This window comes from Actinospineispora eucalypti, assembly GCF_039543365.1.
Taxonomy (GTDB): domain Bacteria; phylum Actinomycetota; class Actinomycetes; order Mycobacteriales; family Pseudonocardiaceae; genus Pseudonocardia; species Pseudonocardia eucalypti.
Genome location: NZ_BAABJP010000048.1, coordinates 115343 through 170490 on the forward strand (window position 1 = coordinate 115343; position 55148 = coordinate 170490).

At 71.0% G+C, this 55148-nt stretch carries 1 protein-coding gene and 1 pseudogene (1 of these 2 cut by a window edge); one reads left to right on the plus strand and one right to left on the minus strand.

Going from position 1 to position 55148, the window contains the following annotated elements:
• Positions 1-22739, minus strand: the start of a protein-coding gene (locus tag ABEB12_RS34570; protein WP_185063277.1) for an alpha/beta hydrolase. It extends 26728 nt beyond the left edge of the window; the window shows 22739 of its 49467 coding nt (coding positions 1-22739); its start codon is at positions 22737-22739; the stop codon falls past the left edge of the window.
• 1061 nt (positions 22740-23800) lie between these two features.
• On the opposite strand from ABEB12_RS34570, the pseudogene ABEB12_RS34575 reads away from it, so the two are divergent.
• Positions 23801-55148 (plus strand): annotated as a pseudogene (locus tag ABEB12_RS34575) (hypothetical protein); the annotation flags it as partial.

The following is a 55148-nucleotide window of genomic DNA, read 5'->3' on the forward strand; positions in this document are numbered from 1 at the left end:
AGCGCCCCCTGCAGGTTGACCAGCGCCGGTACCAGCGTGGTCAGGCCGAGCACCATCAGACCCACCCAGGTCGAGGTCAGTACCACCGTGTGGCCGGCGTCGCGGCGCAGCTCGGTGGTGTGCCCCACCCAGTCGAAGAGCCGGCTGATCACCCTGTTGAAGGCGGACCCGGCCAACCCGAGCACCAACGCTCCACCCAGTGCACCGACCACCCCAAGCTGCGCGGCGAACAGCCCGTAGCCGGCCCCGGCGCCGAGCAGCGTGGCGACGAACAGCCAGCGCCGGGAGAAGTAGCTGAACCAGGTGAACACCGCGAAGAAGCCGATCAGGTAACCGCCGAACGCGACGTTGAACAGCACCCCGTCCGGCAGTGTCGGGACCCCCCGGGCCAGTGCCCGTGCCGTGTACAGGCCGCTGACCAGCGCGGCGATCGTCAATGACGAGCTGACCAGGAACGCCAGCCGGTGCGTCCAGTGAGTCCCAGCCGCCCACGTCCGGACGCGCGTGCTCGGCAGCCCACCCCACCAGGCACGCACCCGCGCGCGGGTCGGCGCCCTGGCCTGGATCGGCGACCACAGCGCGCGCACCTTCGCGGCGATCCAACCGAACGGCACCTTCGGCCACCCGCCCGGGTTGGCCGGGCCGTTCCGGTTGCCGAACCAGCTCAGCAGCGCGGCGGCGCCCCACACCTGCGCGGTTACCGCCACCGCCGACCTCGGGTCCATGCCCAGCCGCCAGGCCAGCAGCCCCGAGACCGCGCCGAGGAGCCCGCCGATCACGGCGATTACCCGGTCGCGCAACCCGGTGATCCGGATGCCGGTGATCGCCGACGGGTTGGCGGCCAGGACGAACGCGGCCATCGCCAAGGAGGTACCGGCGAACCAGTCCAGGTGGCCCAGCCACATCCGCTCGAACCCGTAGAACGCCAGCGACCAGAACACCACCCGCGCGGCCAGGGCCATGTGCGGCGGGGCCGACGCACCGCTGCGTGCCCGCCACTCCGCGCGCGCCAGGTAGGTCAGCCCGCCACCCAGCGACACCAGCGGCGCCACCGCCACCGGCAGCCAGTCACCGCCCCAGCCAATCGGCAGCGCCAGCTGCACCGACAGCACCCACACCGCCGCCGTCAAGCTGGTGAAGCCCCACCGCTTCAGCGTCGGCAACCGCGCCGTCAGCAAGTAGTTGGCACCCACCACCGGGGCCAGCGCCACCGGGAACAGCAGCGCCTCCGCGCTGGTGAACAGCCCGCTGGACCAGAAACCGAACTTGACCACGCCTGCCCAACCGGCCGCGGCCAGCAGATGCCAAACACCCGAGGCGTGCAGGTCCAGGTTGACGAGCCAGGACACCGCTATGCCGATCAACGCCACCCGTGCCCACCGGGGCGAAAGGCCGGCCGCGTTCATCCGGGAGAACGTCCCCCGCGCGGCAAACATCGCCATCCCGGCCCCCGGCGGCAGCGGCAACGCCACACCCACCGCCCACCCCAGGGTGACGAGCACGAACCCGACAACGGCCGTGACCAAGGTCGGCGCACGAGCCTGGATCGGCGACCACAACGCCCGCAGCAGCGCCAGCACGGATAGGCCCGCCGCGATCGCGCCGGCCACCGCCGGGCCCACGCCCGAGCCGAACACCAGCAGCCCGGCCGCCGCGCCGGCCCCCACGCCGGCGGTGACCAGCAGCCCGCCGAACCACCGGGACGACGGCACGGCGGCCCAGTCGGTGGACACCTTCCGCAACCCGGCGAAGAAGCCCCTGACCTGCCACCAGAATCGGGCGCCGAAGGCGCCGGCGATCACCCCGAGCAGCGTCCCGCCGACCACCAGGAACCAGCCCCCGGGCACCTGGCCGCCGGAGCCCTGCCCGGATTCGTGCCCGGCCCGGTCGCCCAACGACCCGGTCGCGGACGGGTTAGCGCTCGGCGCCGGGGTCTGCGTCTCACTCAGTTTCGGGTTCTTCGTCTGGCCCGGCTTCGGGGTCTGTGTCTGGCCTGGCTTCGGGGTCTTCGTCTCGCCAGGCTTCGGCGTCTTGGTTTCGCCCGGCTTCTGGGTCTTGGTCGGCTCGCCCGGGCCGGGCACCCGCACGGTGCCGTAGCCGCCGGCCGGGATGTTCAGCCGCTGGCCGACGTCCACGTCGTCCACGCTCTGCCGGGCGAAGAGCTTCCGGTTGACCACGACGATGGCCGCAGGGTCGGCGTGGTCGTACTTGGTGAACAAGCCGAACCGGGCGATCACCACGGTGACCGAGTCGTACCGGTAACCGGTCTTCACCGGCCCGGTGACGTACCAAACGCGGCCGGTGCCCTTGGGCAGGTGCAGCTCGGTGCCCGTTTCGAATGGCGTGTCCGGCGTCGCCGGCCACGCGACGTGCGGGTTGACCGCGCGCAGCTTCTTCTCCGTGGTGCGCAGGCCTGCGATCCACCGGCGCGGAGTGTCGCCCTTCTGGGTATGCGCGACCCGCAGCACGTCATCGTGCGCGGCCGCGAAGGCGTTCGGGTCCGGCGCGGTGACGCCGATCCCCAGCCCGGCCGCCACGGCCAGCAACACACCGCCGACCCAACGGGTCCAGCGGCCGCGCCGCTCACCCCTGGTCTTCGTGCCGGGCCTTGGAGCGGAAGGACCGGGCTTCCCTGCGGTGATCCGGTCCGCAGTACCGGACGTCGGTGCGACCCGGTCGCTCCGGGACGGGTTCACAACAACCGGGGAACTGGCAGACGTGCTCGCCCTCGTGCCGCTCGGGCTGGTTGCTGGCCGGGTCAGGTCGCGATGAACCCACTGTTTTTCCCTTCTCGAGGTGAATTGCGATTGCGAGTCCGCGCGGCGGCTGAGCCCCGCCACGACGTTGAAGGCGGCCGCGACGGCCAGTGCGCCGATCACTGCCGCCGATCCGGCGACGAGAGCCAGCGCGGGCACCGCGAGCGCGACGGCGACCAACACCGCCAACCGGGCCGAGCCCGACTCGTCCTGTTCGGGCGGCGCGCGAGGGCCGGCGACGCGAGCCACCAGTCGGGCGAGCGCCGGGGCCACCCGGTGGAGCAGCAACAGGATCCGGATCAGCGGCGAAACTCGCGCCAGGCGCGGCACCACTACCGGGTCCGCCCTCAGCGCGATCACGCCGGCCCGGTCGGCGTCCGCCGGATCCGTCCCGGTACGGCGGACGACGTGGTCGCCCACCACCTCGAAGCCGTCCATGCCGGCGACCAGCCCGCGCAGCGCGGACAGGCGCACGAACACCCCGTCGTCGACCAGCCGGTCACGGACCTCGGTGAGGGGCAGCGCGCCGAGCGGATCCCCGTCGAACATCGCGCGGACGAGTTGCTCGATGCGGTACCACCGCACGAACGCCTCGGTGAAGAACCTGGCCACGAATGGCGCACCGATCACATCGGTGAACTCGCTGCCGTCGTCCAGCGTCTTGCCGTGCGAGATGATCCCGACGGTCGCGCTGTCTTCCTTCAGCGCCCCGCCGGAAGACCCCTTCCCCAGGTCACGGTTGACTCGGTAGTGCCCGAGCGCACGCCGGATGATTTGCCCACGGGCAGTCCTGAGCTGGCCGTCGGGGAATCCGATCAAGGACAGCTCGTCGGCTTCGCTCGGCTCTTGCTGGGCGATCGGCAGTGGCTCGACGTGCGCACCGAACGCAAACAACAGGACGAGGTCGACGACCTCCAGCTCTGTTTTGGTGTTGATCTGGTGGTACGCGACGACGAGCTCCGCCAGCCACCTGTTGTCGGGTGAGGTGAACTGGTCCGGGCGCAGCATGACCATGCCCATGACCGGCCGTCCGTCCAGAGAGACCGATTCCGGTGCGGCCCCCTCGACCAGATGGGCGGCACTGACCGCGACACCCTTGGCAACCCACACGGCGGTTCCGCCTCGGGGACCATCCGGGTGCCGCACCACTACTTCCGCGAGATACCCCGGCACCGGCGGCGCCCTGGCGCGCCGGCCTAGGAAGTCGGCGAGCGCCCGCCGCTCGAGCACCGCGACCACCACGGACAGCGCTATCAGTACCGCACCGAAGAGCGCGTTGGGGATCAACCCGGCCCCGAAGCCCGTGCCATGGCTGAGCCCGAGCACCGCCGCCAGCGCGAAGCCGGTGTGCGCACCCCGCACGCTCGCTCCACCCGACTTCGATTCGGTCCCGCTCGGCGCGACCGCGGCGGCGTAGTCGGCCATCCGGGACAGGCGGCCGATGCCGCTCTTTCCGTCCGGCTGCCGGTACAGCGACAGGATGGCGAGGCCGGTCACCACACCGACCCCGGTCACGACGCCCACCGGGGCGCCGAACACGATCGCCAGCACGATGCCGGCGGCAGCCGCGGTCGGCAGGTTCCGCACCGCCGCGAGCAGCACGGTCCGCACCGGCGGGCCGCGGGCCTGGTGGGGAGTCCACCTCGCGCGCAGCGCGACGGTGACCAGTGCCGCGGCGAGCAGGCCAGCGATGAGCATGGGCGCGGTCAGCGGCAGCCCGGCCAGCGCCATGCCACCACCGGTCAGGACCAGGATTGCGGCGCCGAATACCGAGGCGGCCGGCCACAAGCGGTGTGGCCGTTCCGAGCTGCTTCGGTCGTTGCCGTCGGTGGTCTCGCTGGTGGTGGAGGCCGCCTCCTCGGCGGTGGCGGAGGCCTGGTCGTTGGGGGTGTTGGGGTTGATGGCTTCAAGCAGCTCACGGATGGTGCGGTACTGCTCGGCGACTTCGCGGGCGTGGGCTTCCTTCTCCCGGTACTCCTCGATGAGCTGCTGGGCCTGCTGGGCCTGCTTCTGGTAGCTCTGCCGGTTGCGTCGCTCGGGGTGGCCGGGGCTGCGGGGCAGGTTGGCTTGCCGCAGCACGCCGGCGTTGTCGCGGCGGGTCTGGTTGGCCGCGTGACGGTATTCGTCCGCGCGCTGGTTCCAGTGGTTCTCCTGCGCGATCGCCTCTTCGAGGGTGATCGGCCGGGGGGCGGCGACCGCGTTGGCGGGCAGCGTGTTCAGCAGTCCGTCAATGGTGGCCAATACCCCGCGCAGCTCGTGTTCTTCGAAGCTGCCGCTGGTTGTCCGGGTCCCCGGCTCGGCCTGGGCACTGGCCTGGGCCGCGGCCCGCAGTCGCGCCACCGCGGCAGCGGCGTACCGGGCGGTCGCCTCGGCGAGGGTGCCGGCGCCCCACGGCTCGCCGGTGTGGGCGCGCACGGCAGTGGCCCCGTCGGCCACTCCGCGCAGCAGTTCGAGGGCGGCCTGGTAGTGGGCGATGGCGGCCTCGTGGTTGCCGGCGGCCGCCTCGCGGTGACCCGCATCGACCAGCTGCTGGGCCTGCGCGGCAGCGGAACGAGTGACGCCGCGTTCGGCGGCGGAAACCAGCCGGGGCGCCTGGGCCGGACCGGTCCCAGGCTGTGAGCCCTGCTTGGTCGCCTGGTCTTCGGTTGCGACACGTGAGTCGGCAAGTTCCTCGGCGACGAGCGAGCGGTAGTCGGCGAGTGCCAGGTCGAGTCGCCGCTGGGCTTCGTTCGCATCGGCGGTGGCGGCGGCGAGGGCGCCGTTGGCGGCGGCGAGTTCGGTGTCGGTGGTGGCGTCGCGGACCTCGTTCTCGTTGTCGGCTATCCGCTGATGGGCGAGGGCCAGGTCGTCGCCGGCCTGATCCACCCGCTGCCCGGCCTCGGTGATCTCCCGTGACGCGGCGTCGGTAGCCGTGGTCGAGGCGTCCTCGGTGGGGGTGCCGCGTCGTGCGTCGAGGGCGTCCATGGTTTCGACGGCCACCGTCGTGGCGCGATCCGGATTGCGGGATACGCGGGCGAGCTCCCTGTGATGCGCTCTCTCGGCGTTGCGTCGGGCCTTCTGGAAGAGCTTCTCGACGGCCTTGTCCTGGATCTGCCGACCCTTTTCGTGGCCGCTGTACTGGGCCAGCAGCTTGCGGTACTGGCGGCGAGGGGCGTGCTCGACGAGAAGATCGTCTTCCAGGGAGCGGTACTCGCGGGTCACGCCGGGGTTGCCCTGGCGGCCGGCCCGGCCGTCGACCTGCACGTCGATCCGCACTGATACCGAGTGCTCCCCCCGGAGCAACAGGAGCCCACCGGCGTTGAGCACGGCGGCCTTGTCCGCGGCGATCTGCTCGGGGGAACGGCCGGCGACGCTCTCTCCACCGAGCTCGATGTGTTCGCCGCGGCCCAGCCGGATGGTGCCGAGAGTGACCGCACCCTGCCGCCCGGCGCCGGCCATCGCCAGCTTGTGCTTGATTGCGTGTTCGGGGCGGGCGGTGACCAGTACCGCGTCGATCTTGTGGTTCTCCCAGAGGATCTTCGCGAGCAGTTCGACCTCCGCGACGGTGCCGCTGATGTCGACCACCGGCTGGCCCTTGGTGAAGGCATCGGCAATCTCTTGCGCGCGGGCGGTGAGCTTCTCCTCGACGGTGCGGTAAGTACTGAGGGCGAGCACCTCCACGTTGCGCGGATTCGAGCCCTTGATCGGCACCACCCGCAGCCCATAGATCTTTGCGAACGAGCTGATGTCGCGCTTGGAGCCGGCGCTGCCCGACGGCCCGTCGATTGCGCCGATGTTGCGCTTTGCACCGGCGGTACCGGTCAACCCGCCGACCGAGTTGTAGAGCCGCGTATACTGCTTCGCGGTGATCTGGGCCTTGGTGCGCTGGGAGCTACCGATCTTCAGGCCGTGCTTGGCCTCGAGCGCCTCATGCAGGCCACCGCGCCAACGTTGGCTGGGCAGCAGGTAGCCGGTGTACCTGTCGACGATGACGATCTTCCCGTGCGCCACGATGTACGGCTTGTCCACGCTGTAGAGGTGGTGTGCCCGCAGGGCCTGCCTCACCGCCTCCGCACTCAGCCCCGGAGCCCGTTCGGTGATCATGCGTTCCCCGGCGCGGGTCAGCTTGATCTGCCCGGTCCACCGGCTGAACGTGAAGTGCTCCTTCGACTTCATGTTCACGGCGACGTCATTGGCCTGATAGGCAACCTTTGCCAACGCGTTCTGCTGGGCCTCGGAGAACGCCAGGACGTGCGGGGTACGTCCGGCGTCGATCAGGATCAGGTCGGCCTCGTCGATGAGAAGCCGGTCATAGCCACGCTGCAACCGCTGGCCTTCGGGCAGATACTTCTCGTAGAGCCGGTCGAAGTAGTAGGTGCTCTTGTCGGCGACGGTGATCGGCGCCTCGTAGGCCACCTTCTGGGTGGCGTCGGAGTATGTGTGGTGCGCACGGGGCCGCGCCCACCCGATCTCGACACCCTGGCGCCTGCCGATCCGCTGGAACTTGAGGTAATCGCGCTTGGCGAGGCCCGGGTCGCTGGTCACGACGTGCACGCCACGGCCCTTGATCGCCGCGCCATCGAGCTCGTTCGAGCGCAGGGACCACCAGAAGGCGTCCAACATCGCTACGAACGTCTTGCCCTCGCTGGTGGGCAGCTCGACCACGGTGCCCCGCACCCGTTTGGGCAACAACGCCTTGAACAGGATGTACTTGCCTCGGCCCTTGCCCAACGCATAGGCGGCAGCCACCTGGGCGTCAGTGAGGATGATCGGGTCGCCGTCCTTCCCGACGAACTCCCGCGAGATCGACAGGCCGGTCAACGCGTAGGACTTGTCCTGCACGCCATCGAGCGCCGCCTGCGAGCCCTTGCCCTCAATGACCCGCCGCTGAAGTTCGGCCCGCACCCGGGCCTCCTGCGCCTCCAGCTCCTCGAGCGTCAGCGAACGCCCCTTGGCCTTGGCCTCTTCGAGAGCCTCGGCCATCAACCGGTCGAACTCCGCCCGGTAGCCAGGGATCCGATCCCAGTACGGCTTCAGCGCCAGCTCGTAGCGGAACTGGCGTGCCCGGTCGAGCGTCCGGGAGATCCGTCCGCCTGAAGCCGCGTTCTCCGCCTGCTTGCCGGAGCCAATCACCATGGCCAGGCGGATGTTCTTGGGCGCCTTGGTCAGGACGGTGTCGCCATCGTGGAAGCGCACCTCGTCGGTGGTCTTCTCCCAGTAGATCAGGTGGGAGGAGTCGGCACCCTTGTCCCAGCCCCAGACGAACCCCCGGGTGCCGACCTCCGCGAACTTCATGCGCAGGTTGAACATCCAGGCCGACGTCTTGGTGAACAAGCCGTCGTACTTGTCCTGGAACTTGGTCCGGACCTTGGCCGAGTCCTGGTCGTCCGGCCCTGCCTTGCGCACCTTGGCCGGGTCGACGCTGCTCGGGCCGAGGTCGGCGTTCGCCTCGCTCAGGCACGCGCAGTTGTCATCGGGGGTCAGCCCGCGCGACGTGCCCGAGTCGGACCGTCCGCCGAACTTGCCCTTGATGAACTGCTTGAACTGACCGAACAGGCTCGGGGGGCCCTTGTTGTTGACCTCGTGAGGTCTGTTCACGGTGCCATCACCGTGCTGCTCGGGTGTGCCCGAGCCGTCGAGCTCCGGAGCTGTCGGGTCCTTGCCCAGCACCCCGGACGAGCCCGAGCCGGAGCCGCCGGGGTTGTTCGGGGAGTTGACCACCGATTCCTGGCCGTGGCCGTCCGGCTGGGTGGACTTGTTGGGCCCGCTGGCCAGGACCTTGGTGTTCGAGCGTCCCACCGTCGGACCGTTGCCGCCCGACCCCGCGTTGGTGTAGCCGCTGTCGCCGGAACCGTTGTTCACTGGCTGGGCCTCGGTCGAGGTCTGGCGGGGGGTTGCGGTGCCGGTGTCCGGGTGCGATGCGGCCTGGACGGTGCGGTCGCCCTGGACCTGGCCGGACTGGGGCTGGCCATTCGAGGTCGAAGCGCCGACCGGCGGTGGCGTGTTGTCCTGATCACCGCGGTTGAACACCCGGTCCCGCGTCCGCTGCCAGACGCCACCCTGCTTGGTGTCTCCGCCCGAACCACCCTGCTGGTTCTGGCCGCCCTGCTGGCTCTGGCCACCCGGCTGAGCCGGCGTGGTCGACCCGGTCGGCCCGGCCTGGGTGGATGCCCCAGTCTGGCCGGCCTGCTGGGTCGGGGTGACCGGTGCGGCCTGGCCCCCCTGCCCGGCCTGTCCGGTCGGTCGAAGCTCGTCAGGTGGCCGGGCCTCGTCGGGTGTTCGGGTTGTTTCGGGTGACGGGTCTTCGTGAACCCGTCCGTTGCGGTCGGGGATGAGCACTCGTGGTTGGCCGGGTGTCTCGAGTGTTTCGGATCGTGGGTCCTCCTGGACCCGCCCGTGGCGGTCGGTGATGACCAGCTGTGGTTGGTCGGGTGTTTGGCTTGTTTCGGATCGCGGGTGCTCCTGGACGCGTCCGTGGCGGTCGGTGATGACCAGCTGTGGTTGGTCGGACGCCGGCTTCTCCTGGACCCGCCCGTCGCGGCCGGCCACGACCAGCTTCGACACGCCGTTCGTCGCGGCGGCGTTCATGGCCGCCAGAGCGGACGGATCGCTGGTCTTTCCGTTCGAGTCGACCAGGGTCTGCAGCTTCGCGCCGAAGTTCTTCTCCGGCCGCATGCTCTTGGTCATCCTGTGCGCCGCGAGCGGCATGGCCAGCATGCCCCAGCCCATCAGGATCTGGCCGCCCTGGTTCAGGTCCCAGTGGCCCTTTGCCCGGGAGTCGGCGATGTACTGGTAGGTGGCTTGGGCGTTGAGGTAGACGAAGTCGCCGAGGGCGATCCCGTTGGCCACCCTGAGGCCGCGCGAGGAGGAGATTCCCAGTGCTCTGCCCGCGTTGCCGGCGGCGAGGGCTTCGTTCCCGGCACGTGATGCCGCCAGCGCGGATGCGCCGAGCTTGGCCGCGCGGAACGCGACACCCATGGTGCCCAGTGAGAGTACGTCCCCCCCAAGGCCCAGCCAGGTGTGGAAGGCTTCGGAAGAGCTGGACGGGCTGATGCTCAGGCCGTGCTCGGACATGTTCCGCAGATGCTTGATCTCCCGAACGGCGGAGACCGTCCCGGCGGCGCCCATGATCGCGATGCCGGCCATGGTTGCGGCGCCTCCGCCGACGGGGAGGGTCAGGATCCCGCCGACGACCATGGGTGCGCCGAGGACCCAGCCGGCGTTCCGGTCCCACCAGGTCGGCGACTTGTGCCCGCCGCCGCTGTAGACGTCGCTGTTCGCGCTTCTCCCGTTGGTGCTGGTCCAGTCCCTCGACGTGCTGATCTGGATGTCCGGGCTGTACATGCGGTTGTTGTCATGGAAGTCGTCGACACCGCTGTAGCGCTGGCCGTTGCGGTCGAAGACCTTTTCCTCGTACGGGGACTCCGGCGTCTTCCCCGGCACGGTGCCGATCTTGGCCTCGGAGAAGCTCGAGGCCGTCTTGACGGGTTTGCGGAAGGTCTCGCTGAAGGTCCAGTCCGCGACGACCCTGCCGTGCTCATCGACGACCAGGATGATGTTCCCAGAGACCTTGCCGTCGGTCTCGCGGCCCTTCCCGTACTCATCCATCTCGTCGACGGGGGCGCCCAGCCGCTTGAGCTCCTCCCTGCTGAGATCGTGGATGTTCTCGACCCCCACGGCTTGCAGGTACTGATCCTCCACTCCCTTCAGACTGGTGATTCCCTGGGCGGCGAGCTCGGCGCGGCGATCGGCCGCAGTCGCGCCGGGCGTCAGCGGCCGGCCTTCGCTGTCCAGCGGCAGGCCGCCCTGATCAAATGCCTTGGCCAGGGCAGAGCCGTTCGGGGCGGCCGCATCCTGGGCGGCCTTGAAGTAGGCCGATCGAGCCGCGATATAGAGGTCGGGGTGCCCGGAGGAGGGCAGTGGCAGGTCGCCCAGCTGGCTGTTGGGGTCGCGTGAGCCCTGGTCGCGGGCGAGGGTGTTGTAGTTGAGCCCTGCCAGGGTGGCCAGCGGCCTGTAGTAGTCCTTGGCCAGGCCCTTCTGGTAGTCGCTGCTGGATTTCTCCATCTTGCCGGCGAGACCGGCGGCGTCCTTCTGCAGCGCGTCCCAGGCCCTGAGCCGGTTGGCCAGCTTGGGGTCGCCGAGGGTCTCGGCCGCCTCGATGTCGTCCTGGCGCTGCTCATCGGTGCTCATGGTGATCTTGCCGGGCAGGGTCTTCTGCAGGTTCTCGATGTTCGTCTGAACGGCCTCGATCCCGGCCTTCTTGCCATCGAGCCGCGTCTTCCAGTCGTCCATCTCCTTGGCCTGCCACGGGTAGGCGCCGCCGGCCTTGTTCAGCTCCTGGACGCGAGCGTCCCGCTGGGCCGACTCCTGGTTGAGCGCCCGGATCCGGGTCAGCAGGTGCAGACCGGCAACCGTCGCGGCGCTGCTCTTCGCCTGCTCGTAGGGGGTGAGCTCGGTCAACGGCTTGCCGGTCTTGGGGTCGATGCCGACCTTGGGGAGCTTGGTCTGGTAGTAGCGCTTCTCCGCGTCTTGGAAGGTCTCGCCCGGGGTCTTGCCGACCGCACTGACGTTGGCGCCCGCCATCTGGTCATTGGCGCCGGTCTTGGCCTGGTAGGACACGCCGCTGATCGCGTCGACCAGGCCGCGGGCGCCGGAGTACTCCTGGTCCATGCTCAGCGCCTGCGTGATCACATTGAGGTGCGGCTGCAGCTTGTCGTAGCTGAGCTTGCCCGCGTTGTACTGCTTCTGCGCGGCCAGCGCTGCCTTCAGGCCAGGCAGTTGCTTCTCGAGCTGCTGGCTGCGGCGCTGCAACGTGTCCAGCGCGCCGGCCACCTTGATCACGGCCAGGTCCTTCCGGCCCTGGGTCAGCTCCGGCAGGCCGGCGAGGTACTCCTTGTAGTAGTTGGTGCCGTGTGCCGCGTCGTAGCGCTGGAGGATCTGCTCGCCGGCCGCGTCCAGCGGCGGGAGCGGATCACCAGGCTTGATCCCGAGGGGCGCAAGCAGCTTGTACATCTGTTTGTCGATCGAAGTGTTCTGGCCGGGCCGCAGGTAGGTCGGGTCGATGCCGGCCATCCAGGACTCGTGCGGGGTGCCCACCCAGCCGAGGTTGGTCAGCCCGGCGCCGCTGGTCTTGCACGCCGTGGCGCCGGCCTCGCAGCCGAAGCCGCTGTTGCCGGTGATCTCGCCCTTCTTGTTGACGGTGGGGAACAGCAGGTAGCCCGCGCCCTCCAGGCGCTGGCCCTTGACGTTGGTGCTGTCACACCCGTTGCCGGAGCAGACCACGCCGCCGCCGGGCCCGTAGACCATGCCGATGTGGCAGCCGGCCTTGGCCGAGTCGCACTGTGATCTATTGCCGTACGGGTCGACCCAGCCCTGCACCTTCTTGTCGGGCATGTGGTAAGGGTCGTCGGGGCCATGGAACTCGACCGTGCCGGCCTGGCTCGGCAGCTCGCCCAACTTGACCATCGGCTCGTAGAGCGTGACGTCCTCGAGTGCGGGCGCCTGCTTCATGCCCTTGGGCCGGGTCAGGGCGCAGTCGCCGGTGCACTTGATCGAGCCCCCGTTGCCCTTGCCATCGGGGGTGACGACGCCGAGGCCGTCCTCCTTGTCGATGACCTTCTCGCCGACCTTCTTCTCACCCGCCTCGTAGACCTTCTTCTCCCGCGACTGCGGGTCGAAGGCCTCCGCGGTCTTGTCGCGGGGCCTCGGTATCTCCTCGTCGTTGTAGACGTCGATCGGGTGGCTGCGGTCGGTCTGCTCGATCCCGTAGCCCTCGTTGAGCTTGACCTCGCCGGCCTGGCCGCCGCCCATGTCGTAGTAGCCCGGGGTGTCGACACCCCGAGTCGTGATCATCGTCCAGTTGTTCCCCTGGGTTACCCCGTTGCCGACGGAGGTGATGACGTCCTTGCCGTCCTTGCCCACCTGCAGGATGACCGTGCCCTTGCCGGTGTGGCTGTACTCGCCCGGGTTGGCCCAGCCGTCGCGGCCGAACATCGGACGGGCGCTGCCCGCGAGGTCGATGTGGTCGGTGAAGGTGCCGCGCTTGTGGCCCTTGCTCAGATCGATGCTCTTCACATCGCCGGTGCAGCCGCCGTTGCAGGTGAACCCGAACGCCGTACCGGCGGGGCTGCCCAGGCGGCCGGAGTTCTGGTTGGGGTCCTTGCCCTTCGGGCGGGAGTCGTGGAAGTTCATCGTCGTGTCGGTGACACCGTCGTGCACGCTGCCCTTGCCCTGCATCCAGTAGTAACCCTCACCGTCCGCGCCGGCGGCCAGGGCGCAGCCGGTGTTGGAAGTGCAGGTGCTGTTCTTGCCGCCGACGGTCTGGTTGACCGTGCCGTAACCGTTGGGGCCGAAGCTGATCGTCCCGTCGCCACCGCCATTGATCGGAAGCTTCGTCTTCTTGCACTCCGGGCAGGGTTTGGTCTCCAGCTCGCCGTCGGCGGTCTTGATGTACTTGACGAGGTTGCCGTTTTTGTCCAGCCCGAACCCGGTTGCCGTGTCGCCCTTGCCCAGCACCTTCTTCAGCGTCGAGATGTCCCACTGGTTGTAGCCGTAGCTGTTGGCCACCTGTAGCCAGGTTTGCAGTGTGAGCCCGTCCGCGTTCTTGGACACGATGGGCTTCATCGGCTTGTGGTCGCGGCCCTCGAGGGTGATCGTGCCCCGCCCGAAGTGCGCCAGGTTCCCCAGGTTGCCCAGCCCGTCCCGGCCGGACATCAGGTTCGAGGTGCCCTCGAGGTCGATCTTGTCGGTGAACTTGCCCTTACCCAGGTCGACGTTGCTCAGCTTGCCGTCGCAGCCGCCGTTGCAGGTGAACTCGAACGCCTTGCCCTTGCTGTTGCCGAAGCTGCCCTCGTTCAAATTGGTCGCGGCACCGGCCGGCCGCGAGTCCTTGTAGTGCAGGTCGGACCCGGTGATGCCGTCGTGCACCTTGCCGTTGCCGGCCATCCAGTAAGCGCCGTTGCCCTTGCCGTCACCGGAGATCGCGCAACCCGCGTTCGTGTCGCACTTGTGCTCGCCACCGCTGGGCGCCCCCGTGGGCCGGGTGACCGAGGAGTGCGCGGCGTCGGTAAAGGTGATCGTGGAGCCGCCGACGTCGACGGTCTTGCCCGGCACACATTCACCGGCGGCGCACGGGCGGGAGGTGACCTTCCCGTCCGCGCCCTTGCTCCAGATCGTCCAGTTGCCCTTGGCGTCCTTCTTCAGGCCGCCGGCGGTGCCGTTCTGGCCCGCCATCCACTTGTCGATGTCCTGCACCTTGTGCGCGGCGCGCGCCCGGGCGATGGCGATCTGCTCGTTGTACGACGGGCCGGTCTTGACGAACCCGGTGGCGTGCTCCTGCTCCTTTGTAAAGCCGGAGCAGTCACCGAAGCACCGGACCTTGGCCTGTGCGGCGCGAGCGTCGGCCTGCGCCTGCACACCACAGCTGCCGCCGCCCTTCTTGTTGCCCCGGCAGGTGCCCGACGCGTCGGCCTTGCCGTAACCCGACGGCTGGTCCGGGTGCGCCTTGCTGGCCTGCACCGAGTAGGAGTCGTGCGCCTCGGCATGTGCGGAGTAGTTGTTGACGCAGTTCTTCGCGCCCTTGCACGTCGCGCTGGCCTGCGCCTGGCCTGGGCCGGCGCTGGTCGCGGCCATCACCTGGACCAGGCCGCCGCCGTTCTCGCCCTCCTCCGAGCCATGCGCGTACGCCTTCGCCCAGTTCGCCCCGGCGCGGGAGCGGTCCGAGGTGGTGGCCTCGAAGGCGTAGTGGCACCGGGCACCCTTGTTGGCCTGGCAGGTCGCGCCGGCCAGGGCACTGCCGTCCTTCGATGCGCCCACCTGGACCCCGCCGGCACATTGGCCGCCGCGGCCCAGGGTGCAGTCGCTGGACGCCTTGCCGTGGGCCTTGCCGGCCTTCGCGGTTCCGGTGGCCTTGGCCTTGCAGCCGGTGGACGCCATGCACTGGAAACCGACCTGCGCCATCTCGGGCGACGCGCTGCCGTTGGTCCCGGCCAGGCATCCGGCGTTGCTGTGGCAGACGCTGTTCGCGCCGGCGCGCACCCGCTTGGCGCCGACCGCGTTGGTCTTGCTGACCGCGTGTACCGGGCAACCGGCCTTGCTGCCGTTGTCGCAGCTACCCACGATGCTCACCGAGGTGGTGGCGAACCGGCTGTCCTTCTTCACCGTGGGTGCAGTCACCTGTGTGCTGGCGCTGGCCCGGATGCTGGCCTGGCACACGCCCTTACAGGCGGTATTCCCGTTGCCGGCGCTGCCGGAGCGGTGGGCGCCCTGGCTGGCTCGGGCCTTCGCCGAGCCGGTGATCTTGCCGGTGCAGCCGGCGTCCGCGCACACCAGGGTTGAACCGGTCTCGGCGGTGCCGGCGCGGCCCGGGATGGCCTTGCCCAGCTTGTCCTTCTTGGTGGCCTTGGTGCGCTGGCCGGAGTCGGGCAGCACCGTGCCGCTCGCGTCGCTGCTGAGCGCGCAGCCGGCGCCGGTGGTGGCGCAGGTGACCGCGGAGCGCGAGGTGCCCGGGACGCCGCTGGTGTTGCCGGCGGTGCTGGCTGTGGTCCGGCAGCCCGTCTTGCCGGCCTTGTCGCAGCTGGCCGAGATGCTCACTGAGGTCGCGACGGACCGGTCGTCCGCCGGCGTGGCCACCTGGGTGGTCACGCCGGCCCGGATGGCCGCCGTGCATGGGCCGGAGCAGGCGGTGCTGCCCTGGCCCGCGCTGGCGACCCGCTGGCCTGGCTGGCGCACCTGGGCCTTGGCGGCTCCGGTGACCTTGCCCGTGCAACCGGTGTCCGCGCAGATCACGTTGGAGCCGGTCTCAGCGGTGCCGGCGAAGCCCGGGATGGCCTTTGTGGCGGACCTGCCGACCTTGGCGCGCTGGCCGGAGCCGGCGAGCACGGTGGTGGTGGCGTCGCTGGTGACCGTGCAGCCCTTGGCGCCAGCCGCGCAGGTGGCCGCGCTGCGCGAGATCCCAGGGATGCCCGCGGTGTTGCCGGTGGTGGTGGCCGTGCAGCCGCGGCCGGCGCACTCGACCAACGAGGAGGACTGCGACCAGGAGGCCGGGACCGAGGCGGCGGCGGGAGCCTTGCCGGCCTTGGCGGCTTGGGCGGCGGTCTTGGCGGCCTGCTTGGCGGCGGCGGCGGCCTTGGCGGCGGCCTGCTTCTGAGCCTGGGTGGCACCCGGGGCGGCGGCGGTCTTCGCGGCCTTCTCCGCCTGGGCCTTCGCCTGCCGGGCCTGCGTGGCCAGATCGGTGGCGGCGGTCCTGTTCCGTTCGGTGATGATGTCGGCGACTACCTGCCCGGACGCCGCACTCGAGGTGGACATCGCCTGGCAAGCGGCACCGGTGGTATTGCACGTGCCGGTGGTCTGGTTCTGGCTGCTCGGTGGGCCTCGGGAGCCCTCACCGCCGTTGCGGTGGTTGGTGCCGGTGATGCCGGTCGCGGTGCTGTGCGGGTTGCCCTTGCATGCCGTGTTCCCTTCGCAGAGCAGGTTGGCCCAGGCGGTGGTCCAGCTGGACGCGCCGGGCACGGTCGGGCCGCCGGTGACGGCGGACGAGCCGGGTGCGGTCGGCTGGTTCGGGTCCTGGCCGGGCCGCTTGTCGTCACCGCTGGAGGCGGTCTGGCCGCCCTTGCCGCCGATCGCGGTGTTGCTGGTGACGGCGTTGCTGGTCGGCTGGTCCTGGACCATCGGCTTGATGCTGTTGGCGTCGGGGCTGCTGGACGAGGCGCCGTTGATCACCGCGACGCAGCGGCCGCCGGTGGTGCCGGCGCAAGAGCCCTCGGCCTTGTTGCCCCTTGCTTCCGCGGAGACGCCCGGGTTCGTGGCGAGCACGACGCCGGTCAGCCGACCGCCGCCGGTCCCGGTCAGCTTGCCGCCGATGGTGGTCGCGGCGGACGGGCCGGTGCCCAGCCGCTTGAGGTTCACGTCTTCACCGGCGTAGGTGAGCGCGGCGCCCGGGCCGGTCACGGCGTTGGACATGGTCTGCACCTGGCAGCTCGGCGCGCCCGGCTGGCAGGTCACCAATCCGGAGGAGGTACGCGGCTGGCCGCCGTTCACCGCGCCGTCCCAGGCGGCGGCGCTGGTCCGCGCCGCGCCCTGGCAGTTCCGTGAGCGGCAGTCGACGGAGGCCGAGGCGCGGGAGGCCGAGGACGGGCCGGCGGTGGGCTGGCCAGGCAGTGGCTTGCCGTCCTTGCCGAGCTTGATGAAGTCCAAGGCAGAGGAAGCGTCCGAGCTGGTCTGGCCGAGGCAACCGCCGTTGCGCACCGAGCAGGCGGCGGTGTCGGAGGAGCCCCGCCGGAACTTGGACACCGCGGTGTCCAGCGCGGAGGTCTCCGCGTAGGACGTCCCGCCGCAGCGCAGCGCGTCCTCGCAGCGAACCTGCGCGTCGGCGTGCGAGACGCTGACCACGCCGGCGGCGAGCTTGGCGCCATCGGAACGGGTCTGCGCTTCGCGGAAGGCCACGGTCGTCTCGCCGCCCGAGCCGCAGGTCCCGTTGAACCCGTGCACCGCGCAGCGGGTCACGCCGTCGGAATCACGGAGCCCCTTGATGTCCCCGACCGCCTCACCGGAGGTGGCCCCGGACTGCGAGGCCTTGCACTCCGCCGAGTCGCACCCGAGCGTGGCCAGGATCCGGGAGATCGCGGTCGGGCGGGAGTTCGTGAGGTCGACGGTCGAGCTGGAGTCGTTGTCGCAGCTGGCGGTGCTGCCGCCGACGGTGCAGCCGTTGTGCGCATCGGTCCGGCGGATGGCTGCCTTGCGGCCGGCGCCAGCGACGATCCGCGCCACGGTGGCGGTGCCCGCGCTGCCCGCACAACCTGTCTCCTGGTCGCAGTCGACCGAGCCGTGGGTGAGCACCCCGGTGCCGTCGCCGGTGTCCACGCCCAGGCCGGAGGACGAGGTGCAGTCGCCGCCCCGGACGGCGCAGCGCGCGGTGCCGGCGTGCGCCCGGTCGTCGGCCGTCGTGCGCACGATCCGACCGTTGGTGTTGGACACCGAGTCGCCCGAGCAGCCCTTCCCGCTCTCGGCGCAGTCGACCCGGGCCTCCGCAACGGACGGGGCGCCGAACCGCGCGGCCACCGTGAGGGTGACGTCGCAGCCGACCGCGCCGGCCTGGCAACGCGCCCGGCTGCCGGCCGCGCTCAGAGTGGTTCCGACCGTCAGACGGCCGGTGGCGTAGTTGTAGCAAGTCCCGTTGCGGGTGTTGCAGTCCGAGCCGGCCTCGGCCGGGCTGGCGAACCCGTTGAGCGCGCAGTCCTTGGTGCACGCACCGTTGAACAGCGAGATGCCCTGCTTCCGTCCGGCCGCCGCCAGCTCCTCGACGCCGGGCAGGGCCAGTGTGCGGCCGTTCTCCGCACAGCCGTTGTGTGCCCGGCAGTAGGTCTCCGCGTTCCGGGTGTAGGCGGTACTGCCGGTCTCGCAGTCACCGACGCCGCACTTGGTGTTGGCCACGGTCTTGCCGACGGCGGTGGTGGTGCCGCAGCCCTTGGCCGGGTCGCAGAACGCAACGGCCAGCCGGGCTCCGAGCCTGGACTGACTGGAGCAGCCCCGCAGGCCCAGCAGGCAGTAGGTCTCATCCCGCTTCACGGTGCCGGTCGTGGGGTCGATCGCCGCGCTGGAGCACTGTGCGAAGGTCCCGTCGTTGGCGCACGCCGCGTCGGCGCCGTCCCGACCGGGGTTGACCTGGAGATCGTCGTAGCCGGCGGTGTCACGCAGCTGCACGGTCCGCGCGTCCACCTGCTTGCGCAGTGTGTTGTAGGCGGCGACCTGCTTGTCGTACGCGGCCCTGGTCATCTTGCCGGCGAGGAACTGCTTGCGAGCCGCCGTCAGCGTGGTGGTCGCCTTGCCCATGTTCTGCTGGCCGGCGATCACGTCGTTGAGGAGGTCGGCGTCCTGGGCGTCCAGCTGGGCAGCGGAGGCGTTCGCCTTCTTCTGCAGCGCCCGCACGCCCCGGACCTGCCGGTCGTACAAAGCCTGGGTGGTCTTCTTGGCGGTGAGCATGGACTTGGCCGTGGCCAGGATCTTCTGACCCCTGATCAGCGTGAGCCGGTCCTCGAGCGCCTGCGAGATGACCTGCTCACCGTTGTCGGGGTCGTCGAGCAGCTGTGGCGGGCCTCGGTTGTCCAGGGACTGCGGCTGGCGGGTGCGCAGGTTGCCGTTGGTGAGGGCGCATTCGATGTCGCCGTCGCAGTCGGTGCCGGCGAACTGGCCGTCGTTGTCGAGCGCCCAGTTGTTGTCGGTGCCGGTCTGGCCGCTGCCCTGCCCGCCCTCTCCGGCGGCGGTGCCCTGGCCGTAGCGGCCGCCCGCGGCGAGCGCCTCGAGCAGGTCCTGCGCCGCGGTGGTCAGCACCTGGCGGGCCTGGTCGCCTGCCTGCTTGCCTGCGACCTGGCCGACCAGACCGGACACCAGGTCGGTGACGCCACCCAGAATCTGCTCGAGGTCATCCAGGTTCGCCGGCCGGGTGCCCTGCCCGTTGCTCGAACCACGGCCTGAACCGTTCCCGGAGCTGTTGCCCGAGACACCCGCGACCTTGAGGAGATCGGCGACGAAGTCATTGGTCAGGTCGGTGATCTGCTCGGCCAGCCCGCCCTGCTGACCCTGCTGCTGGCCGGTCTGGGCCTGGACATTGTTCTCGGCCTGCACCGGCCGCCGCCCCTGAAGGCGGTCGGTCAGCTGGTCGCGCAGCTCGTCCAACGCCTGCTCGGTCCGCCGCCCCGCCTTGCCGCCCGCGATCCTCGAAACGATCCCGGACGCGGCGTCGACGAACCGCTCCAGCAGGTCATCCAGGTTGTTGGTTTGGCTGGCGCCGCCCCCATTGCCGGCGCCACCCGAACCACCACCGGCCAGCAACCGCTCGAACACCCTGCTCAGGGCCTGCTCGGTCTGCTGTCCGGCGTCCTTGCCCGCGACCTGGGAAACCAGGTTCGCGGCGAGGTCGGTGAAGTTGCCCAGCGCCTCGTCCACGCTCGGCGTCTGCTGCCCTTGGGATTGCTGCTGTTGCTGGCCGGCGGCCTTCGCCTCGGCCATGAACGCGTCGTAGTACAGCTTCTTCCAGCCGTCCATGTCATCCGAGAACGGCCCGCCGTCCTCCGAGCCGACCCCACCGACGCGCTCCGGCAACGTCCGCGGCTTCTGCTCCGAGCCCTTGTCGACGCCAAGCAGTTCGAGCAGCTCGGACACGAAGCCGTTGGTCAGCTGCCCGATGGCCTGGCCGACGTTCGACTGCTGCCCATCGCCGTTCCCCGACGGCTTCGGCGGGTTGTAAGCCGGAAGCGTCCGCGGCTTCTGTTCCGAGCCACCAACACCGAGCAGCTGGAGCAGGCTCTGGACGAAGTTGCCGGTGAGCTTGGTGATGTCCTCGCCACGCTTGCCGCTGTCGGTGGGCTGCTGGGTGGCGGGCGGCCGGGTCTGTCTGCCACCAGTGTTTCCCGGCCGCCCGCCGTTGCCCAGCGCCTTTGTGAACTGGTCGGTCAGTTCTTCCAGGGCCTTGTTGACCTTCTTCGCGGCCTTCTTGCCGGCCACGTCCTTCACGATCCCGGTCACCACATCGGTGAACCGGTCGAAGACCTCATCCAGGTCCGGCTTCTGCTGCCGCGAGCTCTGCCCGGCACCGCCCTTGTTGCCACCTCGGACACCGAGCAGCTCCATCAGGTCGGCAACGAAGCCACGGGCCAGCTCGGGAACATCACCGGACCGGCCGTCACCAGACACACGAGCCGGCAACGTCTGCGGCTTCTGTTCCGAACCGGCGCCGCCGTTCGAGCCCCTGCCGACGCCCAGCAGCTCCAGCAGACCGGACACGAAGTCGTTGGTCAGCTGGTCGATGTCCTGGCCGAGATCCTGCTGGGTCGGCCGCTGGGAACCCTGGCCGTTGCTGGTGCTCGGCTTCCCCGGGGTCTGGCTCGAGCCGTTGGAACCCTTGCCGACGCCGAGCAGCTCGAGCAGGTCAGAGACAAAGTCGCGGGCCAGCTCGGAAATCTGGCCGCCCTGCCGGTCACCGGGCACGTAGGCCGGAAGCGTCCGCGGCTTCTGGTTCGAGGCACCGCCGCTGCCGTTCGAGCCCTTGCCGACGCCCAGCAGCTCCAGCAGACCGGACACGAAGTCGTTGGTCAGCTGGCCGATGTCCTGGCCGAGGTCCTGCTGGGTTGGCCGCTGGGAACCCTTGCCCTGCTGACCGTTGCCGTTTCCGGAGATGCCGAGCTTGCCGAACAGGTCGGTCAGGAAGTCGTTCACCGACCCACTGATCGCCTCGCCCATGCTCGGCTTCCGCAAGTTGTAAGCCGGGAGCGTCCGCGGCTTCTGCTCCGCGCCGGCACCACCGGTCGAACCCTTGCCGATGCCCAACAGATCCAGCAGATCGGACACGAAGCCGTTGGTCAGCTCGGCGATCTTCTCGGACTGCCCCTGAGGCACGTAGGCCGGAAGCGTGTGCGGCTGCTTGGAGCCGCCGGTGTGCTTGCCGATCAGGTTCAGCAGGTTCGACACGAAGTCGTGGGTGAGGTTGCTGATCTGGTCATCCTGCTGGGAGGGCCGGTGCTGGGCGCCACCGCCGCTGCGCGGGAGGCTGCCGATCAGGTCCCGGACGAACCCGAGGATGCCGCTGATGAAGTTGTCGATGCCGCCGGCCGGGGAGCGGTGGTGCTTGCTCGACCAGGAGGCCGGGTCGTTCTCGGAGGGGCTGTCGCGCTGGGGGCGAGGGCGGTGCGTGGCTGGGGGGCCGCGTCCGCCGCCGATGCCGGGGTGGTGGCCGATCAGGCTCGGGTCCTGGTCGGTGCAGCCGAGCGCCAGGCAGAAGATGGGCTGCTGGTCCTGCTCGGGCGCGAGACCGGAACCGCCGTGCGAAACATGCTTGGGGGCGCGCTCGGGCATGGCGAGCTGAAGATCGCTCGAGCCGTTGCCGGCGCCGCCGTGCTTGTTGAGCTTGTTGCTGACCGCGAGCGCCTCGGAGACCTGGTCGGTCAGCTCGGTCAGCGCGGCGCGGGTGTGCGAGCCGGCCTGCTTGCCGGCCACTCCACCGACGATCCCGGACACCAGGTCGACCACGCCGCCCATCACCTGCTCGACCTGTTCGGCCGCGGGGGCCTTCACCGCGGCACCGGAACCGGTCTGCTGCCAGGTGGTCGACGCGCGGTACGGGGCCGAATCGGTGGTGTCCGAAACCCGTGCGGTGGTCTCACGCGTCAACGCCGCCGGCGTCGCGGCCGAGTCACCGCCTTGCGCGGTGTGGTCGGCCAGACGCTCCAGCAGGTCCGACACGAGCTTCGTCACCGAGGTGCCAACCGAGTCGGCCACCCCACCGGTGGGCACGGAGTCGTTCCCCTCGGCGCCGGCGGCGATCGTCCGCTTCGGTTCCCCGACGACGCGCTTCGGGTCGGTCGGCTTCGGCCGGTCGACCGGCTTCGTGTGCGAGGCCGAGTCGCCCTCGCGCGCATTGCCGATCTTGTCGAGGAGGCTGGTGATGAAGTCGGTCACCGAGTCGACAACCGAGCGGCCGAGACTGCCTTCCGTGGCCACCGGACGCTGGCTGCCGTTCGCGGCCACCGTCGCCTGGGTGCCGTGTCCGGCGCCGGCGTGGCCACCGACGAACGGCCAATCGGCCGGTTCCGTGGCCGACGGGTCGGCGGCCGCCGCGGGCTGATACCGGGCGCGCAGCTCGGTCAATGACCGTGCGGACGTGGCCGTGGCCATCGTGGCCATCCGGCCGTCCAGACCGACGGACTGCCCGCCGCCGTTGTTCACCGCGGCCGGCTTCTGCTCACCGCCGCTGAACGAGAACGACCAATCCGATTTATTCGCGTCCGTATCGGAATCCTGCTCGTATGCGACCAATTGAACGGCGTTCGACTCATCCGCATTCGACACCGTCGAATCAGAAGCGGAAATGAACGTCGCGGCCATCCACAGCATCGCGGCACCGAGCAGCAGCTTCCCGAAGGACAGCGACGCCACCACCGACAGCAACCCGCGCAGCACGGACGCCCGCACGGCGCTGCCGCGCCGCCGGTCGTCTGCTGACTGGGTAGCCATCGAGCGTCACTCCCTGGCTCGGTCAAGATCCGAAAGGAACCCGCGCGTAGTACAGGAGTGATCGGAACCAGCCACGGTCGTCGTCACGTGGAGGTACATCCTTGCGGCGCAACGGCTACGCAAGTCGATCCGCCTTCACCCACACAAGCAGGCCGAAGGCGTACCTAGATCGACGCTCAGCACGGCAACTTCACGTGGTAGCGCATCCCCGGTGCCACAAGGCGCCAGGTCGATCGTCGCGCGGCGCACACTCTAACTTAATTTCGCTAAGGATGTCTACAGGTCGACCGCACGCGGCTGGCCCGTGCAGGCGCCCGGCTCGGGTCAGCACCGGCACGGCGGGACACGGCCAGCGGCCGGAACCGGCCAATTGATTCGGCACGAAATGGCGGTCGGCGCCGTGATGGCCACGCTGCGGATGGCCATTCCCGCACGATGCATGTCGCCATTTCGTCCGGCCACCGAGGTGCGGCCATTTGATGGCCATCGCCGGACGCCCAGCGTCGCCGTGGCCATCTACATCGTGGCCAGAGTGAGCGTGGCCACGGCCGGTTCTCAGCGATGGCCACACGGCCGGCCTCCTACTGGAACGGCCACGCCGGGTGGATCGGCCATAGCGGTTGACGCGTCTGCGGGCGACCGCTCCACCTTTCGCGGCGATCATCAGAGCCCGGCCCGGGGCGTCCGCCGGGCGCTGACCCACCGCCCCGGACCCGTCGGCGGCGGCGCCGAGACGGCGGCCTGAGTCGTCGCTCTGAAGCAGATCCGCTCGAAGCGCCCGGTGCCGGGTCTTCAGGAGCCTCGACTACGACCGCTTAATCAAGGTTAACCCCTAGTTCATTTAACATCGTCCAACTGACTACCCGGGACATCTAACTTCGATCTCGCTTGGCGCCGCTACGGCGGTATGGGATTTACCCGAGTGCGTCCTTGTGGACGACCCGGCGCGTGAGTTGTACCGTGCCGGGGATCATTCGACCTTGAGCTGAGCTTGCCTATCTCTGATCAATCGCGATCGCATGTTCGATCATCTGATTGCTCCCTGACGAGGTCTTGAGGTCATGCGCTCTTCGGTTCTGGCTGGTCTGGCGCGGTGCGTGCGCACCGCGCTGGTTGCCATGCCCGGAACCGTGCTCCTCATGGCCTGCGGGATCGCCGCGGTGCTCATCGGGCTGTTCGCCGGCTCGACCGGGTCCGCCACCGACACCGGGGTCGTCCCGGTGGCGAACGTCAGCGCGATCGCGCCGTCGCAGGGGGAAATCCAAGACCCCACCGACGACACCGATTCGGCACCGGCATGGGCGACCGGAAATGCCGCCTCGGCCAAGCCGAGCCAGGTGAACAACAACTCCGGACAAGCGGCCAATCGGCTGGATGGCCAAATGGCCACAATGGCCACCGTTGGCCCGGCGCGGTCATTGTCCGAATTGCGCGCCCGCTATCAGCCGGCGGCCACTCAGCAACCGGAAATGGAATGGCCACTCGACGCTGACCGCGGCCACGGCAATGGCCAGGCGGTCGCCGGCCAGAGCGGCCAGACGCCGGTGGCCACGCCCCAGCAGCCGGTGGCCAAGGCGGTGACCGAGCCGGTGACCGACTTCGTGTCCGGTCTGCTCGACCGCATCGGCCACGCGGTCTCCTTCGGTTCCGGCCAGTCCGGCGCCTCGGCGGGCAAGCCGGTCCGCGAGGACGTGGAGCGCCGGGTCGACGAGGAAGCCACCGACGCGGTCACCCGGGTCCGGGACGCGGCGGCGGAGCGCCGGAGCGAGTCGCCGGGCGTCGACCGGGCTCACGCCCAGACGGCCCGGGCGGCCGGTTCGATCGGTGACTCGGCGTCGGATTTCGTGTCGGGTCTGTTCGAGCGCCTCGGTAAGGCCGTCGGTAGCGGCCCGGCGGCCGGTGGCAACTCCGGCGGCGCGAACCAGTCGCCGAAGACCACTCGGCAGACTGTGAACGACGGCCTGGATGACCGGCTCGCCGATGACGAGGACGTGTCCCGCCTGTGGGCCGGCCGCCCGAGCGGTGGGTCGTCCGCAGGCAGCTCCTCGATCAAGGCCCCAGCCGCCGAGCAGGTCGACCAGATGATGGGTGGGGTTGTCGACCTGGTGTCCGGGTTCGTCGGCACGGTGGCCGGCAAGCAGGCCGGTGCCCGCACCCAGCAGGCCCTCTCGAGCGTGGCTCAGGACGTGTCCGCCGCGCTGGCCGCCAGCAACCGGCTCCACCACCACGGCGCTGCCGGGGATGGCTCCGGTGCGGTGCAGGCCGGGATGCCCGAGCGTGCCTCCAAGACCACCGGTGGTGGCGGTTCCGGGCTGTCTCCGGAGCGCGGCGAGTCCGGCCCGATCACCTGCCTGGCGTTGGGCTGCACCGACCGCGACCCGAACTTCACCGGTCACCGGCAGGACGCGAACCCTGGTCGCGGTCCCCCGGCTGGTCAGCGCCCCCGCTTGCAGCACGACGGCAACAACGAGAACTCCCGCGACACCGAGCGTCCCGGCCGCCAGGGTGACCTGGCCGGTGACCTCACCAAGATCACCAATGACTTCGTCTCCGACCTGGTGAATCTGGTCGGCGGCAGCAACACCGGCAAGCCCGCCAGCAACGGTGGCACGCAGAACAGCGGTGCCGGCCAGCAGCTCGCGCAGGACATCACCAAGCCGACCAACGGCTTCGTGTCCGACCTGCTGCAACTGCTCGGCGTCGGCGGCGACAGCAACGGCGGTGCCGGAAACTCCGGCGGTTCGGGTCAGGGCTCGCAGCGTCCCCAGCAGCAGAAGCCGGGCCTGGACGATGTCCTCGACCAGTTCGTGGACGTGGCCACCGGGATCGTGAAGGACGTGGCCGGCAAGAAGGCCGCGAAGCGCGTGAACGAGGCGCTCACCGATCTGGCCGACCAGTTCACTCAGGCGATCAGCCAGGGCGGCCGGCCGGGCAACAACGGCGGCGCCCAGAACAGTGGCGGGCAGTCCGGCGGCGGCCGGGGGCAGCAGAGCGCGCAACGCCCGCGGCAGGATCTGGGGCAGCAGATCGGGAAGCTGAGCGGTGGGTTCACCCAGGACTTGCTCGACCTGATCGGTGGCGATGGCGCGGCCAAGCAGACCGCCGGCAATGTTGGCGGCAAGTCCGGCGCGGCCCGCCCGGCGGCGACCCAGGCCGCCGAGTCGAAGGCGGTGAAGCGGCCCAAGGGCATCAGCGCGGAGCAGGCGAAGAACGCCGAGACGATCGTCGAGGTCGGCCAGAAGCTGGGCATTCCGCGCAAGGGTTTGCAGACCGCAGTGGCGGCGGCGATGCAGGAGTCGGGGCTGAAGAACGTCCGGTACGGCGACCGGGATTCGCTGGGGTTGTTCCAGCAGCGCCCCTCCCAAGGCTGGGGCACCGTCAAGCAGGTGCTCGACCCGGTGCACGCGGCCACCAAGTTCTTCAAGACCTTGAAGAACGTCGACGGCTGGCAGGGCAAGTCGGTCACGCGCGCGGCGCAGGCAGTGCAGCGCTCGGCCCACCCGGACGCTTACGCCAAGTTCGCCGAGAAGGCCGACCAGGTGGTCGACTACGTGCTAGGTAAGCAGGGCGGCAAGGCGACACAGGGCAGCACCCCCCGGGTGCAGCAGGCCAGCGCCCGCCGGGCCGAGCCGGCCACCGCGCAGCGGGTGACCCCGGCGGTGGCGAGCCAGGTGGACCCGGCTACCGGTGAGCCAGGCCAGGCGCGCACCGCGCGGCGGACCGACCCGCAGACCGCCCGCCGGGTGGAGCCGCAGACCGCCCGCCGCGTCGACCCCCGCCCGACCGACACCGGCGCCGGGGAGCAGCAGTTGGTGCAGAACATCACCAAGCTGACCAACAACTTCGTCGGCAACCTCCTCGACCTGCTCGGTATCGGCGGCAACTCCACCGGCGGCTCGAACGGTTCGGGTCAGGCCCAGGCGCAGGCTCCCCAGCAGCAGCCGCCGCTGGAGGATGCGCTGGGCAACTTCGTGAACACCGCTTCCGAGATCGTGTCCCAGGTGGCCGGCAGCCAGGCCGGGCAGCAGACCCAGCAGGCGCTGGGCAACCTATTCGAGCAGTTGCTGGCCGGCGGTGGCCAGAACAACGGCGGCGCCCAGCGGAACACCGGCCAGCAGGGTGGCGGGCAGGATCTGGCCGGGGTCATCTCGGATCGGACCGATCAGTTCGTGTCGGACCTGATGGAACGCATCGGCGGCGGCGGGAACCGGGGCGAGTCGCGCGATGGCGGCCCGTTCTCCGATGACCCGGTTTACTGGAAGGGCCTGTACTACGACGCGTTCATGGCCGAGGCGAAGGCCGCCGGCCAGCAACAGCAGCAGGGCCAGACCGGGCAGCAGGGCCAGCAGCAGGTGCCGAGTGTGGACGAGGCATTGGGCAACTTCGTGAACACCGCTTCGGGTCTGGTCGGGCAGGTTGCGGGTGAGGACGCCGCGCAGCAGACGCAGCAGGCCCTGGGTGGGGTGTTCGGCCAGTTGCTGTCGGGTGGTGCCGGTGAAGGGGGCGGCACCGCCCGGAACTCCGCCCAGGGCGGTGTGCGTCAGGCCGGTGTGAGCAGCGACCGGGGTCAGGAGTTGGCCGGGCGGGTCGGTGAGCGGACCGAGGAGTTTGTGTCCGACCTGCTGCGGGACCTCGGGGTGTCTCGTCCGAGCACCGGCCGGGCGGCGGTGGTGAACCAGAGCGCCGGCCGTCAGCCGCAGCAGCGGCGGGACAGCGACTTCGATCTGGATGAGGTGTTGGGCCGGTTCGGTGATGCCGCGACCAAGGTGGTGTCCCAGGTGGCCGAGGACAGGGCCGGTCGCCGGGTGGGTGAGGCGTTCGACGGGCTGCGGGACCAGATCGGTGACGCCTTCTCCCAGCGCGACTCGCGCGGCGGCGTGCAGCGCCCCATCCAGGCCAACCACAACACCGGCCGTCAGGGCGGATTGCTCGGCTCGATCGGGGACTCGGTGGATGAGTTCCTGACCGACTTGTTCGACCAGATCGGCCTCGGCGGCGGCAAAAGCCAGGGCTCGGCTGGGCAGGGCCAGTCCGGCCAGGGGCAGGGTTCGCAGCGGCCCCAGCGGCAGGGTGATCTGGGTCAGCGGATCGGTGAGCTGACCAACGGGTTCGTCTCCGACCTGCTCGACACTCTCGGTGTGTCCGGTAGCGGCAACTCCAGCGGCAACAGCACCGGCGGCAGCGGCGGGCGCGGCCAGAGCCAGGGTCAGGGGACGCGGCCGGCGGGTCTGGATGATTTCGAGCAGATTCTGGGTGGGGTCACTGACGTCGTGTCCGGCCTGGTCGGCCAGGTGGCCGGGAAGCAGGCCGGCGCGCAGGCGCGGGAGATGCTGACCGACGCGGCGCAGGATGTGTTGACCGCGCTGGCCGCCGGCAACCGCTACGGCCAAGGCGGTAACGGCGCCGGGCAGCAGGGCGGCGGGCAGCAAGCCACCCAGGGCGGCGGCCAAGGCAGTGGCGGCGACAAGGGCTGGGCGTTGAACAACGAGGGCCAGTTCGCCGGCACGCAGTGCGAGGGCGACGTGGAGTGCGCCCTGGCTGATGGCAGCTTGAAGACCCGCCAGCCGGGGTCGCTGTCCAACCGGGGTCCCCCGCAACTGCTGGATGACCCGACCAGCACCGGTAACACGAACCAGTCCGTGAACTGGTGGGACCCCAGCTATGACGACCAGTCCACCCAGCAGGCCCTGAACGACCGGCTCGCCGTGGTCAGTGGCCAGAAGAAGCTGGATGCGGCGAAGTCGCAGCTGGACGCGAAGAAGATCACCCAGGCCGAGTACGACAAGCAGGCCACGGCGCAGAAGGCGTTGCAGACCAAGGCCGATCAGTCCGCCGGCCAACTCGACCCGTACAACAGCGAGCTGCTCAACAACGTGGTCACCGGCCAGCAGAACCTCGGTCCGGCGAAGACCAAGCTGGACGAGTCGAAGAAGCAGCTCGACGCCGGGAAGATCACCAAGGCCGCCCACGACAAGCAGGCCGCCGCGTACAACACCCAACGCGACGAGGTTTACGCGCAGACCGCCGAGTTGCGCAGCGCCGCCGGGTATGACGCGGTCAGCCAGGCCAACCCGGGCAAGGACGGCGCCGGCGCGGCCTGCTCCAACGACGGGGCGTTCGCGCAGTGCTCCACCGCCGCGATCGACCCCAAAACCGGGCAACTCAAGCAGGACCAGAGCTACTGCCTGATCGGTGTCTCCGGCTGCTCGGCCTCCTCCACCGCCGAGGATCGGGTGGCGAACGCGTTCTGCGACCCGGAGAAGGGCTGCGGCACCACCACCAAGGCCGGCAAGACCACCGCTGAAACCACCTGCGGTGTGGGTGAGTGCAACACCTCCTCCACCGCCGACTCTCAGGGTGCGGACACGTTCTGCCAGGCACGCAACGGATGCACAGAAAACGGGAAACTGCCCACCACCCCCAACCCGAAGGATGTCGCGGCAGGGAAGAAGGAAGGCGTCTCCGAGTCGAACGGCGCCTGCACGAAGGACTGCGCGCTGGCCGGGTTCGCCAACGCCTCCCAGGCCGGCTCGGACTGCAACACCCGCAACGGCACCTGCGACAACACCTCCACCGGGCGGCGCGCCACCGAAACCGCCCCTGCGGGCGACACTCCGGCCCAGGCCGCGCAGCGGGCCAAGGAGAACGGTGAGGCGTCGAGCAAGGCGCACTGTGCGGCCAGCGCGGTCGGGTGTGACACCACCAGCACGGTCACCGCCGGCACCGACCCCCAGACCGGGCAGCGCGGCTGGCTGGCCGAGTTCCTCTACGGCCCCACCGACAACGAAGGCACCACCGGTTCGGGTAAGCCGGCCGCCGAGGCCGCCGTGCGGTGCGCGCAGGGCGCCAAGGACTGCACGGGCAACGCCACCAGCACCGCCAACGGCAAGACCGACAACACGCAGACCACTCCCGAAATCCCGGCGGTGGCCGGCGACCCGGCTACGGGGCAAGCCGCGGTCCCGGCCACCCCGGCTAAGAAGAACACCGACAACCGCACCCACACCGGAACCGCCGGCTGCGAGGTGGCGGGGGGCTCGTGCACCACGTCTTCTGGTCTGGGGCAGGACGAGGGCGACGGGGTCCTGGCACACAGCTCGGTCTACTGCGATGACACCAAGGGCTGCGGTGGCAAGGCCAACACCGCCACCACCGCCCAGATCACCGCCGGTGTGGATGGCAAGACCGCGACCCGTAAGACCGACGCCCACCACGACTGCACCGTCACCGGCGCCACCGGCGACTGCGCCAACGACTCCTCCTCCACCGTCGCCAACAACAACACCGGCAACGGCACCCAGCTCGCCACCACCACAACCGACGCGGAGGGCAAGGAAAAGAAGGTCGACCCGGTCGCCGAGCTCGGCAAGGGGCTCACCGCGACCAGCAAGACCACCGCGGTGCTGTTCTGCGGGTCGGCCGGCTGCAAGGGCTCCGACCACGGCGCCACCTCCGGCGAGGCTTCCGGGGATGTGAAGGGTGTGCGCGATTCCGACGGTGTGACCAAGTGCGAGGTGCACGGCACCGGCGGCACCTGCGGCTCGGCCGCCGAAACCACCGTGGCCTACCGCGAAGAGCAGGTCCGGGCGGACGGGGCGAAGATTCCCGCCGGCGTCGTGAGCGTCTCCCACGCGGACGCGCAGGTTCGTTGCGAGGACTCGAAGACCTGCGGTGGCAAGTCCTACACCGAGACCTCCGCCCTGGACACCTCCGTCTCCGAGCACCGCCGCGGTTCCTCGGACACCGCCGAGTGCACCGTCAAGAACGGTGGCTGCCTGGGCCAGACCAGCAGCGACGCCTCCTCCGCGCCGGACTTCCTGAAGTACGACCCCAAGACCGGCAAGCCCCTACCTGGCCAGCCCACCACCGGCCCCACCTCCACCTCCCGCGCCTCCGCCAGCATCGACTGCCAGAGCAAGAACTGCGAAGGCACCGCGAAAACCACCGCCGCCGCTTGGGACGGCGCGGTGGACGGCGGCAAACCCCGCACCTCCGAAGGCACCGTCGGCTGTGAGAAGGGCGCCAGCTCCTGCCAGGTCCAGACCCTCTCGAATGCCACCACCGGCCCCGGCGCCGCCCTCACTTACGCCGGCGAGGACCAGGCCGTCAACGCCCAGCGCCTCGGCGAAGGCCCCTCAGCCGCCTCCACCATCGGCGGCAAACTCACCGGCGAGGGCGGCGGGAAGATCACCGGCACCGTGCTGGCCACCAACCCCGGCGTCTCCAACGACCCCCGAGGCAACCGCGCCGAAGGGTCCTGCGCCGGCACCAGCGGCGGCACCTGCACCGCGGTGATCAACGGCGGCGCCTCCTCCTCCCCCGACGCCAACGTGATCCGCCCGATGCTCCAGGACCAGCCCACCCAGAACGCCACCACCAGCAACACCCAGGTCGGCGGCGGCGAGTCCCAGGACGGCGCCACCGGCTCCGCCCAGAACGCCAAGGCTGGCAAGACCGGCCAGACCGCCCAGCAGAACAACGGCCAGACCCCCAACCAACCCGGACAGCAACCCAACCAGCCGATCACCGCCCCCGGCTCCTCCGCCAACACCGGCGGCCCCTCCGTCCCCGGCGCCTCCTCCTGGACCGCCGCCTGGGCCAACCTGAACTGCGACGGCACCAGCAAGTGCAAGGGCACCCCGCAGAGCTCCGCCACCGGCATCACCGGCAACAACCACCAGAACAGCGGCGAGGGCACCCGCGGCCCACCGGAGGCCACCGGCAAGACCACCAGCACCTGCGACTCCACCGGTTCGGCCTGCCAGGCGCTCTCCAACTCCAGCGCCGCCTCCGGCCAGGTCGTCGCCGACATCTACACCGAACAGAACAAGGCCACCGTCGAGCAGGCCAAGCAGCAGGCCGCCGACCTCAAGACCAAGGCCGACGAGGCCACCAAGGCCGCGCAAGCCCCCGGCGCGACCGACGATGCAAAAAAGAACGCAGAGCAAGCGAGCAAGGACGCCGAGCAGGCGCGGAAGAGCTACACCGACGCCGCCGAGGCGATCAAGAAGCCGATCCCCGAGGACCAGGTCCCCGTCACCTGGTCGCAGTCCTCCTCCGCCGCGCAGTGCTCCGGCCCGGACTGCAAGGCCACCACCACCGGCGATGTCTCCGGTACACCCGGCGCCTCACACACCGACGCCACCTGCGCCGCCGGTCAGAACGGATGCGTGGTCACCAGCGACGCCACCGCCACCCTGATGCGCGACTCCGGCCAGCAGGCCGGGGGCAAGGACAAGAAGGCGATCCCGGGGGCGGCCGGAACCGGCGAGACCGGCTCCAACCTGATCTGCCCGGACGCCGGCTGCACCGGCAAGGTCACCGGCAAGGCCAACGCGACAGCCGGCGAAGCCGGCATGGGGCGGGCGCCCAGTTCGGCGCCCGACGGAAACACAGCCGGCCAGGGCGAGTACCGCTCCACCAGCAACGGTGAGGGCAACACCGCCTGCGACGGCAAGAGCCAGTGCCAGGCCGGTATCCGCGCCAGCGTCTCCACCATGGCCTCCACCGACAACGTGCCCGAGGCGCAGCGGTTCGCCGCCACCTCCGCCAGTGTGGCGGCCAGCTGCGACAACGGTTCCAAGGACGGCTGCCCGATCAAGGCGACCAGCCACACCGAGTCGGTCGGCGCCAAGACCGTCAAGGCCACGACTGACACGGTCTGCGAGGGCAGGGCCGGCTGCATCGCCGGGACCAGCGGCACCGCGGCGCCGGAGATGGCGCAGGTCTCGTTCCAGTGCGGCGGCGCCGGCGGCTGCAAGGCGCACAGCGAGGGCGACGCCAAGGGCAGCAAGTCCAGCGCGAACGCCTCCAACGACTGCACGCTGGGCAAGAGCGGCCAGTGCGCCGGCGGGGTTCAGGTCGGCGCCTCCGATGACGGCAGCGCGATGGCCGGCGCCTCCTGCCAGGGCACCGAAGCCGCCAAGTGCCACTACCACTTCGAGGCCACCGCCTCCGACTCCTCGGCCAGCAACGGTTCCTGGGCCAAGGCGTACGCGCACGGTTCGGAGGACGGCGAGAACGGTGGCGGCGCGGTCCAGGTGATGGCGCAGACCTCCGCCGAGCCCGGCCTGGCCCAGGCCGCCGCGGTCTGCAAGGGCGCGAAGAACTGCGTCAACAACTACTCCGCGCACGCCGAGGCGCACGACTACTACTCGGTCCAGGCCAGCGCGAAGAACCCCGACCAGCCGGAGGGCTACGGCAAGGCCGACGCGTCGGGCACCTGCCGCGGCAACAAGCAGGGCGGCGGCAGCTGCGGCGTGCAGGCGCAGGCCGACGCCCGCGCCGCCGTCGCCAGGGTCAAGTGCTTCGGCGACTGCTCCGGCTTCACCAAGGAACAGGAGAGCGCCACCGGGTTCGTCAAGACCGGTCCCTCCTACAACGAGCAGATCGCCATCGCCCGGGCGCGCGCGGCCGCGGCCCACCAGGTGCAGGACCCCGAAGCGTGGATGAACGGCCTCAAGGACGGCGAGTCCGGCGACCTGGTGGTGAAGAACGACAAGGGCTACACCATCTACAGCAAGACCCCCGACGGCACGGTCGTGAAGAACGACTGCACCCAGTGCAAACCCGGCGAGACGTTCACGGGCGCCGGCGGAACGAACATCACCATCAGCCAGGACGGCCGCGTCCAGTCCAACCGACCCACCGGGGCGCCGACCGGCGGCAACCACACCTGCGACATGTCCCAGGGCTGCGGACTCACCGGAAACGACAAGGGCGACGGTGACGGCAAGTACTGGGTCAAGGGCGACGGCACCGTCCACGACGGCATCACCGACTCCAACCTGCACTTCAAGGACTCCAAGCCGCAGGGCAACTACCCGGCCAACCTGAACGAGGGCAGCTTCGGCAACACCAAGGGCAAGCCGTTCGAGTTCACCTGCAACGGCGGCTGCGACGGCACGCTGAGCAACTACGACCTGGGCAAGGGCAAGTTCACCGACAAGATCGACCTGCAGGGCACCGCGAACTGGCTGTCCGGCCGCAACGGCCTGGGCAACCTGGGCAACCTCGCCCACACCGGCGGCGGAACGATCACCCTGATGGGCCGCAACGGCCAGATGATGGACCCGATCGTCTCGCTGAACAAGCTCAACCCGCAGCAGCAGGAGTCCGACGGCCTCAGCCCCGAGGACTGGGCGGACATCACCGCGAAGTACGGCTACACCCCGTGGGACGTGGACACCCTGCGGAAGGTCCTCGAGCCGGGCGACACCATGACCGGTTTCCAGCCGGGCCCCAACGGCGGCATCCAGAAGATCACCAAAACCGCCGACGGGGACATCAAGGTCGAGGACTGCCCGCAGTGCACGGCTGGCGCGAACGGCCTCAAGGGCGGCGGCGACGGGACGATCAGCTTCGCCGGCAACGGTGACGGCACCGTCGAGCAGACCACGGCGCAGGGCAAGCCGAAGAGCAGGTGCACCTCCGACACGAGCTGCGCCATCGCCACCGACGCGGACGGCGCGGGCATGTGGTGGTTGGCCGGCAACGGCACCTTCAAGGACGGGGCGTCCGGCTCGACGGTCGTCTACGAGGGCCAGAACAAGAACACCTACAACGGCGGCACCACCGCGAACACCTCGAACCTGCCGTTCACCGCCAGCTGCAAGGAAGGCTGCACCGCCGACGTCGGGTTCGGCGACAAGCTGGACCACTTCGACCTCAAGGACGCCAAGGGCGTGCAGATCACCGCCCGCGACGCCCAGGGCAACTCCGGTCAGATCATCTGGCGCGGCAAGGGCCACTACCAGGGCATCGAGGGCGACAAGGTCTGGTCCGACCTGACCCAGGTCGCCTACGACCCGAACAACGAGATGCCGGGCAGCGGCCGCCAGGACGAGCCCGACGACACCACCTTGGTCATCACCCGGGACTCCGCCGGCAACCCCGGCTACTACCAGCTGCCGTCGGGCCAGGAAGGCCGCATCGAGACCAAGGAAGGCTACGTGGTGGACAACCGCCACGGAGACACGCTGGACCGGGACAACCCCGACGAGTTCAACTTCAGCCACGAGGGCGACAGCCTGGGCGTGATCACGCCCAACGGCGACGGCAAGGGCGGCGAGCTCAGGTGCTCCGGCAAGTGCACCGTCCAGGGGCCCGGCCTGCCGGCACAGAACACCCCGTGCGAGGCGTGCGGCTGGGTCGAGCACCTGGCCACCGGCGAGGGTCCGCACCCGGCTGGCTGGCGCGAGGTTTCCAACGACGGGCCGAAGAAGACCTGGTACACGAACGAGGGCGACCAGCAGATCTGCGAGGGCTGCTCGTTCGTCCAGTACAACCGGGACAAGAACGGCAACGGCGGCGGCGCGATCTGCGAGTCCTACGGCGGCGGCCCCGGGACGTGCGAGGGCATCACCCGGGAGGGCACGCGGGTGTCCGACCCGTCCGGCATGCGCCTGCTCTACGCCAACGCCGACGGCACCCACACCGGTTGGGCGTGCCGCAGCAACAAGGACTCGTGTGGCACCGACGCGGAGAACCTCAGATTCGACTGGGGCCGAAGTGACCGACCGGACGCCAGCTGGGCGCTGGTCATGGACCAGAACTACCGGCGCGCTCCCACCGGCGCGCAGATCGACAAGGACCTGGCCGCCAAGCTCGGCCTGCAGCCGGACGACGCGCTGCCCCCGCTGACCGCCGACGCGGTGGAGCGGATGAAGGCCGAGGACGCCAAGAACGGCACGAACTACTACGCGCAGTACCAGGCCGCGCTGCCGCAGATGACCTACGGCGAGCAGGCCGAACTGGGCTACCAGTACCTGGACGCGCAGAGTACCGACCGGCGGCTGCAGAAGCAGTTCGGCCCGCTGTACGAGCAGAAGATCGCGCCGGTCCTGCAGGCCTACGAGGACGCCAACGCCGACCACACGCTCACCCCGGACGAGAAGAAGAACCTGCAGCAGAAGTTCGACGCGCTCGGGGATGTCGACCCCGGCATGGTCTACGAGTGGTCCGCCGCGCGCGGGATCATCGACGGGGTCGACGACGCCACGTACGTCCGGCCGGACATCAAGCGGGTCCAGGCCGACCTGGCCGGCAAGCCGGAGGTCCTCGACGAGCTGGCCGGCCCCGAGCCGGTCAACCCGGCCCAGCCCGGCTACGGCAAGTCGAAGATGGACCGGGCGATGGAGAACGTCCAGAACGCCCTGGGCGTGGACGAGCACGGCGACCCGAACCGCCCGTACGACCCGACCCAGGTCGCCACGCTGAGCCTTCGGCCGCGGCAGATCGACCTGGACCGGCGCACCGCCGGCTACATGCGCGACGCCAAGGCCTACAACCAGGACGCCGACGCCTACAAGAAGAACGGCGGCTCGCAGGCCACCCTGGACAGCCTCAACGAGCGGAAGGACCAGCTCGACGCCCGCTGGGACGGCATCAAGGCGGACAAGAAGGTCCTCGGCGATGCGAACGAGGCGATCGCCGGGAAGCCCGACCCGGCCAAGGACGCCAAGCAGGCCACGCTGCGCGCGATGGACGAGGCCTTCGGCCGCGGCAGCGGGGACAAGACCTGGTCGGACCGGCTGACCGACGCCAACGCCAAGCTGAACCGGCTCCAGGGCGTGTACGACAGCCTCAACGAGAACGACCCTCAGCAGAAGGAGTGGAAGGACAAGCTCAGCCCGTTCAAGACCATGGGCGGGTTGAACTACGGCGCGGTCAGCCGCAACCCGACCGAGCGCGCGGACAACAACCCGATCCGCGAGCTCTCACTGCCGTCCACCGGCAAGCAGGACCTCTACTTCGCGCTGAAGTCGGCGAAGAACCTGCCCGGGTACGAGAACTACAACAAGGACGACCTGAAGGACTCCTGGAAGGACCTGACCCCCGACGAGCTGGCCAACAAGGCCTCCCAGATGTCGGTCGGCCAGTACGAGCAGAGCATCCGGGGCCGCGAGCTGGGGCCTGGCGAGAAGCCGGGCGACCGCACCGACCTCACCCAGGACCAGCGCGACAAGCTGCTCAAGGTCATCCGAGAACGCGGCGGTGATGGGTACTCGGTCGACGCGGAGCGGATGCTCTACCGCGAGGGCGGCACCGACGAGTGGGTCCCGACGCTGCTTTACCGGGTCAAGAACTCGGAGGGCGAGGTGGTGGCGTGGGTCAACGACGCCGGGGAGTACTTCACCTCCCTGCAGGACTACCGCGAGAACAACACCATGGCCGAGGACTCGGACCTGATCACGCGGGACAACTGGTCCAACGACGACAGCAAGCTGATGTCGACCTCGGCGCACTACACGCACCCGGTCGAGAAGGTGATGGACTACGTCGTCGCGCCCGCGATGATCATCGGCGGGACAATTGTGTCCTTTACCGGTCTCGGCGCGGCCGTGGGCGTGCCGCTGATCGTCGCCGGGTCGGCCTGGTACGTGGGCAAGGCCGTGGACAACATCATCGCGCGCTCGGACCACGGCCAGTCGAACGGCTGGGACAACCCTGCCGCCGTGGCCGACTACATATCGCTCGGCGCAACCGCCCTGGTCGGCGTCGGCGCCTTCCTGAGACCCGTCGCGGTGGGCGCATCGCTTGGGGTGAGAGCGGCGGCGGCCGCGCCCACCTTCCTGGGCATGGCCACGTTCACCGGGATGTACGGCTACAGCGTGGTGAACACGGTGGCCACCTGGGACCAGATGACCCCGGGCCAGCAGGACGAGGCGATCGCCGGGCTGGTCACCGGCGGCCTCATGCTGGCGTCGCCGCTGGCCGGGAAGGGCGTCGCGGCCGGCCTGCGTTCCGGCCGGATCAACCCCGCCTGGGTCGGCATCCGGGACACCCCGGCGATGCGCCCGATGGACAGCAGCGTCAGCCGCCCGGCCATCGACATCCTGACCGACACGCTGCGGCCCGGCCGCCCGGTCTCGGTGCGGGACGTCATGAACCACACCGGGCTGTCCGAGAAGGCGATCGTCGACGCGGTCAATGACCCGAGCACCAACACGAAGGTCCGGGTGGTCACCGACACCGACGGCAACCCGATGCTGGTGACCCGGAAGGGCCGGCCGGGCTCGGAGTTCCTCAACATCCGGGACATCGTCAGCCAGCGGGGCACCGACGACGGCAATGGCGGCAGGACCATGACCGTCGACCAGGTCAAGGCCGAGATGCGCAGCCAGGGCATCAAGCCGCCGAGCGACGCCGCGATCGCCCGGATGATGAACCGGACCCGGGGCGCCGAGTACTCGGGCAAGGGCGCCGACGCGACCATCACGGTCCGGCCCGGCGAGCGCGGGACCGGCGGCGCCAAGCCCGCGACCCCCGAGCAGGGCGGCCAGCCCGCCACCCCCCAGCAGGGCGGCAAGCCGGCCCCGGGTGAGCAGGGTGGCAAGCCGGCCACCCCCGAGCAGGGCGGCCAGCCGGTCCCGGGTGAGCAGGGCGGCAAGCCGGCCACTCCGGAACAGGGCGGGCAGCCCGGCGCCCCGGAACAGAGTGGCCAGCCCGGCGCCCCGGCCCCGGTCAACGGTTCCGCCCCGGCCGTGAACGCGGGCAACGGCTCGACCCTGGTCGTCAACGGCAACGGCGCAACCCCAGTGGCCAACGGCAACGGCTCCACCCCGGCGGTCAACGCCGGCAACGGCTCGACCCCGGCCGTGAACGCCGGCAACGGCTCCACCCCGCCGGTCAACGCCGGCAACGGCTCGACGCCGGTTGTCAACGGCAACGGCTCCACCCCGGTGACCAACGGCTCCGCCCCGGTGAACGGCGGCCAGGGGCCGAACAACTTCACCGTGAAGGTGACCACCGGCCCCGACGGCGGCACGGTCTACGTGATCAGCTTCAATGGCGGCTCGGGTGGTTCCGGCGGCGGCTCGGGCAACGGGGGCGGCGCCTCGAACCTGGTCAGCACCCCGGTCGCCGGCAACGGCGGTTCGGGCAGCGGGGGCAACGGGGCCGTCAAGCCTGGCAACCCGGTGCCGAGCACCCCGGCCAACCCCACACCGAGCGGCAACGGCTCCGCCTCCGCCGGCCCGGCCAACCAGGTCGGCGGCCAGCCCACCCCCGGCGGCAACGGCCTCGCCGGCAACGTCAAGCCCGGAGGCAAGGGCGGCCAGCAGCCCGGCGGCCCGGGCAGCCCCGACCCGGCCACGCCGGTCAGCCCGGGCAGCCCCGGTGGCCCGAACGGCCAGCGCGTCGGCGGCGGCAACGGAAACGGCGGCGACGGCGGCACCCTGCTGGCCGACGCCCCCGGCGGGCCGTCCGGCGTGGGCCGCCCCTCCGGTACCTCCCAGAAGCCCAACCCGGGCCAACCCAAGCCCGAAAACCCCCTGGACTACTCGCCGAGCAACGGTCCCCCGGGCAGCAAGCCGGTCAACCCCGCCAACCCGAAGGAGACCCAGCCTGGACAGAGCAGCGACCCGTCCAACCCGGCACCGAAGGAGGCCCAGCCAGGACAGGGCACCAAGAAGGAACAGCCTCTGAACCGTCCGGACGAGCAGTCCGGCGGCACCGAGAAGGACGCCGAGGCACCCCTCGGTCCGGAGAAGAACTGTGCCTGTGAGGCGCAGGACCGGCTGAACGCGGAACACCCAGGCCAGGTCAATCCGGACGGAGTGCGCCCGGCGGGCTACAACGACCAGAAGACCTCCAAGGTCCAGGAGACCGTGGAGAACAACTTCGACGGTCGCACCCAGAAGGCCGACGCGGAGCAGACGAACCAGTGGCTGGACGGCATCGAGCCCGGCACCCGGTTCCTGCTCTGGCTGAAGGGTGCTGACGGCGAGGCCGGTCACGCGGTTGCCGGGTGGCGGAACCCGGAGACTGGGAAGATCGAGATCTTCGACGGGCACCTCAAGCCGTCGAGCGAGGCGCCGAGCAACGTCCGGGGCTTCACCGAGGTCGGCGGCGGCAAGGACCCGAACGCGCCGAGGATGGCCGACGAGATCGGCGACCTGGTGGGCGCCCGGCACGGCCGGCCGCACGAGCGCGGCACCGGTGACGAGGGCCGCAAGGCGACCCCGGGCAAGCCGACCGAGGCCAAGCCGGGCGAGCCGGCCAAGGCGGCTGGTGGCGCGGAGCACGGCGCGCCGGCGCCGAAGTGGTACGACCGGGTGAATGGCTGGCAGGCCGACCTGGCCAAGCTCACCGAGCTCCAGGGCCGCCAGCAGCAGGCTCTCGGCCAGCTGCGCAGCAACCGGGAAATGCTGCTGCTGCGGAACGCGAAGCTGGACCCGAACAGCTCGGAGGGCCGCGCGCTGGGCCGGGCGCTGGAGCTGAACCGGACCAGGACGGCCGAGGCCGAAGCCGCGCTGCGGGAGACCGCCGAGCACCGCGGCGCGCTCAGCGAGGCGATCGATGCCGAGTTCCGCGCCCTGCTCCACCCGGAGCCCCCGGCCGGCCGGGGCGACACTGCCGCCGCCGCGCGCGAGGCCGAGACGCAGAAGTCCCTGCAGCCGCTGCGCGAGCAGGTCAGCGCACTGCGCGGGGAGCTGTACGACAACACCCACGCCCAGCTGAGCCAGCAGGAGTACCTCGGGAAGCTGCGGTCCAACCGGGAGAAGCTGCTCGCCGAGCAGGCCAAGCTGGACCCGGACAGCGCCAAGGGCCGGGCCATCGACCGGGCGCTGAAGGCGAGCCAGGCCAAGATCGACAGTGCCGAGGCGAAGCTGCGTGAGACGGTCAACCGCGGGGCCGAGATCGAGAACGCGATCCCGAGGGCGGAGCGGCTGGCCAAGCGGATCACCGAGTACCAGAACCGCGACCGGCACGGCCCGACCTCCACCGAGGCACTCGGCCTGCCCAAGCGCGAGTTGCCCACCACGTACGACCGAAATGGGCAACCGATGAACGGCCACCCGTCCTGGAAGACGGAGCCGAAGCCGGAGCAGCCCGAGCAGCCGTCCTCGATGAATGGTCCCGGCGACCACCAGTCGCAGCGCCCGGGCAAGTGGGACACGGTCAAGCGGCAGACCAAGATCTGGCTGGGCGTCAAGGGCCTGCCGGTTCTGATGCTGCTGATCCGGGCGGTGTTCCCGGACCCGACGATGCCGGGCGCGCTGCTGCACGACACCGCCCCGCCGCCGGCGAAGGTGCAGACCGTCAAGGGCACGGCGGACCCGATGGCCGGCGGCAAGCTCGGTATCAAGGGTGACCCGGTGACCGGCGGCGAGCGCGGCGGCCCGGCGGGCGACCGGACCAACCCGCTCGGCGGCGACCCGGCGAGCGGCGATCCGACCGGCGGCCAGCGCGGCGGTCCGACCGGAGGCGAGCGCGGCGGGCCGGTGGATGGCCAGACCAATCCCGCTACCGGCGGACAGCAGGCGTCGAACAACGGCGGTGCCGGGCAGCAGCGGCCGACGCCGAACCCGGTGCCGTTCCAGACCCCGTACCTGAACGTCTACCCGTACCTGTGGCGCGACCGGCTGCGCAACGACGCCACCCTCAACCCGGACGAGGAGCTGATCGGCAACCGGCCGCACCTGGACGCCTTCGGCCGCACCGACATCGACGCCGACAGGGTCATACCGCCGGGCTACACCGCCACCGACTGGCAGGGCCTCAGCCGGGCGCAAAAGGCCGAGGCGTGGCGGAACCACGCCAAGCAACTGCGCGCGGAGGGCAAGCTCACCCAGGAACAGCTCGCCGAGCTGGAGGACCAGCTGCGCGAGTTCGCCATGCAGGCCAAGGAGGCCCAGCGGGAGCTGGACGCGCTGGTCCAGCACGCTGACCCGTCGGCTCCGATGGACCACCAGCAGTCGCGGCGGATCCTGGACATGTTCCAGGTGCTGCGGGGCGCCCAGCGCCGCGGTGCCGGCACCGAGCCGCTGCTGGTGTTCCTGCGCAACCACGCCGGCATGCTGGCCGGCGACGCTACCGCCGCCGACGAGTACGCCGCGATGCACCGGGAGCTCGCGGAGCACACCTTCGCCGGGCGCCGGCAGCTACAGGAGATCGCCGCATACGAGGACGAGGGCCTGACCTCCGACCGGGTCGCCGAGGGGTTCTGGCGGGAGCGGATGCTCACCCAGCTGTCCCGCGCCGGCGTCTCCTCGAAGGACCTGGAGCGGTTGGCCGTGCTGTCGCCCGAGGAGCTGCGCGGGGTGCTCGCGTCCGGCATGGTCGAGCCGGACCTGCCGGACAGCGCCCGGGAGCTGCCGCGCAAGGAGCGGGCGGAAGCGATGCGGCGGCGCATCGAGGAGACCGAAAAGCAGGCGCGGGACAACCTGGAGGAGATCGGCAAGCGCAACGAGATCACCTGGACGGACCTGAACGCGTTGTTCGCGGCCCTGCCGAAGACCTTCGCGGACTTCCAGCAGGTCACCAAGTATCCGCGCAACGCCGCGTGGCGCTACCGGCGGGAGCGCGCGAAGTTCTTCACGGCGCTGGGCGTGTCGGTGGCCGGCACCGGCGCGGTCCTGCTGCTCGGCGCCGGCGGCGCGCTCACCGCCGCCGCGGTCGGGCTGCTCGCCAGCTGGGTCGCCGGGGCGGTGCTGCGCGGGCTCTACGGCGCGGGCAGCATCCGCGGCCCGCCGGCGGCGCTGAAATTCCTTTTCACCGCGATCGGTTCGGGCGCGGTCGCCTGGGTGCTCCTGCACCTGACCGGGGCCGGACCCACCGTGGTCGCAGCGGTCACCGTGGGCATCCTCGCAGCTTCGGTGTTGCGCGCGGCGCGGCCGCTCGTGAGCACCTCGCGGTTCACCATCAAGAACCCGTGGGTGGCCCGCGTGGTCTTGGTCGGCGGGACGCTGGCGGCCATCACCGCCGGGCTGCTCGGCGGTCAGCAGGCCGACGCGTCCCCGCAACACACCGGCACCGGAACGGTGGCGGTCCAGCAGGTGGACGCGGCGCAGGCGGCGCCGAGGCTGCCCGAAGGCGTCCAGCTGAAGGTCGTCGAGGGCAACCCGGTGGTCGGCAAGCAGGTGCCGTTCACCGCGTACGGCAACGAGACCGCCGGCCAGGTGGCGAAGGCGTTGGGCGTCAGCTTCGACGACTTCAACAAGGCCAACGGTGACCGGTTCACCCCCGGGCAGCACATCGGCGGCCAGGACGTCGTCACCCCGGAGGACTGGACCGGGCACTGGACCGCGCGGCCGGGCGACTCGTACTGGCGGATCTTCTACGACCGGTTCCACGACCTGGCCGGCTTCCGGCACGCCATCGAGGGCCTGACCAACCCGGACCACCTGGACAAGGGCGCCCCTGTCGAGGTACAGGTGCCCACCCAGCAGCCGCCGCCCCCGACCCAGACGCCGCCTCCGACGCAGACACCTCCGCCGCCGACCCAGACACCTCCGACGCAGACACCTCCGACCCAGACACCCACGCAGACGCCGAACCCGTCGCACACCACGCAGACCCCGGCACCGACCACCACGCCGACCACCACGCCGGGCAACCCCGGCCCGGGCATCCACGTGCCCTGGGGCGGACTGCTCACCGTCGTCGGCGCGCTGCTCGGCCTGATCGGCCTGATCTTCGCGGCGCGCTGGCTGCGCAACAACGCGGGCGGCTGGGTCCAGCGCGTGCGCGACTGGTTCGGCAACGTGAACTGGCGCGACGTGGGAATCCGCACCGGCCAGGTGGCCGGCGTGCTGGCTGGGGTGGGCGCGTTCGCCGGCGCGGTGTTCGGCCTGGCCGCGGTCACCGGCGCACCGGTCGGCCTGGTCGCGGTCGCCGGCATCGCGGTCGGCTGGCTGGGCCTGCACGCGCGCGGCATCGGCACCGCCATCCAGATCCGGGCGCCGACCTGGTGGGCCGCGATCCGCAACGCACCGGGTGCCGCGTGGAACGGCATCACGAAGGGGCTGGACAAGCTCAAGCAGCGCCTGGTCAAGCTGCGCGACAACGCTCTGACCGCCATGCACAACGGCTGGCAGCGGTTCACCGGTTGGGTGGAGGCCCGCCGCGCGCTGCTGCGGCAGGCCCGGGTGGTCGCCCGGCTGATGACAGCGGTGCGGGCGGCCGAGCGGAACGTGCGCCGGGCCGGCACCGGGCCGGACCGGCCGGAGGCCGACAAGGCGCTGGCCGACGCGCGGCAGGCGTTGACGGAGGGTGTCAAGGCGGCCGCCGCCACCGCGAAGGTCCCGGCGCGGGCCAAGGCGGACCGGGTGAACAAGGTGCTGGCCAAGGTGGCGGCCGGGCACGGCCTGGCCGGCCGGCGGTACCGGTTCGCGGCCCGGCTGGGGCTGAACCTGCCGGTCTCGCCGCGCACCCGCCAGGTGCTGGCCAAGACGGCGGCGGTGTTCGGTGGCGCCGGCGCGAGCCTGGCGCTGTTCGTGGTCTTCCCCGGCCACGGCTGGGTCGGGCTCGGCCTGGTGGCGCTGGCCGGGGTGCTCGCGGCGCGGGCCGCGTGGACGCCGTACCAGGGCCGTGCCCCGCCGCTGAAGGCGCTGATCGAGGCGGCCCGCGCGCAGTGGAAGAAGATCGCGGTCCGGCAGGCGGTGCGGCGCATCGCGGGCCTGTTGGCCCTGTCCGGGATCGCCGCCTGGGCGGCCCCGCTGCTGTGGGGCTTGCTGGCCCGCCCGCTGGCCGTGGTGTTCGGCGTGCCGCACTACGCGGCGGTCAACTCGGTCATCGCCGCGTTCGCCACCGGCTGGCTGGTCTACCGCTACGTGCTGCGCCGCCAGCTGAACAACATGTTGAAGGGCATGCAGACCCGGCCGTGGCTGGCCGCGTGGCGCTCGGCGGCGCTGGTCGTGATGATCACCGCCGTCTACCGCATGGCCAGCACGGTGGCCAAGGACTCGGGCACGCTGCCCTGGCTGTTCGGCGCCATCGCGCTCGCCCCGCCGGTCATCGCGGTGGTCAACGCGATCGTTCAGGACAAGGAGATGGGCCGCACCCGGATCATCAAGGCGGTCATCGCCGGGATCACCTCGCTGACCACCGCCGGGCTCACCCTGTTGTTGCTCGCCAAGGGCCACACCTCCCCCACGGTCACCGCGTGGCTGGGCGCGGTGCTGCTGTCCGGGGTGTTGGTGGCCGGTAACACGCCGATCGCGGACTACCTGGCCGGCAAGTTCGGCCAGTGGCGGCTGGGCCGGACCAAGAAGAAGCTGGACGAGCTGGCCAAGCAGGACAACCCGGACGAAGCGAAGATCACCAAGCTGCTGCGCAAGTGGGGCCAGGCCTGGCTGGACTACGTGAGCTTCTCCAAGCTGGACACCCGGGTGACCCTGCGCAAGGCGCTGGACACCGTGCTGAACGCGGTCTTCGCCTACATCATCATGAACCCGTGGAGTGCCCCGGACAGCCCGGCGAACATCGCGCTGCGCGCCGGGGTGGTAGTGGTGCTGCTGTTCGTCACCGGCAAGATCCGCGACCGGGACGAGTGGCGGACCAAGCAGGAGTGGCGGGACAGCGTCTACGGCTACCAGTCCTCCCGCGAGCTGCGCGACCCGGACCGGCCCTCGCTGCTGCGCGGCAACCGGCTGGGCCAGCGCGCCGACCAGTACCGCGCGGCGCTGGACGAGCTGCTCCCCGAGTTCGGGTTGGCCAGCCTCGAGGGGCGGCCGCTGACCAGGGCGCTGGCGGACGAGCTGGCTCCGCTGCTGTTCCACGCGGTCACCGACGAGATTCCCGGCCGGGCTGATGACCGGACCCCGGTGCCGGGCACGGACACCTTCGCCAACGAGGTGAACCAGGCGCTGGCCGCCGACCAGGCGGCGCAGCGGCGCCGCCAGGACCAGCACCGGGTCGCGGTGGCGCACACGCTGATGGTGCTGGCCGGCAACCCGGGCGGGCTGGCTCGGGTGGCGCACACGCTGCGCGAGTCCGATGACCCCCGGGACCAGCAGATCGCCGAGGTGCTGGAGTTCCAGCTGTACCTGGGCGAGCAGCTGCGGCTGCTGGCGCTGGCGAACAACGTCACCCTGCCGGACGGCCGGACCCTGCTGCCGGCCGGCGCCACCGACTCGGACGACTGGATCGCCCTGCTGAAGGTGCAGGTCGACGAGCGGTACAAGCTGCGCCCGGCGCACTTGGACGGCGAGCTGCGCGCGCTGCTGAACGCGGTCAACAACTACTACAAGGCCAACGACGACGCGGGTAACCCGGAGGCGGTGCGCGCCCGGCTGGAGCTGGTCCGGCTGGAGGTGGAGCTGATCCGGGAAAGCATGCGCAGGCCGCCGCTCGACCCGCTGGGCCAGGTGATGGAGCTGCACCAGCAGCGCCGCTCCAGCGCACGCGCCGCCGAGGACGCCGAGTGGGAGATCATGGGCGATCCGGACTTCGACCCGTCCCGGCTGGCCACGCACCGCCAGATGGCCGCCGGGCACGGTCTGCTCGACGCGGCGGCCGGCCTGCTCGCCGAGGTCGAGTACCTGCGCGGCGAGCGGGCCGTCGAGCGGAACCGCTGGGCGCTGGCGATCCGCTGGGCCATCCAGGCCCGGGCGCCGAACAGCACGCCCAGCACGCCGCTCGAGGTGCTGCTGGTGCTGGCCGGCCAGCCCCGCCCGATAACCGCCGACGGCCTGGCCCACCGGTACGGCGGCTTCACGGCCGGCCAGTGGCAGGACAAGCTTGACGAGCTGGTCGGCATTAACGCCATCGAAGGCAGCGCCAGCAAGGGCTACGTGGCGAACAAGTCGCTGGTCAAGCTCTGGCACGAGGCGAACCCGCGGCTGCGGCACGCGATGCGGGCCGACCCGACCCTGCTGCCCGGCGGCGCCCGGCTGGTCGCCCTGATGGGTGCGACGGTGACCAGCAAGGACGACGCCAAGGCGACCTACAAGGTGCTGCTGCGGGTGCTATACGAGGGCGACCTGGTGCTGCGCCTGCCCGCGGACGGGCTGCGCGACGACCTCGGCATCACCTGGCGGCGGGTGCCCGGGCTGATCTACCGGCTGCGCAACCCGGCCGGCGCGCTCAGCTTCCCGGCGGGCAATCGGGACCGCCTGACGGACAACCCGGTGACCCGCGAGCTCGAGTCGGCCCGGGATCGGACCTGGGTGCCGATCCAGCAGCGCCGGCTGCTCGGCGCCCGGGTGCGTGCCGCGCACGAAGCCACCCGGAACCTGTACCGGACGCTGCTGGTGGCGGCCGACCTGCACGCCGCCGGGGTGCCCGAGGATGTGATCAGGCCGCTGGTGAGCGCGGCGTTCGACCGCCAGCTGAAGGCCTACGCCGAGCTCTCCAAGGCCTACGAGCACGCCGAGGCCGAGCTGAAGCGGGTGCGCGCCTACCCGCACCAGACGGAGACCACGCTGCGCACCGCCAGGCGGGCGCTGGCCGACGCGCCGGGCGCCGACCCGGTGAAGGAGGCCGCCGCGCAGTGGCTGCGGGACAACACCAAGGAGATGAACAACCTGCGCCGGGTGATGATCGCCCGAGGCGCCACCCCCGGGCGGCTGGCCCGCGCCCGCACCCTCCTGGAGCGGCACGACCAGGACCGCAGCTACGCCTGGCAGAAGAAGCTGTGGCGGACCCTGGGCGGTTGGGACGTCATGGAGGACGCCCGCAAGGCCGCCGAGGACCTCGAGCGCCGGTTCCCCCAGGCGCGCACGTTCCAGGCCGCGCCCACCCGCCCGGACCAGATCCCGGTGATCCACGACGAGGTCGTCCCCCGGCCGAGCGCGCCGGGCCAGCCGGGCATGCCGGATGCCACCAGCACCGAGCCCGGCGGACGGGCAGCGGTCACCACCCTGCGCGGCCCGGGCAACCGGACCAACCAGGACGCCGGCACCGCGTTCACCCTGCCCGACGGCACCCGGGTCGTGATCGTCGCCGACGGACTGTCCCGCACCTCCAAGTCCGAGCAGGCCGCGAACCTCGCCGTGCAGGCCGCCCGCGCCGAGCTGTCCCGCCACGTGCCCGGCCGCACCGCCGAGCAGGCCGTCCGCGACGCCTACCAGGCCGCCGCCGACGCGCTGGTCACCGCCTACGCCGACAGCCACGAGCAACGGAGGGTGGACGCCAACCCGTACGCCAGCACGCTGGTCATCGCCCTGGCCACGCCGGCCGGACAGATCACCGTCGGCTGGGTGGGCGACTCCCGCGCCTACCTGCTCACCCCCACCGGGGGCCAGCGGCTGACCGACGACCACATGGACGGCGCGATCATGACCAAGTTCCTGTCACCGGACTTCCGGCCGGAGATCGAGGTACGCAGCTACTCCTTCACCGGCCCCGGCGTGCTGCTGGCCACCACCGACGGCCTGCACAACAAACTGCTGGCCGACCGGCTCGAGGGTGACAAGGACCTGCCGGAGATCGAGAAGATCCGGCGAGAGCTGGGCGGCCGGACCGACCCGACGGCCGTCACCCAGATCCTGGCCACTCGCGCCCGCGCCCTGGGCAGCAACGACGACGCCACGGCCGCCGGTGCCGAGCTCGACTCACCCACCCGCCCGCTGCCCGGCCGCCCGGCACCCGCACCCCCGGCACCCGCTCCGCCGACACCTGCCCAGCCGGCACCCGCGCCTCCGGCGACCGGCGGCGCGGCGGGGCTGCGCAAGCCGCTCGGCTCGCACCTGCCCGAAGAGTCCGGCGCCGCGGGCATGGTCAGCGCCGGTGAGCTGGGCCTGCCCGAGTTGCCCGGCGGTGGCGGTGCGGTGGCGGACCACGTACTCACCAAGGCGGAGATCCAGGCGATCCTGGCTTGGCTGGCGGACGTCGAGTCCGCGCTGGTCGAGGCGCGGGACGCCGGCCTGGTGCTGCCCCGCGCCCCGCCGGGCGTGCGGGTGGTCATCGCCGACAGCGATTTCCCGGTTCCCGGCGTGCTCGCGTTCGGCTGGGCCGCCCGGGGCGTCGTGGTGATCACCCGGGCGATGGCGGAGCGGCTCGAGGCGCGCTACGCGATCGACCCCGAGGGTGTGCAGGCCTGGTGGGAGCGGCTGCTCCAGCACGAACTGGACTTCCACCTGGGCGCGAACCCCCGCCACACCGGTCACGAGCACGACACCGACGCCGCGCCGATCGCCGACGAGTGGTTTCTCTGGCAGCCGCGCAACCCGCGCGCCGACCTGACCGGCCTGGCCGGCTCCGCTCGAGAGCTGGATGAGCTGGAGCGGGCCGTGCTGGCCGGCTGGTCCGGTGACCTGGCCGGGGTGCGGGTGCTGCCGCTGGAGGTGATCGCGCGGCTGCTCGGCACCGAGCTGGGCACGGCGCTGTCCGGGGTTCTCGCGGTGCGGCTGCCGAACGCCTCAGGTGGTGCGGTGGTGCTGGTGCCCGAGGATGCGCTCGCCGAGGCCATCGAGCTCAGCCACGGCAAGCTCCGCGAGGCGTACGAGACCGGCGGGGTGCGGATCGAGCGCATCGGGCCGTCCGACGCGAGCGGTCCGCTGGCCGGTGACTGGCTGGCCCGGAGTTTCGACCGGCTGCTCGGCGACGGGTCCACACCCGGCCTGGTCACCGAGCGGACCAACGCCCGGCTGGTGTTCGGGTTCGAACGGCGGGTGCGCTCGCTGTGGGACCGCTACTACTGGCCCGGCGACGCGGACATCCGGCTGGGGGCCGATGCCGCTGAGTTGCGCGCCTGGTTGGACCGGCTGGCCGGGTCCGGTGTGGCGATCTTCGACCGGCTGCGCGACTGGCTGACCGAGGCGGGGAGTCCCAGCTCGAGCTGGGACTGGGACGAGATGGTCACGGAGGTCCGCACCCAGGACATCCACGACTGGACCATCGGGCTGGTCCGGGCGCTGCAGCGAGCGGCCGGCCACGGTGACGCCGCTCGCGAGTGGACCGAGGCGCGCGAGGCGCTGCGTGAGGCCCGACAGCTCGCCCACGAGGCCGGCGGGACCTACGCCGCGCTGCTGCGCGCGGTGCGGCAACGACCGGAACCGCGCCTGACCGGCACCGTCGAGCTGGCCAGGGTGATCCTGGACGAGGCGCTGCGCCGGGTGGACCGCGCCGCCGAGGTGCTCGACGCGATGGCCGAGCTGATCCCCGAAGAGGCCCGCGCCGAGACCGACCCCGCCGAGGCGGACACGGTCGGCTTCGCCGAGGTGATGGTGTCCATCGCCGCGCTGCGCGCCCGGCTCGCCGCAATCCCGGACGGCTGGTTGGACGCGGACCGGCAGGCCGAGCTGGATCGCAACGTGGCGCTGCTGGATGCGCTGGAGGGGTGGCTGCACAACCCGCCGAGCGCGCACCGGCCCGGTGAACTTCAGGCTCAGATCAGGGCGATCCAGGTGGTCATCGACCTGATCAACGGCATGATCGACACCGACGGCGCGTTCTCCGAGCGGCCGCTGACGGGCCCGGCGAAGGCTCAGCTCCGGCGCGCGGTGCCGGAGCTGCCCCGGCGCGCCGCGACCACGGCGGAGCGCCGGGTGCTGCCCGTCGACCTGGACCCGAGCGTCCAGGTGCTACCCACCGCCCAGGTGGCCCGGCTGGCCTCGGGTGAGCTCGGTACCCCGGTCACCGGCTGGTCCGCCTACACCTGGGCCGAGCCGGACGGTTGGGTCACCGTGCTGTCCGAGGACGCCCTGCGGGAGCACCCGGACCCGGCCTTCTGGGCGGAGGTGCTGGATCACGAGCGGGTCTTCCACCGCACCGACTCGGTCGCCGTCGGCCGCACCCGGAACGGCCGGAACCACGACACCGATCTGGCCCACGTCAACCAGCGGCACGGACCCGGCCGTACGGCGGCCAACAGCCGGGGGCGGTTCGGTGGGCTGGTCCGCCGGCCCGGTCGCTGGTTGGCCCGGGTGCTGGGACCGGCCGTGCTGGGGCTGGCCGTGCTCGCGGTGCTGCTCGGCGGCGTGGGCATGCGCGCCCCACCGGTGGTCGTCGACGTGCTGGCCACGGTCGGCCTGGCCGGCCTGCTGGTCGGGATCTACCGGTCTCGGCTGCACGCAACCCGCGGCTTCCTGGCCAGCTACTTGGAGCGGTACCGGTTCAACTGGTGGCTGCCGTTCGTCGCCGCCATGGCGGTGTACGGGCTGAAGGAGCTGGTGAAGGCGGTGCCCGCGGTACGGGGTGTGCTGCCGGAGCCGTTCGATCTGTTCGCCCACGTCGGCAACCTCGCCCCGGCGGTATTCGCCGCGCTGGTCCCGCTGTACCTGCGGTGGGCACTGGCGCTGCGCAACGGCGACGCCGGCCACCTCGGCCGGACCCAGCTGCGTGCTTTCTACCTTCGGTGGGTGCCGGCGTTGATGGCGGTGGTCGCCGCGATCAACTCGATCACCGAAGCGCCGTGGGGTGTCACCAGCTACGCCGGCAAGCCCACCGTGCACGACGCGCTGGACCTGATCTACAGCGTCGGTACGGCGGGTGCGTTGGCGATGCTGAGCTGGCGTGACCCGCTGGTCTCCGCACGTCACACCGTGCGCGGGTTGTTGGTCTCGATGCCCCGCTGGGTGTGGCGAGGCGCCGCGGTGCTCGGCATGGCGGCGGCGCTGCTGATCGGCCCGCTGGCGGTGCCGGCGCTGGCCGCCGTCCCGGGCGTCACCAACACCGGCGGAGCCACCAGCCTGCTCAGCTGGGCGGCGGGCGCGGTGACCACCGCGGCGACCCCGGTGGCTGTGGCCTGGTGGCGGCTGCGGTCCCAGGCCGGCCGGCGGGTTGCGCTGCCTCGCCTCGGCTGGCTCAGCATGTCGGTGGCCGCGCTGTACACCGGCGCGGTGGCGCTGCTCTGGACGAGCGTGGTGGCCGCGATCGGCCCCGCCGGAATGCTGTTCAGCGGCCTCGTCACGGTGGTAGCGCTTGCCGTGGTCGGCGGCCGACCCGGGATGGACGTCCACCTGGACTACGCGATCGAGAGGCTGGGCAACACGCTGATCTCCGAACCCCACGAGATCGGCAAGCGGCTGACCGACGCCCGGGGCATGCTTCGGGGTTCGCTGTTCGGTTTCCTCGTGTGGCCGTTCGGCGCCCGCGCGTTCCGGCAGTGGCGACAGGTCCGCCAGCTCACCCGCCAGTACACCCTGCTGGCCAGGCTGGCCCCGGCGCTGGTCGGGCTGACCGGCCTGTTCGGCCACGGGCTGGACGACCGGCAACAGGTCATCATCGGGTACGCGATCAAGCGGGCCACGCTGGCGGAACCCGTGCCGCTGGCCGAGCTGGTCCGGCTCACCGGGCTGCCCTCGGAAGCCTTCACCCGTGCCGGCATCGACTCGCTGCACGCGCTGAGCGACCTGGGCGCCATGGTCCGCGCCGCCGGCGGGCCGGCCGCGCTAGGCCTTGTCACCCGGCCCGGTGACGACCGCATCTACCTGGATGTCCGGCTGCTGGACCGGCTGCGCGAGCTGGCCCGCAGCCATCCCGAGGTGGTGCGCAACCTGTTCGCCATCAAACTCGAGCTGCTCACCCACCCCGGCCGTCGAGAGGTCGAGATCGTGGCGGCCGCACCGCTGCCCGCCGATCTGCGCCGGCTGCTCGGCGAGGCACTCGGGCTGCACGAGCGCGTCCGCGGCTACGCGTTCGACCTGGAGCACGACCCGCACCGGCGCCCGATCCTGGTGGCCCCGGAGATGGGCGACACGCCGGCCATCACCGCCAGCGTGCTGCGGATCTCCACCACGCTGCGCACCAACGGCGAAGCCAGGCCCAGCGGCGGCACTGGCTGGGTCGCCCGCCGGACCGCCACCTTTGCGGACCTGGTGACGAACAACCACGTCGTCGAGAACATCACCGACCTCACCGTGCACCTCGGCGACCTGGAGTGGCCCGGCATGATCATCCGGCCGACGGTGGAGCAGCTCGCCGACGCCTACGCCGCGATCGACCCCACGGCGGCCACGCTGCCCCGCGCGGAGCTCGTCGATCTTCTCAGCCGGTACTGGCCCGACCTGGCCATCGTGCGCATCTACCCGGCCACCGACCAACTGGACCTGTTCGTACCGGCGCGCGTGGGCGCGCGGCCCGCCGACGGCCAGCCGGTCGCCATCTCCGGCTTCCCCGGACAGCTGCGGATCACCGCACGGGAAGCCGACGGGCGCACCAGCAACTGGGACAACGGGAAACCGCCCCGGGGCATGGTGACCACCACCGGCATCATCCCCACCGCCGCGCGGCGGAAGGTGATCAAGGGCCAGCGGAGCTATCAGGCCGACTACTGGGAACTGATCATTGTCGGGAACAAGGACATCGCCGGCGGCAACTCGGGCGGCCCGGTCTACACCACCGCCATCGGCGCCGACGGACAGCCGGAAGAGCAGGTCGTGGGCGTGCTCTACGGCTCGGAGGTCGGTGGCCTGTTCGGCGGCGTCCACTCGGGCATTAACAGCGCGGTTCCCCCGGAAATCACCCAGGCCTACATCAACGCCACCGCGCCGCCGGGGGCCGCCGGTGGGCCGGTGGCGCTGCGGCCGTGGCACGACGGTCACACCGAGGCGATGGTGGCGTTCCTGGAGTCCTGGGCCGGGCCGTGGCTGACGGTGAACGACCTTTCGGTGAAGATGCCGCGCGGCCCGCCCGGGGTCGAGGTCCGCATCCTGGACCGCGAGTTCCCGGTGCGCGGCGTGGTCGCGTTCGGCTGGGCCGCCGAGAACGTCGTGGTCATCACCCGGACGATGGCCGAGGAGATCGCCGCGCACATCGCCGCCGGTCGACTGCCGGCGGACTTCTGGTACCTGCTGCTGGAGCACGAGGCCGACTTCCACCTGCCCGGCGGCAAGCACTTCAACCACACCGAGCAGGAGCATGCGCACGACGCCGACCCGCTCGCGGCGGCGGTCCGCGCCGCCCGCCGGATGGCCTCTCGACGCGCGTTCCTGGGCGGGCTGCTCGGTGCGGCGGCCGGCGCGGCGGCCGGCGAGACCGCCGGCCCCTCGGTGACCGGGCTGCTCGCGGGCACCTCCCCGGACAGTTCCCTGCCGCCCGGCACGATCCGGTTGGCCCGGTCCGGCGAGGCCTCACTGCCCGGCCCACCGACGGCCCGCAAGCCCGACGAGGGCGCCGGGCGGTACGACAGCGCATCGGCGGCCGACAAACTCTACGCGCAGGCGCTGAAGGAACTGGTCCGCGCGATGGCCGGCGCCGCGCAGGCCAAGGGGCTCACGCAGTCGGCCGCGCTGCTCAACCACTACCTGGACAACACCGGCACCCCGATGACGGTCGACCCGGGTCAGATGGTGACCGACATGTCCGGGTTCGACTTCGTGGTGTCGCGGTTCGCGGGCGACCTGTTCCGGCAGGTCGCCGCATACGCCGCCGAGCACAACGCGTACGGCCAGCCGATCGTGTTCGCCAGCAGGTGGGAGGACCACGCGACGACGTCGGCGATCGACCCCGACTGGTTCTACGCGATGGGCTTCTTCGCCTACGCGATCACCGGAGTGGCCGTCGTACGCGGTGACCACATGGAGATCGACTACCGGCTGCACGTCTGGGACACCTACAACTGGAACAACGGCAACGCCTCGGTCACTATCGGTCCGGTCACCATCCGCGACGAGGACATGGGCGCCCTGCACCGGGCCGGCGTGGCCCGCGAGTTCGGCGTCTCCGGCACCAGCAACCCGGCCCACTACAGCGGCCAGATCCCCCAAGGCTCCGCCTGGCTCGACATCACCACGCGGGGCGCCACCACGATCCCCGGCCGCGACACCCTCGTCCCCGCCCCGCTCACCGCGGCCTTCGGCGCGACCCTTGCCACCCTGCTCGCCCTCAAAACCCTCCGCGAACGCCCCACAGCCACCCCAGCAAGCCGGTTCAGTCACCCCAGCAGCCCGGTTCAGTCACCCCAGCAGCCCGGTTCAGTCGGTTCAGCAGGCCGATTCGGTCGGTTCGGCAGGAGCGACGCGCGCGGCGAGGCGGCGGGGGCGCCCCGGGGCCGGGTGCGGGCGGGCTTCGACGCGTGGGGGGCGTTCGCGGTGGGCGTGGCCGTCGGGGTCGCGGCGGCGGTCAACGGGTTCGGCATACCCGTGGCCGCCGGGGCGGGGATCGTGCTGGCGTTGCGGGCACTCGTGCGGTTCCTGCGCGGACAGTTCGGGAAGGCCAACCGGGGCCGGGTGCTGCCCGCCGGCATGCGGATCGTCATCGGGTTGGGAATCGGCGCCGGCGGGCTGCCCGTGGCCGTGGCCGGCGTGCTGGTTCTGGCGGCGAAGCTGATCGCCCGTATCCCGCTGGCCCGACGGATCGGCAAGGCGCTGGCCCCCTGGGCCGCCTTCGGCGCCGGCCTCGCGGCCGGTATGCAGGTGACGCTGTGGTCCTGGCCGATCGGGCTCGCGGTGGCCGGCGCCATCGCCGCACTGCCCAAGCTCCGCCAGGTCGCGCCCCGCCTGATCGACCAGCCCCTCGACCGGCTGTCCCGCTGGTCGAGGAGCCGGTTCAACCGCGAGCTGGTCGACGCGGTCGTGCCGTTCGGCTTCGGGCTGGCGGTCGGCGGGATCTTCGTGGCGGGCGTCCAGTTCTTGTTTGCGCTGAAGGGAGCCGCGCGCGCCGCCGCGATGGGTGCGGTGTTCCTGACCAACCCGCTGAAGGGTGGCCGCACCATCCGCGCGCCGACCCTGCGCCGGTGGTTGGGCCGGATCGTCAAGGCCCTCGTGGTTGCCGCGGCCACCGTTGTGTGGTCGGTGGCGC